The sequence below is a fragment of the Candidatus Accumulibacter meliphilus genome, from assembly GCF_036625345.1.
Taxonomy (GTDB): domain Bacteria; phylum Pseudomonadota; class Gammaproteobacteria; order Burkholderiales; family Rhodocyclaceae; genus Accumulibacter; species Accumulibacter meliphilus.
The window spans coordinates 1-55,794 of the sequence record NZ_JAZKTZ010000009.1 but is presented as its reverse complement, the minus strand read 5'-3'; the positions used below and the strand labels follow the sequence as shown (position 1 = coordinate 55,794).

Here is a 55,794-nt window from a genome sequence, read left to right as displayed (position 1 = left end):
GCGGCGCAGGCTCCGGGCTTGGTACTGTCATCAAGGCCGAGCAGCTTGTAGCACAGACGCTGTGCGTCGGCGAGTTTTCGCAAGCTGCGCAAGGCTTCACGATGACTCGGGTAGATTCCGAACAAATCGTCGGCGATGGCAAAGTCAAGGTCCTCGGCGAAGACCAGTTCGGGGCGAAAGTGACCGTTTTGCAGGGCCCGAAGTTGCCAGGAGCAAAGTCCCCTGGCCGCCGCGCCGGCGTTGCCGCCGCCGGGCTCTCGTGGCCCCGCCTGGGGTCTGCTCGGGGCTGCGCTACGGGACAATTCGATTTCGCGCAGGCGAGCGCCCAGCTCGCCGGCGGCTTCACGCCAGTCGACACGCCGGAGATCGCGCAGCAGCGGCGTTTCGCGCTTGGCGGCGGTGAAATGCGCCAATACCTGTTGGCGAAGATTGCTCGCCCGGCGGAGTAACAGCAGGCGACCGTCTTCGCCGTAAAACGCGTAAGCGCCGGCAGCCTCTGGCAGATCGTCGATCAGTGCGGGATCGATCTGCGCCGGCAGTTCGGGACGGCCAACGAGGTTGGCGACCACGCTGCGAATCGTTTCGACCGGCAGTTGCCCGTGCCAGCAGCACCACAAATCCCAGAGCAGGCGAGCGTCGGCCAGAGCCCGGTGGCGCGAGCCCGCCACCGCCAGCCCATGGCGTGTGACCAGGGTGTCCAGATTGTGCCGGTGGTGCTGCGGGAAAAGCTTGCGCGAGAGTTTCACGGTGCATAGCGTAGGCGCCCGGAATTCGATCCCGAGTCGCTTGAATTCGCACCTCAGGAAACCGTAATCGAAGCGGGCATTGTGCGCAATGAGCAGTCTGCCGCGCAGTCTCTGGAGCAGGGACGGTGCGAGTTGCGCGAAAGTCGGCGCCGAACTGAGCATGGCGTCGTTGATGCCGGTCAGACCGGTAATGAAGGAAGAAACGGGAGCCTCAGGATTGACCAGCGCGCTCCATTCACGCGCCCCCTGGCTGTCCACCTCGACCAGGCCGACTTCGATAATCCGGTCGTTCGCGAAGTTGGCTCCGCTCGTTTCCAGATCGACGAAAACTAGTGCCTCGGGGGCAAAGGCAGGATTCATGGGCGTCGACAAGCGCAGGCTGCTGGCAGACGAGCACGCAGACCCGTCAGCCGGTGCAGGGGCATGCGCAAGCGGCAAAGCCGCGCCGGCCGATGCCGGCGATCGTTGCTCGCGGTCTGCCAGAGGATGCTCGGCGTCGGCAGCGTTCAGCGCTCAGACGATCGCGCGATCGCCGCAATGGCATCGGCGAACACTTCGGTCAAGGCCACTGGCAGGTCATGCGCCATTCCTTCGATGACCTGCATTATTGCCCCCGGGATGTGTGCAGCCACGTCGTGACCACAGGCGACGGGAATCAGTGGGTCGTCGCTCCCGTGCAGAACCAGTGTCGGTGCCTTGATGGTTTGCAGCAGGGGGCGGCGATCACCACTGGCCAGAAAAGCGGCCAGCTGGCGGGCCACGCCGCGCGGATGGAAGCCTCGCTCGTGCTCATCGACAAGGACCTCGCGCAAGCGTTGCGGACAGCTTGGGAAATCGGGGCTGGCGACCGCCAGCTGGCGTTTGAGCGCGTCCTCGACCAGGCTTTCCTTGTCGCGAGTCGCCGGCAGGGGGGCCAGCAGGGCTTGTGAGGCTTCGCGAGTTGGCGGCGGCAGCTCCGGATTGCTGCTGGTGGACATGATGCAAGTCAGCGACAAGGTACGCTGCGGATAGCGGGCGGCAAGGATCTGGGCGATTGCGCCACCCATCGACGCGCCGACAATATGCGCTTTTTCGATAGCCAGGGCATCGAGCAGGCCGACGCTGTCAGCGGCCATGTCCGCCAGCGTATAAGGCACGCTCAGTGGCGTGCCGGTGCGCAGCGCCTGGCCGATATTGGGAACGCCGGCGGCGTCGAACTTGCTCGACAGGCCGCAGTCGCGGTTGTCGAAACGAAGGACGCGAAAGCCACGCTCGACGAGCGCTTCGCAAAAATCCTTGTGCCAGCGGCTCAATTGTGCACCGAGTCCCATGATCAGCAGAATGGCCGGCGCTGACGGTGTGCCCAATGACTCGTATTCGATCTGAAGATGGTTGGCGGTGATCTGTGGCATGAGAAATGAGAAGAGTGTTTGCAGGGAGCGACCGTGGGGAGCCAAGCGGCAGGCTTGGCAATCTACCACTCCCGCTCGATGCCAGCAAATGCGCTGCGCCTCTCAACAGCGCGTAAGATACTTATAGATTCGCATAATTGGTATTATGTAAACTTAACGGCAGAAAAGAAACGGGGCCGTGGCCCCGTTCAGATCTGGGAAGCAAAGCTCACACGACCTACTTGTTGTCGAATTTTGCTTTGGCGTCGGCAAAAGTTTGCCGGACGGTTCCCCAGATGCTCTCGCTGCCGTTTCTGAGTTCTTCCCAAGCATCATCCGCGGCCTCTTGCAGGGCGTTTATGCGCCCCTGCGCCAAGGTCTTCTGGTATCTGAGTTCATCAGCTTTGGCCTGGAATTTCTCCTTGAAATCGGCGTCGGCCTGACGAGCCTTCACTTCCATGGCGTCGAGTTCTGAGCTCCACTCATCGAGCTGCAGTTTCAGTTTCTCAACATAGGCGTCTTTTGCCTCTTTCAGACTCATGTGTCGCTCCTTTCGAAAAAGTTGATAAAAGCAGCGCCAATCTTACCAGCGCACGAGGCATGTGGGCAGCCTGAAATTACCAGCCAAGCAGTTCAAGCCGTTCAAGCAGTTGACTGACGGGCATCACAAGCAGGCAGTACGGCGTTGAGCGCTGGCCGTCCTTTTTTCCTGCCCCCCGGTTTCCGACGAGGGATCGGCCTATACTGCACGCACACCTGCTTTCGCAGGTGCTCACGAGGAGCACGATCATGGGCAAGATAAGGCAAAACAACAAGGAAGCGAAGAAACAGGCGGCTTTGACTCCAAAGGAGAAAAAGGCCGCCAAACTGGCCGAAAAGCGAGCGGCCGGTGTTGCACCCTTGGTCCAACGTTAAGCTGCTAGTGTGCAGATCGCACGGCAAAGTGCGATCAGGCCGTCGGTCCCGCGAATGCTGGTTGAGCAAGCCGCACCAGATCATTTCCGGGGCCGACTCAGACGGTCCAGCCGCAAGCGCTGGCGCGCGTCGAAAAGGCGTCTGGCGGCGAGGCTGACGGCAACGACGGTACCAAATCCGGTGCCGCCAGCAATAAGAAACATCACCAGAATCTGGTACTTGACGGCCTCCACCGGCGGCGTGCCGGCCAGGATCTGGCCGGTCATCATTCCGGGCAGGCTGACGATGCCGGCGGCAGACATGGCGTTGATGATCGGAATCAGGCCCACCCGGATGGCTTCGCGGCGGCTGTCGGAAATTGCCCGCTGCCAACTCTGGCCCAGCGCCAGGCGACTCTCGATAATCGAGCGTTTCTGGGCGGCGTCCTGCGTCAGACGGTCGAGTCCCAGCGAGATGCCGTTCATGGTATTGCCGAGAATCATGCCCAGCAGCGGTATGGCGTATTGCGGCGCATACCAGGGCTTGGTACCGATCACCAGGAGCAGCGCCATGACCGTAACCGTGAACGACGAAATGAACATCGACAGCGTGCCGACGCCGAAGCCCCACCAACCGACGAAGCGACGTTTCTGGCGGACCATTACCTCGCGTCCGGCGACCGCGATCATGACTCCCGCCATCAGCGCCACCCAGAGCAGGTGAACGTTGGCGAACAAAACTTTGAGTACCAGACCGATCAGGAACAACTGAATCGTGCTGCGCGCCGCAGAGGTCAGTAATTGTCGCTCGACGCCAAGGTGCAAACGCAAGGACAGTCCGGCGAGGGCGAGGATCAGCACTGCGGCACTCCCCAGATCCAGGGGTGAAAGGGTGATCACCTGCATGGCAGCCCCCTCTCCTCCTCCACCAGACCACCGTCGCACAGGATGAAGTGGCGCTGCGCAACACGTTCCATTTGCCCGGAATCGTGACTCACCCAGAGCACTGCGCTTTGCCGCTGGCGCCGGTAGTCGGCCAACAACTCCTCGACGCGAAGGGTGCTGTCCTGGTCGAGATTGCCGGTCGGCTCGTCCAGCAATAGTGCGGCGGGGTTCTGCATCAGCGTTCTCAACAAGGCGAGCCGTTGCCTTTCGCCGGTCGAACAGCGCGACAGCTGCCAATCCACCGCCTCCTCGGGCAAGCCGAGCTGCTTCAGCCAGCCGGCGTTGATCGCCGTCTCGAAATGCTCGCCAACGCACTCCCCCCACCAGTGGCTTTCCGCGACCACCAAGGCCACCGAACGCCGCCAGTCCGGGGCCGGCAGAAGCGAGCAGCGCTGGGCATCGAGATAGGCCTCGCCAGTGTGCTCATCAAGATCGGCGATGGCACGCAACAAAAGCGTCTTGCCACTCCCGGAAGCCCCGTGGATGCAGACGCATTCGCCGCCATCGACGCTGAGTTCGATGGGGCCGACATGGCGAGTGCGCAGCTGCTGCAGACGCAGGCTAGGCACGCCCGGTTCTTTCAAAAACCGGCATCCGGAAGCCATGGAACAGCGGCAAGCGCGCGCACATCCGGTGTATAGACGATCTTCGAGACGAGAGCATGCCGATCAGTACCCGGTACATTTTCCGAAGCGGTCATTGTAGGGGCAATCATTGCCATACGGCTTCGACTTCGGCTCTAATGAACGAGGTCGATGGAAAGCCATCGACGGCCTGCCAGCGCTCGCCAGTCCACGCGTAGCGTCAAGGCCAGGCCGCTCGTGCGGGAGAAAGGAAATGAAGGTCCGGAAAATTCATCATGTAGCCTACCGCTGCATCGACGCCAAGCAGACGGTGGAGTGGTATGGCAAGTACCTGGGTATGGATTTCGTTCTGGCCATTGCCGAGGACGAAGTGCCGTCGACCAAAGAGCCAGATCCGTACATGCACATCTTTCTCGATGCCGGCGGCGGCAACATCCTCGCTTTCTTCGAACTGCCGACACAGCCAGCGATGGACAGAGACCGCAACACCCCGGCCTGGACGCAACACATCGCTTTCGAAGTCGGTTCCCTGCAGGAACTGCTGTCCGTCAAGCAGAATCTGGAAGCTGATGGGATCGACGTCCTTGGTGTCACCGATCACACGCTCTTCAAATCGATCTACTTCTTCGACCCTAGCGGCCATCGCCTCGAACTGGCATTCAATACCAGCACGGCGGAAATGATGAAGCGGCTCGACGCGGTCAAATGGGAGATGCTCGACGAATGGGCAAGAACGCGCAAGGCGCCGAGACAGGCGGCCTGGATGCACGATGGCAGCCATGGCGCATGATCGCGACGCAGCCCCTGCGCCCTAGTCTGGCCATGGCCGGCAAGAGCAAGCGAAGCGATCCTTCCACAAGACCAGCCACGGAGCCCGGCAATGAAACTTGCAACCCTTAAGAGCGGCGGGCGCGATGGCACGCTGGTGGTGGTCAACCGCGAGCTCAGCCGCTGCCAAATGGTCCCCGCCATCGCCCGCACCCTGCAGGCCGCCCTTGACGACTGGCCGCATTGCCAGCCACAGCTGGCCGAGGTCTACACGGCCTTGAACAATGGTGCCGCCCGCCACGCCCTGCCCTTCAACGAAGAGCAGTGCCATTCCCCTCTTCCGAGAGCCTACCAATGGGCCGATGGATCGGCCTACATCAACCACGTCGAACTGGTGCGCAAAGCGCGCGGCGCCGAACTGCCGGCGTCCTTCTGGAGCGACCCGCTGATCTATCAGGGAGGCTCGGACTCCTTCGTCGGTCCGCGCGATCCCATTTATGCGCTCTCCGAGGACGGCGGCATCGATCTCGAGGCCGAAATCGCGGTAATCACTGGCGACCTGCCGATGGGTGCCAGCGCGCTGCAATGTGCAGGCGCCATCCGCCTGCTGATGCTGGTGAACGACGTTTCCTTGCGCCATCTGATTCCCGGCGAACTGGCTAAAGGCTTCGGCTTTTTCCAGTCGAAGCCGGCCAGCGCTTTCTCGCCGCTTGCCGTGACGCCCGACGAGCTGGGCGACGCCTGGCGTGACTGCAAGCTCCATCTACCCTTGCAGGTACAGCTCAACCGCAGCCTCTTCGGCCGACCCAACGCCGGCATCGACATGACTTTCGACTTCAGCCGGTTGCTCGCGCACGCTGCCCGCAGCCGCGAGCTCGAAGCTGGCTCGATCATCGGCTCCGGCACCGTTTCCAACAAACAGGGAAGTCTGCATGGATCGAGCATTGCGCATGGCGGTGTCGGCTATTGCTGCCTGGCCGAACTGCGCATGTACGAAACCATCGACAGCGGCGCCCCGCGAACCGGCTTTCTCAAGTTTGGCGACAGCGTCCGCATCGAGATGCTCGATGCGGACGGCCACAGCATCTTCGGCGCCATCGAGCAGACCGTTACGCCCTACCCCACCTCCCCCGCCTGACGAATATCGAGGCCCCTGAGCCCGATACACCGCCACTTGCCTCCCACCCGCCCATCCGGCCAACCAGGAACGAGCATGCTCAAACTGTATACCTACTATCGGAGTTCCGCTGCTTACCGGGTACGCATCGGCTTGCAGTTGAAGCAGCTGGCCTACGCAAGCATTCCGATTCATCTCGCCCGCAATGGCGGCGAGCAGTTGCAAGACGCTTACCGCGCGATCAACCCCGGCGCGCTGGTCCCCTGCCTGCAGGATGGCGGGACCACTTTGAGTCAGTCCTTGGCGATCCTCGAGTATCTCGACGAGAAGCATCCGCAGCAACCGCTGCTGCCTGCTGACGCAGCGGGCCGGGCACGCGTACGCGCACTGGCGCTGATCGTTGCCTGTGACATTCACCCGATCAACAATCTGCGTGTTCTGAAGTACCTGAGCAGCGAACTCGCGATTGCCGACGAAGCCAGGACGCGCTGGTACCGGCACTGGGTCGAGGAAGGTCTGCGCGTCATTGAAGCGCACCTGACACGCGACGCGCAGACCGGCGCCTTTTGCCATGGCGATACGCCGGGTCTCGCCGACTGTTGCCTGATTCCACAGGTTTTCAACGCCCGACGCTTCAAGGTCGACCTGAATCCCTATCCGCTCATCGTAGCGATCGCTGCCCGTTGCGCAGACCTGCCGGAATTCGCTGCTGCCCACCCCGACCGGCAGGCGGACGCCGAGTGAGTTCCTGCAGGGCAGTGCGCAAAAAGAAACGGGGCGCTCTGGGCGCCCCGTACTTCGCTACTGATATCGAGTCCGGCCAGACTAGAGAATCGGCGTGTGCTCGCCTTGCGGATGGGCAGATCCACTCGGTTCGTAGACCACGTGCGGACGACCGACGAGCAGAGGATCGATGGGGCCTATGGCGTCCACGTCTTTGCCGGTGTAATTCAGCTTGTGCAGGACGTAGCGCATGGCATTCAGACGCGCGCGCTTCTTGCAGTCGGACTTGATCACCGTCCACGGCGTTTCGGCGGTGTCGGTGTGGAAGAACATCGCCTCTTTGGCCTTGGTGTAGTCGTCCCACTTGTCGAGCGACGCGAGGTCGATCGGCGACAGTTTCCACTGCTTGAGGGGATGCACCTGGCGCTCCTTGAAGCGCCGGCGCTGTTCCTTGCGGCTGACCGAAAACCAGAACTTGATCAGGTGGATGCCACTACGCACCAGGGTACGTTCGACTTCCGGGGTCTGGCGCATGAACTCGGTGTACTCGTCTTCGCTGCAGAAGCCCATCACCCGCTCGACACCGGCGCGGTTGTACCACGAGCGGTCACAGAAAACGATCTCGCCGGCAGTGGGCAGGTGGCGCACATAGCGCTGGAAGTACCACTGGCCGCGCTCTTGTTCGCTGGGCTTGTCGAGTGCCACGACGCGTCCGCCGCGTGGGTTGAGGTGCTCGGTAAAGCGCTTGATGGCGCCGCCCTTGCCCGCCGCATCACGACCTTCAAAAATGACCACCACGCGCTGCCCGGTTTCCTTCATCCAGTTCTGCAGTTTCAACAACTCGACCTGCAGGCGGTATTTCTGCTTCTCGTACGCCCGCCGCGACATCAGGTTGCGATAGGGATAGGAACTCGTTTCGCGCCAGCTTGATGCCAGCTCATCGTCCGGACTGCTTGGCGGTGTCGCCTGCGGTTCCTTCCTTTCTGTCAGCAGCGCCTTGCGCAGCGCCGCCGCGTCGTCGGGAGAAGCGCCGGTCATGATCGCTTCGAGCGTCTTCGCCAGCGACGCAGTGTCGCCGACGGTGGCATGTGCAATGATGTCGCGCAGGGCGACTTGCTTGTGCTCGATTGCCGAACTGGCCGCTTCGGCGACATCGAAAGCTTCCATGGCGGCAGGCGTCCGTGCGGGAGCCACATCTCCGGCGGCTGCCCGACGCGGCTGTGTTGCCCGCGTCGAAGCTGAAACCGCACGCGCCCGCGGGGCTCGCGCTGGCGGCTTGGCAGCCGCAACTTCCGGTTTTTCGGCTTCCGTTGTTCCTCCCGCCTGGCTGCTATCGGTGCTCGAGGTGGGCGGCGGAGTTCTCTTGTCCATCTGTCTCTCTCCCAGTGGGTGTGTTCTTCTACAAAAAGTGCCGCCAGATCAAGGCTTGACGACACCCGCCATGATAGCGCTAATATGTCAGGCGTTTCAATCGCTTGAGACCGATTAGTCGCATGTTTTCCGCCCGTTCCCGGCTTTTTCCCGCTTTTTCCCGCTTAGCCGGCAAACCGGCGCCACCGTCATGACCGTTGAATCGTGATGAGCTCCCCGCCCTTCGCGCCGCGATGTCTGTGTCTGGATATCGAAACCGCTTTCGATGACCGCCTTGCCATTCACAAACTGGCCGCCTGGAGAGCAGACACAAGCGACGGCTTCTCCCTTGCCGGGCAGCAGATCGCCGCCGCCGTCGACCGCCTCGACGCCCTTAGCGAAGGCGCTGCATTCGTCCTCGGACACAATATCGTGCGCCATGACCTTCCGGCACTGGCACGGGTCTATCCACAGCTCAAGCTGAACCAGCTGCCAGCGGTTGATACCCTGGAACTTTCCCCCCTCGCTTTCCCCGCCAACCCGTACCACAGCCTGGTCAAGGACTACAAGCTCGTCCGCGACGCGCGCAACGACCCGCTCAAGGACGCGCAATTGGCGCTCAAGCTGTGGCAGGACCAGTATGCAGCCTTTGCCGCACTCAATGCCGCGTCCCCCGACGAGATCGCCTGCCACCATTTCTTCCTGGCGCGTGAAAGCCGCGGCGGTGTCGGCAGCTTCTTCGCCAAGCTCAGGGCGGCAATGCCGCCGAAAGCTGGCGAAGTCCATGCCGCCGTCTGTCGCCTGGGCGGGCAAAGTCTGTCCCCAACATCTTGCGGAGATCCTCGACGAGGCGCTCGTCGATGCGGCCGTCGGGCGGGCTTTCTCCTACGTGCTCGCCTGGCTGCGCGTCAGTGGCGGCAACTCCGTCCTGCCGCCATGGGTACGCCTCCAATACCCGGCAACGACCCGGCAGATAGAGCAGTTGCGCGCGACACGCTGCGCCGACCCGGCCTGCCCCTACTGCGCTGTCCATCTCGACCCGGCAGGGAACTGGAGCGTTACTTCGGCTTTTCCGCCTTTCGCCCGGAGCCCGCCAACGCCACGGCTGGCTCCCTGCAGGAGGACATCGTCGGCGCCGGGTACCAGGAAGAAAGCCTGCTCGCCATTCTGCCGACCGGCGGCGGCAAGTCGATCTGCTATCAGCTGCCGGCATTGTCGCGGCACTGGCGTAACGGCAGCCTGACGGTGATCGTCTCGCCGCTGCAGTCGCTGATGAAGGACCAGGTCGACAACCTCATCAAGGATGGGGATTTACAGCGCAGCGACCCTCAACGGACTGCTGACCATGCCGGAACGACGCGACGTTCTGGAGAAAATCCGCCTCGGCGATGCCGGCATCGTCCTGGTCTCCCCCGAGCAGTTCAGAAACCGGGCCTTTGTCGAAGCCATCCGCCACCGACAGGTCGGTGCCTGGGTATTCGACGAGGCCCACTGCCTCTCCAAATGGGGCAACGATTTCCGCCCGGACTACCTCTACGTCTCGCGCTTCATTCGCGAGCGCTACGCACGAATGCCGGACGAGCGCGCGCCGGTCAGTTGTTACACGGCCACCGCGAAGCGCGAGGTCATCGAGGATATCCGCAGCCACTTTCAGGATTCGCTCGCCATCGAGCTGCGCGTTTTTGACGGCGGGCACGAACGACAGAACCTGCATTACGAAGTGATGGCGGTCACCAAGCCGGAAAAACAGCCGCTGATCCATCGCCTTCTGGAGAAGGAATTCGGCGACGCCGGCAAAGCGGGCCGCCAGGGCGGCGCGGTCGTCTTCGCCGCCAGGCGCAAGCATGTCGAAGAGATATCCGGCTTTCTGCGCGACATGGGCTGGGCCTGCGCGCACTTCCACGCCGGCCTCGACGCGGGCATCAAGAAGGACGTTCAGCAGGCCTTCATCGAAGGCGAGCTCAAGGTCATCGTCGCCACCAACGCTTTCGGGATGGGTGTCGACAAGGCCGACGTGCGCCTGGTCATCCACGCCGACATTCCCGGCTCACTTGAAAACTACCTGCAGGAAGCCGGACGCGCCGGACGTGATCGGCAGGATGCGCGCTGCGTGCTGCTCTACGACGAGGAGGATGTCGAGGAGCAGTTCGGCGTATCCTCCCGCTCCCGCCTGTCGCGCAATGACATCGCCGCCATTCTGCGCACTCTGCGCCGCTACGCCGGCAAGACGAAGAGCACCGAAATCGTCGTCACGCCCGGCGAAATCCTTGCTGACGACGATCTGGAAAGCAGCATCGAGGCCGGCAATCCGGACGCGGACACCAAGATCAAGACGGCCATTTCCTGGCTGGAACGGGCGCGCTTCCTTGAGCGCAACGAGAATCACACGCGCGTCTTCCCCGGCAGCCTCAAGGTGCCGAGCATGCAGGCGGCCGCAAAACATCTCGACAAGGCAAACCTCTCCGCTGACATGCGAAGCAAGTATCTCGGCCTGGTGTCGCTGTTGATCAATGCGCGCGACGATGAAGGCATCAGTACCGACACGCTGATGGCCGCGCTGGGCGTGTCCAGCGACAACATCGTCCGCATGCTTCATCAACTGGAGCAGATGGGAGTTCTCAGCAACGACCTGGCGCTGACAGTCCTGCTGCGCAAGGGCGTCAGGGAAGCCTCCAGTGATCGCCTCGCCCGCCTTGCGGAGATGGAAAAGGCAGTCCTGGCGCGGCTGCCCGAACTGGCGCCCGATGCCGATAATGGCGAGTGGCAGGACGTCAATTTGCGAGGGCTGTGCCAGGATCTCAAGATCCGCAGCGGCGTCGATTTCATTCCCGAGCAGCTGATGAAGCTGCTGCATTCGCTGGCGCGGCCGTTTGGCGACGGCGAAAAGGCTCGGCGGGCGTCCTTTGACGTCAAATTGCTTCGCCGCGAGATTCTCAAGGTCCGCCTGCTGCGCAGCTGGTCCAACATCCGCGAGATCAGCGACAAGCGCCGGGCGGTGGCCACGGTTCTCTTGCAGACGCTGCTCGGCAAGCTGGACGACAAGCTGCGCGGCGTCGACCTGCGCGTGGAATGCAAACTCGGTGAGCTGGCGGAGGCGCTGCGCTCGGATCTCGAAATCGGACCACAGTTGAAGGACGAGCTGACCGCCATCGAGGCCGGCCTGCTCTACCTGCACGACAATGGCGTCCTGATCCTCGATCGCGGCAAGACGGTCTTCCGTTCGGCAATGACCATCCGCATTTACCCGGAAGAAAAGTCGCGTGGCTTTACCAACGCCGATTTCGAGCCGCTCAAGGAACACTACAGCGAGAAGAACTTCCAGATTCACGTCATCCACGAATACGCGAAGCTGGGCCTGAAAAAGCTGTCTGCCGCCCTGAGTTTCGTTTTCGCCTATTTTTCCCTGCCCAAGCTCGAATTCATTCGCCGCTACTTTGCCGGCCGCAAGGAAATCCTGGAACGGGCAACCACGGAAGAGTCGTATCGGCGCATTGTCGAAAGCCTGCGCCACCCCCTGCAGCAGCGCATCGTTGCCGAAAAACCCGACGCCAACCGCCTCATTCTTGCCGGTCCCGGGTCGGGCAAGACACGCGTCATCGTGCATCGGGTAGCGTATCTGGTCCGTGTCCTGCGCGAACCGGCGTCGAGCATCCTCGTCCTGGCCTTCAACCGCGGCGCGGCCTGGGAGATTCGCCAGCGCCTGCGCAGTCTCATCGGCGCCGAAGCCGGCGCGGTGACCGTGCTCACTTACCATGCCCTGGCCCTTCGCCTCACCGGCACGAGTCTCGCCGCCCTGGCCGAGAACAGCGGAGAAGATCCTGCCCGGCAAGGTCTCGACCAGATCCTCGACCAGGCGGTCGCGCTGCTGCAGGGGAAAGCCCCGCCGGGCGGACTCGATTGCGAAGGCGACGAGTTGCGCGAGCGGCTGCTCGCCGGCTATCGCTACATCCTGGTCGACGAGTACCAGGACATCGACCAGCGCCAGTACGAACTGATCAGCGCCCTCGCCGGCCGCCAGACCCGGGACAGGGACGCCCGCCTGACTGTCCTCGCGGTCGGCGACGACGACCAGAACATCTATACCTTCCGCGGCACCAGCAACACTTTCATCCATCGCTTCCAGCAGGACTACCAGGCGACGGTCGAGTATCTCGTCGAGAACTATCGCTCCAGCGCCCACATCATCGCCGCCGCCAATCAGCTCATCGCGCCGCATCGCGAGCGGATGAAGATCAAGCACCCGATTCGCATCAACCATTCCCGAAAAAGGGACCCCTCGGGAGGACGCTGGCAGCGCCTCGATCCCGCAGCCCAGGGCCGCGTGCAGGTGCTTCGCGTCCCCCGCGATGCGATCGGCCAGGCCGTCGTGGTGATGGCCGAGCTGTCGCGGCTGAAAGCGCTCGACCCGAGCGGCGACTGGTCGGATTTCGCCGTCCTGGCCAGAAACCGGGCCACCCTGGATCCCGTCCGCGCCTGGTGTCATCAGCACGCCGTCGCCTATCGCCTGTCCGAGCGCGACGGCTCCGGGCCGCGATTCCATCAGACCCGCGAAGCCTGCCGTCTTCTCGATCTCTTGCGCAACAAGCCGAACCGACGCTGCCAGGCGGCCACCCTGTCGCGCTGGTTCGAGGCCCGTTTCGCGGACGCGCAGCACGCCAATCCCTGGCTGGCGATGCTCGCGCAAGTCATCGCGGAGCTGAACTGCGTGTGGGGCGATATCGCGGTGCCGAGCAGCACCCTCATCGACGAGCTCTACGAGTTCGCCACTGACGCAGCACGATCCGAGCACGGCCGCCTGACCCTCTCCACGGTGCACTCCGCCAAGGGGCGCGAGTTCCGCCATGTCGTGATCCTCGACAACGGCGACTGGCAGGATGGCTCAGACGACGAGCGCCGTCTCTACTACGTCGGCATGACCCGCGCCAGGGAACTGCTCCTGATGTGCGAATCCGTGGGCGCGACGAACCCCTTCTCCCCGCGTCTATCGGACCCCGCCATCACCCGGCTTCCCCTGCCCCAGGCCATCGAACGCCCGGCAGCCCTCGCCTGGCGCTACGTGTCGCTCGGCCTGGCGGACGTCGACCTCAGCTTTGCCGGACGACGGCCCCCAGGCCATGCGATTCACCGCGCCCTGGAACAGCTCGATCACGATGCATCGCTGCAAGCGCTGCAAACGCTGCAAAGGGACACGCGAATCGAACTCTGCAGCGCGGAGAACGGGCAGCCTGTCGGCGCCCTTGCAAAAAACTGCCGACTTCCCGCCGGCCAGATCATTGCCATAAACGTCGACACCCTCGTGCGGCGATGCAGAAAACAGTCGAATCCGGAGTTTGCCCAGCTGCTCAAGGTCGATGCCTGGTGGGTGCCGCTCGCAACCGTGACGATTGGTAGCGCGCTTTCGCGCTTACCTGAACAGATATAAACTTGCCACCATCACCAATAAACAAAAAACGCTCGAATGGATCGCGAGCAGCTACAAGGATCTGATGGCGTTGCCGCCTGACGTGCGCAGACGCTTCGGTTACGCCCTGTCGTTGGCGCAGATGGGCGACCAGGACGACGCGGCAAAGATGCTCAAGGGCTTCGGCGGTGCCGGCATGCTGGAGGTCGTCGAGGACGATGCCGGTGGCACATACCGGGCCGTCTACACGGTGAAGTACGCGGAAGCGGTTTTCGTCCTGCACTGCTTCCAGAAGAAGAGCAAGAGGGGAATCGCCACTCCGAAGTCAGATATGGACATCATTCGCGCTCGGCTGAAAGTGGCCGACGCATTGGCACAGGAGCTACGAAATGCAAAAACGGATCATTGAAGGCGTCGAGGTTCAGCGCAGCTCGGGCAACGTCTTTGCCGACCTTGAACTGCCCGACGCCGAAAAGCTCAAGATCAAGACCGGCTTGGTGGTCGAAATCAGGAAGGCAATACGCGTCCTTGGGCTGACTCAACAAGGGGCGGCGAAACGCATGGGCATCCCACAGGCGAAGGTATCGGGAATGATGCGTGGTGACTTCACGAACCTGTCCGAGCGTAAGCTGATGGACTGCTTGAACCGCCTCGGCTACGACATCGAGATCAAAGTGCGGCCGGCTGCCGAACCGGTCGGACACCTGACGCTCGCGGTCGCTTGACCAGGTGCCAACCGATGGTAGCCCGCATTACCGATGAAGATGGATCGTGCGAAGCCACGAACCATCCGTTTGTTGGACGAGCCCGGGCCGGAGCGGTCAATTACCCCGACGATCAAACCCGGACGCCAAGCTCAAAGTAACGATCGCGCCGGGTATCAAGGTGCCTTAAGCTTTCGTGCGACAGGGTTTCGGCCGCAACTATCGTTCGCAAGTCCTCGAAACACGGTTCCTGCAAGCACGCGCTTTGATGATCTGCTCCCAGTAGTCCTGGAAAACCTCAGAACCCCCGCCCGGTCCCCGCCTGCCCCGCCTCGGCTTGCTCCCACCGGCTTGGTCCCGGCTTGCTCTCTCGCTAGCAGCGATCGCTTGCCCCCCGCAGATGCCGTGTATATAGTCACGCCATGGGGCATCGACGGAGAGAGTCATGGCGAAAAGCATCGTTTTCAATCGCAAGCGCACTCAAGCCGTGCGCCTGCCTGCTGAAATGTGTTTTCCCGATTCAGTCAAGACAGGGGACATTCGGATAGCCGGCCAGGAGCGGATTATTTCGCCGGCAGCGTCAGCGTGGGACAGCTTTTTTCCTGCCGGCAACATGGCTAGCGAGGATTTCATGGCCGAACGTGCTAGCCAACAGTCCACACAGGGTAGAAAACCGCGACAGTTTTGGCAGCTTGAGAAAAATCGTGGCGGGATGCAAAAATTTCCCCTGCCGAGTGGATGGCCAACGCATCGGCGGTTAATTGCTTGGCGGTACCCTGAGGAACTGCGGTGAAAGGCGGTTCAGTTTCTTGCCTAAAAATGACGAGGTTCGCACGGAGCTGTTGCATAAGAATTCATCATCGCCATAAGTCTATAAAGCCAGTTTTTTGAAAAATGCATCGCGGCCAGCTCATACAATGAAACAACTTTGGAGGAGCATCCCATGAAGCGTCTTCCCGTTTTTTCTGCGACATTCTTTCTTGCCTTCGGCTTGGCTCACGCGACACCGACCACTTGGGAACTGCTTAATGACAGCAGGGATGTGGTAGGCAGTTTTCTTCTCGATATCGACACTCAAACCACCAGTAACGCCCAGATTTCAGGTGATCTCGGTTTCTATACCATTTCTTCAACATTCACGTTTTTAAACACGAGCGCTTTTGTAGGCCATTACCCGGTCACCAACTACCTGAAATTCTTTTCCACTGAAGCAGGCAAGGTATACAGAAGTGATTTCGGTGGCGGTGAATTCAATGAAATCAGGGTCAACGATTCTGCTATTGACATAGGTACAAATAATCAATTGGTAGCTGATGGCAGGCTCTACGCAGCCTACATCAATGAAATTTACAATTATGATGAAGTCAATGTTTACTGCAGCTACTACGAAGAAATATATGATGATGAGGGCGAATATATCGGTAATGGCCCTTGCGTCCATTTTTATCAGGACGCTTATTACAACATTGAATACGGGTACTGGGCTGAAGGCTTTTATTTGAGGAGCGCGCCCGGAGTAGCAGACGTTCCCATTCCGCCTACTGGCTGGCTGTTGTTGATTGGCCTGGTCGCCTTGGGTATTTCGGGTCCACGCTTTTTTGGATCAGAACTACGTGCCACGACTTCTGCCGGACACGTTGGGCAATTGGCGCGACAAACGGCCAACTCTTGCTACGGGTGAGGCCCTTCCTATCGGAGAGGCAATTGTAATGCCATCCTTGTTCAAGATTATGGAATGCGACCTCCCACCGTCATCCAGTGATATTCCATACCTGGAACTTATCCCGGCTTGCGGCGTTGGTGCGCGACAGCGAGCACTGTCACGGTATTGCCTCGAATCTCGTAAAAGACCGTGTAGGGAAAGTGACGGAGAATATTTCGCCTGATTGCATCCTCGTCTTCGGAGCACATCAGGGCATTGATACCAAGCCGATCAATTGCCCCAAGTGTCTCGCCTCGAAAAGCCTCGGCCGCAATTGGGCTGCGCTCGAAGTACCAGCGGAAGGCCTCTCTGATTTCTGCCTCGGCCTCGGGCAGAATCTCGACTGCAAAGCGGGTCACAGAGTGCTCAGTCTTGCTCTGGCTTCCGCCCAGGAAACGGCCTTTACTGTTCCCGTTCGCAGGGCCGCTTGCCGCGATCTGATCTCCTGCCGCCAAGCTTCCGCAATTGAAGAATCGTCACTGCCTTCGAGGCTGTCGAGTAGCGCTACGGTCAAGGCTGCACGCTCGGCGGCTGGCAGGCCGAGAGCTTTGTCCAGAATGTGGGCTAGGTGGGCGTTCATGCAACGAAGTCTAGCACTCGGATTGGGCCGGGTCACTGCGTGCTTGGAGCCGATGGCCAACGAATAGGGATGGATCCCGGACGCCAAGCGCGAAGTAACGATCGCGCCGGGTATCGAAGTGGCTTAAGCTTTCGTGCGGCAGGGTTTCGGCCGCAGCTGGCATGGACCGGTCGCGCGGCCAGGCTGTCGTCAGCGAGGGCCGCCCGCACCCGATAAATCGAGATCCCGGAAAGGGACGCGCCGAAAGCGGCGCGCCCCTCAACTTTACGCTTAGGCCTCACAGCCAATACCGAAACGCACATCAGGAGGGCCGAACGATGACGAAGTATCTTATCTCTTTCCCCGCACCGGCGATGGACGTCCTCGACGAGGACATGGCTGCCGTCGGCGAAGCGGCACATGCGGTCATCCGCGAAGCGAAGGATGCCGGCGTGTACGTCTTCGGTGGTGGCATAAACGAGGATGTCGCAGCGCTGCTGGTTGCCGCTGACGGCAGCGCGACGCACGAAACGTACCCGCAGACCAAGGAGTTCGACGGCGGTTTCTGCGTTCTGGAACTTCCGTCGCGCGAAGCCGCAGTCACGTGGGCCGCGAAGATCGCCCAAGCCTGCCGCTGCGCGCAGGAACTCCGCGAATTCCAGTACGACCCCGAGAGCTGACCGGCGAGTCGCAGCCCGCTGCGACCGCGACCGAGAAGGCCTTCCCGCATCGACTTCCTTCGCGGTTATGAACTTCGGACGGCCAACACGCCCAAGCGCTTCGCTACATCCGTGCGGCCTGATTTCCCCGCGTTCAAGCGGAGCGCCACAGGCAGAGCGGCCGACCGCCGTCGGCTCGATCGGGCCTTGGCGCCCTGCGGTCGGGGCCTGCCGGCCAGCCGTCCGGGAAGGACGGCGGGCGCTCGGCCGTAGGGAGCACGTGCGCGAGGCTTCTTGCTCGATGCGCAAGGCCCCGTGCTCGATCCGCAAGCCCCTGTGCTCTTCGGGCAAGCCTTTGATCCGCATTCGTCAGCCCGACGAGTGCCGTGGCGAAGCTTTTTGCTCGATCGGCGCCTCGACGAACTGTCCCGGCAAGGCTCGGAGCTTCGCGGGCAAGGCTCTGCGCTTCGCTGGCGAAGCTCTGCGCTTCGTTGGCAAGGCTCTGAGCTTCGCCCGCAAGCCTTTTTGCTCGGCGCGCAAAGCAACGAGGCTTGCACCGCAAGGCTTCGATCCTTGCGCCCGAAGTGCAAAACCTTGCGCGCAAGGCTTTTTGCTTTGCGGCTAATGCTTTGCTGCTTGCACAGTGAAGTTCAGAGGCTTGCGGCCAAGCATCGGAGGCTTGTCGTCGGATCTCGGAGCTTTGCCGTCGGAGCTCGGAGCTTTGCCATCGGAGCTCGGAGCCTTGCCATCGAAGCTCCGAGCCTTGCGACTGAAGCTCGGAGCCTTGCGCCTGAAGCCCCGAGCCTTGCGCGCCGAGCGTGACGTCTGTCGCGGCGCTCAGGCAGCGGCGACCGGGCTCGGTTTACGCTTGCGGCTGTAGCGACCGGCCATCGCTTCCTTCAAGGCATCGAGCCCGGCGCCCTTGCCGAAGACCTTGGCCAGCGCATAACCCTCGAGCGCGGCGGACAGGATGTCGCTGCCGAGCGCCATTTCGGTGTCGTCGGCCTTGCCCACCAGCTGCCTCAGGCTCGCCAGGTGCGGACGCAAGAGATCGAGGTTGTGGAGATCGCGCTCGGCTTCGGCGAGATCGAGTTCCGGCGGGATGATCTGCTTGTTCTGCGCCAGGACGATCAGCGTCTGTCGGCAAAAGGCTTCCGACTTGTCGCCCATCTTGGTCAGGCTGCGCCGCTGGTCGACCGAAAGTTCGATCAGGCCGCCGAGTTTCTCCTGCAGGGTAGTGATCGCGGCGGCAATCGCCGCCAGGTCGTCGGGGCTGATATTCAGCGTTACGAGGTTTTGGCTCATGAGTAATTTCTCCTTGATACAAAAATCGACGGCGCGCCGGCAGTATCCCGCGCTCCGATCAGGGCCGTCAATAGGCTGTGGCCGGCCGACCGCGGCGCTGCCCTGCGGGCGTGTTGTACAGCGCGCCAAAGCGCCGCGTCGTACCGCGACAACGAGCCGCGCGCGCGTTCGGCCAGCGCCTGACGAACTCACCGGGAACGCCGCCCGCCGAGCAGACGGCGATCGGCAAGGGTGGTTCTTCGCTTCGTGGAATCGTCAGGGACGAGCGCCGCACGAGCGCCGCACGAGCTCCGATAGCGTCACGTCGCAAGAGCCATCGCCACCCCTGCTCCTCGCCATTGCCCGATGAATCGGACGATCCTCATCTGTCCGGCGGCTGCGGCGAATGGAGAAGCCAAGTGCGATCTTCTGGCTCCTACCACTCCAAATTGACCGGGCCGAACGGCCGCCCGTCACGCTCGATTGCTTGTCGATGGCCGCTTTGTAGTACGATCACCGAGCGGCGTTTTTCGGCCATCAGCGGAAGTAGCCAAATCGTTCCTAAAGCAGTCATTGAATCAGCCATTTCGCCGTAATCCGAGCACGGTTTTTTTTTCTTACGAGATCTGCGCTATCATCACAGCCAAGCATTTCGCATGAGGCAGCCAACATGGGAAACATGAGCGAACTGATGGCGCAGGCACGCCACCGGATTAGCGTCGACGACTATTACAAAATGGCCGAGGCGGGGATTTTTGGTGAAGACAGCCGCGTGGAACTCATTGACGGGGAGATTGTCGATATGGCGCCGATTGGCAGCAAGCATGCTTTTGTCGTCAGCCGTCTGGCCCGGTTGTTCACCCTGGCTGCCCGCGATGATTATCTGGTCAGCGTCCAAAATCCTATCCGGCTCGACAACTGCTCGGAGCCGCAACCCGATATCGCTTTGCTCAAGCCGGGCAATTACATGGACAGCTTGCCCGGCGCCAGCGATATGCTGTTGATTGTCGAAGTCGCCCACTCCTCCATCAGCTTCGACCGTGGCGTGAAGCTGGATCTTTACGCGCGTCACGCCATTCCGGAAGTCTGGCTGCTTGACCTGATGGACGGAGAGTTGCTCGTCAGCCGCAAACCTGTCAACGGGCAATATCGGACAATGCACAAGCCGCTCCCCGATGAAACCGTCTCATCCCTGCTTGCGCGGCAGGTTGAGTGGACTTTGGAGAGCGGGAAATCGTGGTCTGTCCCTTTTTGAATTCAGGATGTAAGTTTATATGGTTATCGCAACATTTACTGGAGATCGGAGTGATTCCTAAAGAGTTGATCGACATTCAAGATTTTCTTTCTAACCGATCTATGCCGCTGTCCAGACCGTTCCGAGACGGACGCAACAACGCGTTAGTAAACGAACGTGAGATCATCGATTCCATAGCGGAGAATTTTTCAATTGAACGCGCACGGGGGCGGCATTGGTATCACTTCGCCATAGACAGGGGGGGCGACAAAATACCTGTAAGTCTCAAAGTAACATCTACTTCCACAGCGGATAATATTCAGTGCAAACTTGGAATGTACTATGCCCTTACTGGAATTTGGCCGTCCTTTGCCAATGAAATCAATTGGGAAGATTATTTTACCCGTCTGAAGCAGGATATCGGCAGAAAGAAGGATAAAGATTATTATATTTTAGTCGTCAATAAAGAAGATTATAAGGATGTATTTTGTACAAGCCTAAAGCAGTTACAAACGCTTGTAGCAAATGGTAATAACTTGCCATTTCAATGCAACTGGGGAAACAATCGGGCGCTTCAATCAAGGACACATGATGCAGCAGTTAGATTTCTTCTTGGAAGGTTCTACGACTCAATCAAACTTCGAGCAAATATCCTCGAAGGATTCGAAAATCACCTCGCCGACCTTTTATGACGTAGAGACTCTTGGTCAGGTATTCACGCCCTCTAGTGTCGTGAACGCCATGTTGGCGTTACGTAAAAACGATGGTCGTGTATTGGAGCCTTCGTGTGGTAACGGCGCATTCTCGAGTTGTTTGCCGGGCTGCGTCGCGATTGAGATTGATAATGCCCATGCTCCAGAAGGTAGTCTGAACATAGACTTCTTTGCCTTTTCTGAGTCAGAACAATTCGACACAATTATTGGCAACCCTCCTTACGTTAGATATCAAGATATTCGACTAGAAACCAAGACTTTAATAAAGTCTAATATTTTTGATCTTCGTTCAAATCTGTATCTGTTCTTCATTGAAAAATCAATTCGCCATCTGAGAGATGGAGGTGAATTGATATTCATCACTCCGCGCGACTTCATGAAAACTACATCCAGCGTGCGGCTGAACAAATGGCTTTACGCTCACGGTACGATCACGCACGTAATCGAACTTGGAGATGCCAAAGTTTTTTCAACCGCGGTTCCAAATTGCCTAATCTGGCGGTATGAAAAGGGCTGCATCGACCGGCCGGTGAGGTATTTGGAGATAGGTAACAAAGACAACTTAGACTTATGCTTGGGATCACCCCAATGGGAAGATAGGGTATTTCTCGAAACAGCGGGACATCTGATGTTTTCTCGGGACCTTCATGCCTTACACATGAGCGATGTGGCAAGCGTGAAAGTTGGGGCCGTGTCTGGGGCCGACGAAATCTATGCTGACGAGAAATTAGGTAATTTGGAGTTCGTCTGTTCTGGGACTATCAAAACTGGAAGGACAAGGCGAATGATATGGGTCGGAAAAAGAGACGGGCCTCCTGATAGCCTTCTTCCCCACAAACAACGCCTTATATCACGAGGAATAAGGCCATTTGACGAAACTAATTGGTGGCAATGGGGGCGTGGATATCCGATTTCTGATGCGCCGCGCGTCTATGTAAACGGAAAGACGCGGCAATCAAAGCCCTTCTTTCTACACGATTGCAAGAACTTTGACGGAGCGATACTCGCGATTTTTCCCCATAACCACAATGTCGACCTGAAATTGTTTTGTGAGGCGCTGAACGAGATTAAATGGGACCAAATGGGGTTCGTGTGTGATGGTCGTTTCTTGTTTTCTCAACGAAGCTTAGAAAATGCCCCTATCCCAGAGGTGTTCCAACAATTTGTGCCTTAGTTTGGCAATAGGGCACGATTAGAGTGGAGTTGGATGCGCTGGAGGCCAGTCTCCGAGGCTTAGGCAAGTCTATGCAAGCGTAGCCTGTTCGGCGGTTATTAAAGTAGAGCAGTCTTCAGAATAGCTGCTCTGTGGCATTCACGAAGGTCTGCTCCTGGCCGGTAGCTTGAGGTCGCCAATGGCCGCTTCGGAGCATTCCAGTTCCCAGAATCTGGATTTGGCTGACTGGCCGGTTTGGAGAAACCTGATCGGCCGCTCAGGGTCGTTTCCTGCCGCAGCAGAACTGAAAACCGGCCGTCCAGAAGGGTTCTCGGTGTCGCTCGGCCCAAGCTCTCTGCACCGACCAGTTGAATGGTGAATGCGGCGCGACAAGCAGCCCCCACGCAATGACGGAGGATGGGAAATGCTTGCCGAAAGTCTCATCAAGCACGCAACACCACACTCGCATCGAGTAATAAATCTACCGCCCTCCCTTGGCACGTCTCCCGACAATAATCAGGGCGACAGTCGCCACGGCGACAAACAGCATCATCGGCTCGATCGCTTCTCCCAGTAATAATGCGGAAAAGCCCAGCGTAAGAAATAGTTGGAGCAACTGTACCTGACTCACTTTGGCAATTCCGCCCATGAGCAAGCCGCGATACCAGAAGAAAAATCCGATCCACTGACTCATCAAGCCCAGATAAACAAAAGCCAGCCATCCTGTCAGGGGAACTGCGGCCAGGCTGACCGGGCTTACGTATAACATATAGGGCAGCGTAACTGGCAAGCCGATGAGTAGCGCCCAGGAAATCACTTCCGGACCGCTGATGTACTTTGTGGCGATTGCTCCACAGGCATAGCCAAGCCCCCCGAGCAAAACCCCCAGCAGCAGTAGAGCATCAGGAGTATGCAATGCTCCCGAGGCGTGAACCCAGGCGTATCCGCAGACCAGGCAAGTGCCAACTGCGGCACAAACCCAGAAGGCGGCTGGCAGGCGTTCGCGGTTCAGGCTGGCGCCGATTACGGCGGTGGCCAGAGGAAGAATGCCATTGATAACCGCCGAGTGACTCGATGACACCCATTGCAGGGCGAGGGTATTGAGCAATGGCCAGCCAAAAACAACGCCTGCTGCCGTGCCAAGCAAAGGCCACCAGGCCGCATGGGGAGGTGGTTTTCTCTTCGTCAGCAGCAGATAAGCCAATCCGGCGAATGCTGCCAACACCGCGCGCCCGGCCCAGACAAACCATGCCGACATCAGGTCGCCGGAAAGCGCGATTTTCGTGACCGGCATTGTGAGGCTGAAAATCAGTACGCCAAGAGCGCCCAACATCAAACCACGGACAGACGGAGTCATCAAAAGTGGATCCCTGAGTCAAGAGCGCCAACTACGTCTGCCGGCGATGATGGCAGGCCTCAACGGACTGCCTGATTATCGCGGCAGAGCCGTCTTCGCCAAAACGCCTTCGCCAAAAAAAATGCCGCGCGCGGCACTCGGCACGCGCGCGGGCAATTGCGGGGAGCAACCCGCCCCCCATTCGATCAGCGAACCTTGCCGGCCTTCCACGCATTCAGCAGCGTCTCATAGGCGATGGTCTCACCCTTGGGCTTTTCGTTCGCCAGTTTCTTCCACGGGGCGCCCTTGTCGCTCAGCCACTTGCTCGGGTCGCTCTTCGGGTTCAGCTTCGGTGGGCAGTGAGCCATGCCGGCGCGCTCGAGGCGAGCCATCACCTGGTCCATCTCCTCGGCGAGGTTGTCCATCGCCTGTTGTGGCGTCTTCTCGCCGGTCACGGCGACCGCCACGTTCTTCCACCACAACTGCGCCAGCTTGGGGTAATCCGGCACGTTGGTGCCGGTCGGCGTCCACGCGACGCGTGCCGGGCTGCGATAGAACTCGACCAGGCCACCCAGCTTGGGAGCCATGTCGGTCATCGCCTGACTCTGGATGTCGGACTCACGAATCGGCGTCAGGCCGACGATGGTCTTCTTCAGCGAGGTCGTCTTGGCGGTGATGAACTGCGCGTACAGCCAGGCAGCGGCCGTCTTGTCGGCGTCGTGCGCCGTAAAGAAAGTCCATGAGCCGACGTCCTGGTAACCGTTCTGCATGCCCTGCTTCCAGTACGGGCCGTTCGGGCCGGGGGCCATGCGCCACTTCGGAGTGCCGTCGGCGTTGACCACCGGCAGGCCGGGCTTGATCATGTCGGCGGTGAACGCCGTGTACCAGAAGATCTGCTGCGCGATCTGGCCTTGCGCGGGCACCGGGCCGGCTTCGCCGAAAGTCATGCCGGTGGCCTCTTTCGGAGCATATTGCTTCATCCAGTCGACATACTTGGTCAAGGCGTACACCCCGGCCGGCGAGTTGACGGCGCCGCCGCGCGAGACCGAAGCGCCGACCGGCGTGCATTTGTCGTCGGCGACGCGAATCCCCCATTCATCGACCGGCATGCCGTTCGGGATGCCGATGTCGGCGGTGCCGGCCATCGACAGCCAGGCGTCGGTGAAACGCCAGCCCAGCGAAGGATCCTTCTTGCCGTAGTCCATGTGGCCGTACACCGGCTTGCCGTCGATCGTCTTCACCTCATCGCTGAAGAAAGCGGCGATGTCTTCATAGGCGCTCCAGTTCAGCGGTACGCCGAGTTCGTAGCCGTACTTGGCCTTGAACCGGTCCTTCAGGTCCTGGCGCGCGAAGAGGTCGGCGCGAAACCAGTACAGGTTGGCGAACTGCTGGTCGGGAAGCTGATAGAGCTTGCCGTCCGGCGCGGTCGTGAAGCTGGTGCCAATGAAATCCTTGAGGTCCAGTCCGGGGTTCGTCCACTCCTTGCCCTGGCCGGCCATGTAGTCGGTCAGGTTCATGATCTTGCCGTAGCGATAGTGCGTGCCAATCAGGTCGGAGTCGGAAATCCAGCCGTCGTAGATCGACCTGCCCGACTGCATCGATGTCTGCAGTTTCTCGACGACATCGCCCTCCTGGATCAGGTCGTGCTTGACCTTGATGCCGGTGATCTCCTCGAAGGCCTTGGCCAGGGTCTTCGATTCATACTCGTGGGTGGTGATGGTCTCGGATACCACCGAGATCTCATTGACTCCCCGGGCTTGCAGCTTCTTGGCGGCGTCGATGAACCACTTCATCTCGGCCATCTGCTGGTCCTTGGTCAGCGTCGATGGCTGGAACTCGGTATCAATCCATTTTTTGGCCTCGGCTTCGCCGGCCCAGGCCTGACTGGCGAGCGCGCAAGCGATAGTGAGGGCCATCGTGGTGTGGCGTAGTTTCATTGCTCGTCTCCTCGTGCACATGCCTCCCCGTGGATAGCCTTGCTCAGCACGGCCCCGGGGACGCTGCGGGCCGGATTCGAAAAAACCATTCAGCCTTTTCGCATCACCAGTAGCAGCGCGGCGATTGAAATGGCGAAACTGATCCAGATGCTCGGATCCTGCTCAAGCTTCAACCACTCGGCGAATTTTCCCGATAGCCCGACAAAGGCCAGATTGATGTAGGCGGCGCCGAGCAGTCCGATGAACAGGCGATCGCCACGCGTCGTTGCCATGGGCAGAAAGCCCTTGCGCAGCGTCGTCGGTGATTTGATCTCCCACACCGTCATTGCCGCCAGCAGCAGGGCAATGAAAATGAAAAAAACAGCCACCGGTGTGGTCCATACCATCCAGGCAAACATCGTTCAGCTCCTGTCAGCGGAAAGACAAGGACCTGGCGCGGCCGGAATGGAGCTTGCGGCATCAGGCATCACACCCGCCCCATGGCAAAGCCCTTGGCGATGTAATGCCGGACAAACCAGATCACGATGGCGCCCGGCACGATGGTCAGGACGCCGGCGGCGGCCAGCGTCGCCCAGTCCATGCCCGATGCCGAGACGGTACGCGTCATGGTCGCCACGATAGGTTTGGCGTCGACGCTGGTCAGCGTGCGCGCCAGCAACAGCTCCACCCAACTGAACATGAAGCAGAAGAAGGCCGTGACGCCGACACCGGCCTTGATCAGCGGCAGAAAGATGGTCAGGAAGAAGCGCGGGAAGGAATAGCCATCGATATAGGCGGTCTCGTCGATCTCGCGCGGAATACCGCTCATGAAGCCTTCCAGTATCCATACCGCCAATGGCACGTTGAACACCAGATGCGCCAGTGCCACCGCAATATGCGTGTCCATCAGGCCGAGGGTCGAGTAGAGCTGAAAGAAGGGCAGCAGGAAAACGGCCGGCGGCGTCATGCGGTTGGTCAGCAGCCAGAAGAACAGGTGTTTGTCGCCGATGAAGCTGTAGCGCGAAAAAGCATAGGCCGCGGGCAGAGCGACGCTGATCGAGATCGTCATGTTGATGGCGACGATGATCAGGCTGTTGAGGTAGCCGGAATACCATGCCGGATCGGTGAAGATGGTGCGGTAGTTGTCCCAGGTGAAGTGCTGCGGGAAAAACGAGAAACTGGAAAGGATTTCCGCGTTGGTCTTGAAGCTCATGTTCACCATCCAGTAGATGGGCAGCAGCGCAAAGACGATATAGAGAATCAGGAACAGGGTGCGCTTCTGCAAGCGGTTTTCATTCATGGCCGGCGCCCTCCTTGTCGGTGGTACCGACACGCTGCATCCAATTGTAGAGGATGAAACACAACAGCAGGATGATCAGAAAGTAAATCAGCGAGAAGGCGGCAGCCGGCCCGAGATCGAACTGACCGACCGCTTTCTGAGTCAGGTACTGGCTGAGAAAAGTGGTCGAATTTCCCGGACCGCCGCCCGTCAGAACAAAAGGCTCGGTATAAATCATGAAGCTGTCCATGAAGCGCAGGAGCACGGCGATCATCAATACGCCGCGCATTTTGGGTAGCTGGATGTAGCGGAAGATGGCAAATTTGGAGGCACCGTCTATGCGTGCGGCCTGATAGTAGGCAGCGGGGATGGAGCGCAGTCCGGCAAAGCAGAGCAGCGCCACCAGCGGTGTCCAGTGCCAGACATCCATGCTCAGTACGGTGAGCCAGGCATGCGTGGCATTGCCGGTGTAGCTGTAATCGAAACCCATCTTCTGCAGCATCGCACCCAGCAAGCCAATGTCGGCGCGACCGTAGATTTGCCAGATCGTGCCGACCACGTTCCACGGAATCAGCAGCGACAGCGCCACCATCACGAGCACCGCCGAGGCTTTCCAGCCCTTGGCTGGCATGGCCAGGGCGAGCATGATGCCGAGCGGAATCTCCACCGTCAGAACCGCCAGCGAAAAGCCCAGTTGCCGCCACAGGGCGGCATGGAGTTCGTCGTCGCGCATGACCAGCGCAAACCATTCCGTGCCCACGAAGACCCGCCGTTCGGGCGAGAAAATGTCCTGCAAGGAATAATTGACCACCGTCATCAAAGGCAGCACGGCGGAGAAGGCGACGCAAATGACCACCGGCAGCACCAGCCACCAGGCTTTCTGGTTAACGGGCTTGCTGCTCAGCACGGGAGGAGTTCCTCATTCTTGTAGAAACAGGTGTGTGATCCCAACACGCCCAGCCAGACCCGGTCGCCGCAGCGGGGTATCTCCTGATCGGGACGCAAGCGCGCCTTGATCGCCAGATCGCCGCATTGGCCGGTCAACAGCACGTGGGTACCGATGTCCAGTGCCTGCGTGACCTTGACCGGCAGGGCCGTCGGGTCATCGGCAGCGCTGAGCACGACGTATTCGGGCCGGATACCAAGTTTGAGTTCGCCTTCCGGCAAGGCAAGGTCGCGGCTCAGTCCAAGCCGGTGTTCGGCGACCAGCAGTGCCCGCTCATGGACCCGCGCCGGCAGGAAGTTCATGCCCGGCGAACCAATGAAATTGCCCACGAAAGTGTGCTGCGGCCTTTCGAACAACTCCTCGGCGCTTCCCACCTGCACCGAGCGACCGCGCGTCATGACCATCACCTGATCGGCAAAAGTCAAAGCTTCCACCTGATCATGGGTCACGTAGATCAGCGTCAGTTTCAGCTCGAGATGAATCTGTTTCAGTTTTCGCCGCAGCTGCCACTTCAGGTGCGGATCGATGACGGTCAAGGGTTCGTCGAACAACACGGCCGACACGTCGTGCCTGACCAGGCCGCGCCCGAGCGATATCTTCTGCTTGGCGTCGGCAGCAAGATTCGCGGCGCGCTGATCGAGTTGGCCACTCAGCTCCAGCATTTCGGCAATTTCAGCGACGCGCTTCCTGATCTGATCGCCGGGCATTTTCCGGTTGCGCAGGGGGAAGGCCAGATTGTCGGCCACGGTCATGGTGTCGTAGATCACCGGAAACTGGAACACCTGGGCGATATTGCGTTGCTGCGGACTGAGTTGCGTGACATTGCGGCCGTCGAACTCGACGCTTCCCCGCGAAGGCGCCAGCAGGCCCGACATGATGTTGAGCATCGTCGTCTTGCCGCAGCCCGAGGGGCCGAGCAGGGCATAGGCGCCGCCATCGGCAAAACTCATCTTCATCGGCAGCAGCGCGTAGTCCTCGTCCTGTTGCGGATTGGCCTGGTAGGAATGCGCGAGGTCGAGATCAATGCGCGCCATGTCAATGCCCTCCCCGCCCTTGCGGAGCCACGAGCAAGGCCCCCTGCGCATCGAATACATAGACATGGGCCGGATTGAGCTGCAGGGTCAGCGATGTACCCAGCTTGAAGCGATGCACACCGGTAAGCTGCGCCACCACTTCCCCGACGGCCGTGGACAGGTGCACAAAAGTGTCCGAGCCGGAGATTTCGGCAAGCTCGACGCGGCCGGCCAGGGGCACGTCGCCTGCGCTTTCCTGCAGGCGCAGGGCGCTGGCGCGTACGCCAACGGTCAGGGCGGTCGCCGCCTGTTGCGCAAGAATATCCGGCAGGCGAATCGAAAGCGCCGGGCCGGCATTCAATTGCACCCCATGGCTGCTTGCTGCAGCGGCGATCAGGTTCATCGGCGGATCGCTGAAGGCGCGGGCGACGCGCAAGGACCTGGGTGCATGGAAGACCTCGGCGGTGGGTCCATACTGGAGCAGTTCGCCGGCATCCATGACTGCCGTATGCCCACCCAGCAGCAAGGCTTCGCCCGGCTCGGTGGTGGCGTAGATGACCGTTGAATCGCCGGCCGCAAACAGCTCGCTCAGTTCTTCGCGCAATTCCTCGCGCAGCTTGTAGTCGAGATTGACCAGCGGTTCGTCGAGCAGCATCAGCGGGGCACCTTTGGCCAGCGCACGCGCCAGCGCCACGCGCTGTTGCTGGCCGCCCGAAAGCTCGGCCGGGTAACGGTCGAGGAAGCCGTCGATGTGCAACCGCTGCGCCAGCGCACGCACGCGCTCATCAATATTCTTTTCGCCACGCAGCTTCAATGGCGAAGCGATATTGTCGGCCACCCGTAACGAGGGATAGTTGATGAATTGCTGATAGACCATCGCCACGTTGCGTTCGCGTACCGAAACACCGGTAACATCCTGGCCATTCACCCGCACCACCCCCCGGGTGGGCGTGTCGAGGCCGGCCATGATGCGCAGCAAGCTGGTTTTCCCCGCCTGGGTGGCGCCCAGCAGCACGGTTACCGCGTTGCGCTTCGGCGCAAGGTCCATTTTGTAGAGCCAGGGCTGCGCCCCCACCCGCTTGCTGATGCCTTGCAGTTCCAATTCCATGGCGATGCTCTCCCGGAACGCAGTTTGCTTCGAAGTCGGCGCTTCATCAAGCGACTTTTCTCTATTGGCCTCCCGATCCTCACGGATCCTCGCGGACAGCGCCAGCGCCTAAAGCCGCGCCGCGAGAATCTGTGTAATCTCTTCGTCGGTGAGCACAATGGGATTGGTCTTCATGCTGCTGCCACGACAATTGGCGACGATGCGCGGCAAATCGGCGCCGGTGATACGCCAGTTTGACAGGCGCGGCAAGGCGAGCGCTTCCTCCCATTGACGCAAGCTCGTCACCAGGAAGCTGCGTGCATCCCGAGCATTCAATCCCTTCTGCATGGCAAAGCGGCGACCAATCTCGGCATATTTCGGCAGCGCAGGATTCTCGGGATCGCGCCTTCCCATCGCCGCAATATTGACCGCCGTTGCCGTGGCGACCAGAGTGCCGCAGGCCGCGCCGTGGGGAATCGGAAAGAAGGCGCCGAGGGGCGAGGCCAGGCCATGAACGGCACCGAGACCGGTCTGGGCGAGGCAGATGCCCGACAGCAGCGAGGCGTAGGCCATCTTCTCGCGCGCCGGGGCAGATTGTTCGGCATACAGCGGCAAGAGCGCATCCCTGGCCGCCATGATGCCGGAGCGCGCAAGCGCATCCGTCATCGGGTTGCTGCCTGTCGAGACGAAGGATTCGAGCAGTTGTGTGAAGGCATCCATGCCGTCGGCGGCGATGAGCTGCGGCGGACAGGTGACGAGCAGATCGGGATCGACGATCGCCCATTCGGCAACCAGTTGCTCATCGCGAAAGGATTTCTTGAACTGTCCGTGAATTGACAATACGGCGTTCCTGGTGGCTTCCGAGCCAGTGCCGGCCGTGCTGGGTACGGCGATCAAGGGCGTCGACGGGCCGCCATAGGGCAGCTCGGGACCGACGCCCTCGAGATGATCCAGCACCGAATTGCCTGGTTTGAGCAGGCCGGCGATGGCTTTCGCCGCATCAAGGGCGCTGCCGCCGCCGATACCAATCACGGCGTCAAACGCTTCGCCTTGCAATGCCGAGACGGTGGCGTCAATAAAAGTCGGCGCCGGCTCGGCGACGATCTTGACGATTTCCCAACGGCAAGCCCGCTGGCGCAAGGCAGCGAAGAGCCGCGGCGCATGCGCCGAGCCGAGAAAGCTCCGTGCGCCCGTGACCAGCAACAGGCGCTTGCCATAGCTGGCGGCGATGTCCGGCAATTTGCTCAGGGAACCGCAGCCGAACTTGATCTGCGGCAGACGGGCGATGGTAAACGCAGCGAAGCTCATGCAGGGACCCTCCTTCCATGTTCCAGTGGCTGCATCAGGCAGTGCAGTGCAATGCAAACCCGGATTTCGCCGGCCAGGCAGTTCTTGAACCCTCTTGAACCCTATACGCCCGCTCCCGCTTCGCTGGCGATCGGCCGGAATGGCCGAGACAGCGACGATATCGGGTCGCCGATCGTGCCTGCGAAAGCCCAAGAAACTTGCGAGAACTTGCGCGAACTTGCGTGATCGGCCACGCCAAGTGGCCGATAATCACACGATCGTGATCTACGGGCAATGCTCGCTCGGCCGCTTTCCCCTCGGCCGGTTTCCCTTACGCGCGTTCGGCGTTGGCGCTTTCAGACGGACGCGGCTGCAAGGGCTGTGTCGGCCCCGGGTACTACCAGGCGCTCGGGGTACTGGCGAGATCAGGCCCGGGCCCTCCTGTGGACTGTTGGGTTTATCAAATCGCCTCAACGCAACCCCTGCCGTCGGGGAAGGATAGAATAGCCACTTCCAGGAGGGTGACGAGCTCGTTTTGCAGAGAGCGGCCGTCGCGACCAGCGGCCGTTCAGTCCTGCCAAATTCACCAAATCCGCCAATTCGACCAATTCCACAAATTCCGCCCAGCGCGAATCCGACAACACCGGAACAGACGCTGCGCCTGACTCGGAGCAAGAAGGTATGAGCATGGATGATCTCGCCCTACTGCCACGGCAGCTCGAAGAGGAGCGCGCAGCCCGCAAGAAAGCCGAGGACTTGCTCGAAGAAAAGGTCCGCGAGCTGACGCTTGCCAATCAATTGTTGCAGCGCTATCTCGATTCCGTGCCATGCATGGTCGTCGCCCTGGACACTCAGGCTTGCATCTCGATGATCAATCGTGCCGGCTGCGCCCTGCTCGGCCAGCCCGAAAGCGCGCTACTCGGGCAAGCCTGGTTCGAGCACTGCCTGCCGCAGCCCGGCGGCAAGTCCGTCCTCCTCCCCCGCTTTCTGCAACTTGTCGGCGGCGATGGGCAGGCCCAGGAAGCACTGTCGGAGTATCCCGTCGTCGACGGGGATGGGCAGCAGCGTCTGATGGCCTGGCACACGGCCATGCTGACCAACGCGGCCGGGAGAATCGTCGGCACGCTGAGTTCCGGTGAAGAGATCACCGAACGAAAACTGGCTGAAGTAGCGATCGCCGAATCCAGGAACCTGCTCCTGAAGATCATCGATACCGTGCCTGCTCGCGTCTTCTGGAAGGACACCGATTTGCGCTTTCTTGGCTGCAACAGGACGTTTGCCGCGGATGCCGGGATGCAGAATCCTGACGACCTGATCGGCAAGGACGACTATCAGATGGTGTGGGCGGAACAGGCCGATCATTATCGCGCCGACGACCGGGAAGTCATGGCCGCCGGGGCACCGCGACTGTACTTTGAGGAACAGCAGACCACTGCCAGGGGTGAGACAGTCTGGCTGCGGACGTCCAAGATTCCGCTGATCAACGACGACAATGAAACCTTTGGCGTCCTGGGGGTGTACGAGGACATCACTGAATTCCGCCGGATCGAAGCCGACAATCGAATCCATCTCGCCGAGTTGACGGCCCTCAATGGCATGCTCGTCGAAGCGCAAAACCAGATGCTGCGATCGGTGAAGATGGCTTCCGTCGGTCGACTGGCCGCCGGCGTAGCGAACGAGATCGATAACCCCTTCGCCTTCATCAACTCCAATCTGGAGGCCCTCAAGGGGCACGTGGTGGATCTGTTGAGCGTGCTGGAAGCCTACGAGAAAGCTGAACCGGCACTGGCCGGGCAGGTGGCTTTCCTGGCCGCCATCGAGCAGGCGAAAGAAAAGGCGCAGCTTGCCTTCATGCGGCAAGACATCCTGAACCTGATCAGCGAATCGCTCGACGGTGTGCAGCGCGCCAAGACAGCCGTCGAAACGCTCAAGGAGTTTTCGCGCGTGGACACCGCCGAGTGGCAGCTTGCAAACCTTGAGAAAGGCCTGGAGAGCACACTCAACATCGTCTGGAACGAGATCAAGTACAAGGCAAAAATCAAGAAGGACTACGCCGGCATCCCCGACATAGAATGTCTTGCTCCGCAACTCAACCAGGTCTTCCTGAATCTGGTGATCAATGCCGCGCAAGCCATCGACGAGCGCGGCGTGATCATCCTGCGCACCGGCTTCGACGAGCACGAGGTGTGGGTTGAAGTCGGCGATACCGGCAAGGGCATCGAGCCCGAAGACATGGACAAGATCTTCGACCCCTTCTTCACCACCAAAGCGACGGGCAAAGGAACCGGTCTCGGCCTGTCACTGGCCAACAACATTGTTCGCCGCCATGGCGGGCGACTGGAGACGCGCAGCAAACCGGGCAAAGGAAGCGTGTTTCGCGTCACCTTGCCGCGCAACCGCTTGCTCAACAACGAAGCTTTCTGAACCTGCCGCCAACAAGCGCGGCTCGCAAGCTTCCCCTTTCGGCCCTGCCTCTCAGCGCACCTCCGACCGCCCTTATGGACGCCAGCCTGATTGCCACCTACGCTTTGCTCGCCATCGCCGCTTTCTGCGCCGGGGCGATGAACTCGGTTGCCGGTGGCGGCACCTTCCTGTCGTTTCCGGCGCTGCTCGCCGCCGGCGTCCCGCCAGTGATGGCCAACGCCAGCAACTCGGTTGCCCTCTGGCCAGGCAGCCTCGCCGCAGCGTGGGCTTTTCGTACCGAACTGCTGCGCTTTCGCACGGCGCTGCCGCTGCTGACCCTGGTTGCCTTCCTCGGTGGCATCGCCGGTGGCCTGTTGCTGCTCGCCACGTCGAATGCTGCCTTCGCCAACCTGATTCCCTGGCTGCTCCTCGTGGCCACGGTCCTCTTCGCCTTCAGTACCCAGTTCTCGGCTTTGGTCGCTGGCCTGCGCAAACCCGCGCGCGCAGCCGATGACAGCCCCGCCAACAGCCGGCAAGTCGGCGTCGGCGGCTTCCTGTTTCAGCTCGTGGTGTCGATATACGGTGGCTTCTTTGGCGCCGGCATGGGCATTCTGATGCTCGCCGCGTTGGCGATCCAGGGATTCGACGATGTGCACGAGATCAATGCGCTGAAGAACTGGCTATCGGCGGTGATCTACTCGGTTGCGGTGGTCACCTTCGTCGTCGCCGATGCCGTTTCCTGGCCCCACACGATAGTGATGCTGGTGACCGGAACGCTTGGCGGCTACGCGGGCGGCCGCGTCGCGCGCCGCATTCCTGCCCTGTGGTTACGGCGCTTCATTGTCGCGCTCGGCAGCTTGCTGACCCTGGCGTATTTCTACAAGAGCGGAGTGAGTTAGAAGCAGCAAGGGAAGGCCAAATCTGTCCAGGCGCCTCAACGACATCACCATGCCGAATCCGTCGCTCTTTTCATCAAGGAAGTAGCGTCATTTTGTACCGACCAGCAACAGAAGCGTCCCGCGGCTGAGCTCCGGATGCTGCCTCTGGGGACGGCGGGGCCACGCCAAAACCCGCGCCTTTTGGATGCACCCGAGGCCGCCGGGGAGGCTGCGCTTGCGCAGCAGGAGTGCCGATAACTGTTCGGCTCCCTGCGCTGGCGGTTTGCTGCTGGCGGTTTGCTCTATGGCGCAGCTCATGGATGCGCAACTGCGGTAAGCCGGCCTTGCTGCGTAACCGCGACCAGACCTTCATGATGGTCGTGTAGGGCTTTCCCGTCTGCCTGTTGATGAAGAGATTGCCGTCCACGCCCACCGTGTCAAGCTGGGACAGAATCCCGATCACCGTAGCATTCAGAGACGCCGAGCGGATGCCTTTGGACTTTGCATTGAGCATCGGGATTCGCTCCCCAGACTGCTATACAGGCGTGCCGATTGTCGACGACAATGGTGCGAAATCATCGGCCTGAAAGAAAATTCATGAGCTACACAGCCTTCGCTTCGCTTATTACCTTTGTCCTTTTCGTTGGCATGGTAGCGCTGCTCGAAATCGGGCGACGGATTGGTGTTCGCCGACGCGCCAACGATCCCGAAGGCGCACAGGCCGGTACCGGCGCCGTAGATGGCGCGGTCTTCGCCCTGCTCGGATTGCTCATCGCCTTCACTTTTTCGGGCGCGGCGACGCGCTTTGACGAGCGTCGGAGTCTGATCGTCCAGGAGGCCAACGACATCGGCACCGCCTACCTGCGCCTCGACCTCTTGCCTCCCGCCGCGCAACCGGCGCTTCGCGATCAATTCCGGCGCTACGTTGGTTCGCGGCTGGAAGCCTATCGGAAGCTGCCCGACATCGAGGCAGCCAAGGCGGAGCTGGCGCGTTCAATCAAGCTGCAGGGAGAAATCTGGAGCCAGGCCCTCGCCGCCAGCCAGATGAATGACGCGCCGCCCGCCGCCACCATGCTGCTCTTGCCGGCGCTGAACCAGATGATCGACATCACTACCACGCGTACCACAGCGGCGACGATGCACCCCCCGGTGGTGATCTTCGTGCTGCTCTACGGGCTCGCGCTGATTGCAGCACTGCTCGCCGGCTACGGCATGTCCGCAGCCAGGTCGCGCAACTGGCTGCACATGATCGGTCTCGCCGCGACCATGGCCTTGGCGGTGCACGTCGTCATCGACATCGAGTATCCACGCCTGGGACTGATCCGGGTCGACACCTTCGACCAGGTGCTGGTGGACCTGCTGGAGAGCATGAAGTAATGCCGATGAAGTAACGGCGATTGCCCTTGGCCGCTCGGCAGATCGCGAGACAGCACCAGGGACTCGGCTGCACACGCACATGACGTACCGGACCCGGACCCGTGCCCTGACCGCGGCCGCCCTCCCCAGCCCGCAGGTCATCGCGAGGAGGCGCAGCCGACGAGGCACAAGCCAGTTCCATCCTCTTACCATGCGCTGACGGTTTGAGGCGAATTGGATTGGCGGCTGGTTTTCCGGTTCGACGGAACGGACGTGGAGCTGCTCGACTACATCGACTATCACTGAGGCCCGACACATGGACATGCACAACCCCGCGCCCCCCGGCGACCTGCTCGCCGGCTGGCTGGACGACCTCGACATGAGCGTGACTGCGTTCGCTGCACACGTGGGCATCAGCCGCGTCATGCTGTCTCGCATCCTGCACGGACACGCCGCCATCACCGCCGACATGGACCTGCGCTTGCACGAAGCATTGGGCACCTCGCCCGGCTACTGGCTACGGCTGCAGGCACAACGCGACTTGTGGACCGCTGGCGAGCGCGCCAAGGAACGCGCGCCGGTGGCACGAATCGCGGCTTGACGGGGTTTGTGACTCCTGCGAAACTTGTGTAACATATACGTTACAAACTTATGTTCGACCTTCTCGACTACCAGATGGCAGACGGCCGCGACCCGTTCAAGGAATGGCTCGCAGACCTAGCAGACAGGCAGGCACGCGCAAGGGTGGCCGTCCGGGTGCAGCGCATGGCCGCTGGCAACTTCGGCGACCACAAGCCGCTGAGCGATGGAGTATGGGAACTGAAGATAGACCACGGCCCCGGCTACCGGGTGTATTACGCTCAGGCAGGCCGCCGAGTGCTGTTACTGCTGGTCGGTGGCGACAAGCGCCGGCAGCAAGCCGACATCGCAACCGCTGTCCGCTACTGGCAAGACTGGAAAATGAGGAACGCACAATGAAAGCCGCCCGCCCCCACGATGACGCAATGGTGGAACTGCTCCGCGAAGATCCGGCTTTTGCCGATGAATACCTGGCTGCCGCGCTGGAAGAGGCCGATGAACCCGGCGGACGCCAATGCCTGCTGCGCGCCCTGCGCCATGTCGCCCAAGCGCAAGGCATGGAGGAGGTGGCAGAACGCGCCGGCCTGCGCCGTGAAAGCCTTTACCGCGCGCTGTCTCCCAAGGGGAATCCGACACTTGAAACGCTGCTGGCCGTCCTGTCCGCGGCCGGTCTGCGCCTGGCCGTGGCTCGACGGGAAGAACACCCAGCCTGACCGAGTTTTGCCGCGCCTATCCCGACGGGGAGAAAACCGGGCACCTTCCCCGGCTGGCGCGGCAGCAAGCGCGTGCCGTCGGGAAAGAGGGAAAGCGACGAGCGAATAAGATGAGCCGGAAAACCTGAGTAGCGCCACGGTTTTTGATCTTTCAATGTTCGCGCAAGTTGATGGCGTTAGCGCCGGTCCGGTCCGCAACGCGCAGCCGGTCATCACGCTCGTGATCATTTATGACAAAAAAACAAAAAAAGCAAAACGATTCAGCTGCCTGCAACACGTCATTCTTGATGACCAAATTCTGATCACGTCGTGATGGCACTTCGAGCAGTCCATCATCGGTCGAGAACATGTGAATAATGATCGGTTTATCGAAGGGAAAGAGCATCAACCTGCTTGATCACAATCGCTCTTTTTTCCATCATGATTGATGACCGTGCTCAGATCTCGGCCAGAAACCCGGCGTCCTTCGTCAGCTCATAGCAGCGCCCTTTCACTGTCGAAGCCTTCACCACGCCTTCCACCCTGAGCACCGCCATCAGAAAGCCGGGACTGTTCAGGGACTTCCCGCTGAACAGCGCGTGCAGCACCTGTGACGTGAAAGGGCTATGCAGTTCAAGCTTCTCCTGAATCGCGGTCCAGCCTATCCAGTCCTGATTCAGGAAGCCGCTTCCGGTGTTGCCATAGAGGCGAATCTTGATGACCGATTCCGGGGTACCGCCAAGGTGATACGTCAGCGCCGATTTCCCGGAGATTTCCCGGAGACCGTCGGGCAGCGGGCGATCTTCAGGATGCGCAGGGGTAGCTCGGTGGTGGTGGTGGCCTTGGTGGTTACTTTGGCTGCCGCCTTGGTCGTGGCTGCTGGTGTTTTCTGTACTGCTTTCTTCATTGCGTGACTCCTTTACGTGATGGTGGGCGGTGGATTTCTTCATCCATATAAGATGGTCAGATTGGCGCGCCTTAGCCAAGCGTACCCAGGACTGCGACGCCGCCGTACTGCGCCGCGATGACCTCCGCTGGATCGAGAACGGCGACTTCCCTGCCCCCGATATCCGCCAGGTGTGCGCGGGCGATGGCCAGGTCGGCGGTCAGCAGCCATTCGGTGCCGCCATCGATTTCAGCCTGCAGGACGACGACACCTTTCCCTGCCAGCGCATCACGCCGTAGTACCGCCAGCAGCGCGAGGCATTCGGCGTGGGCACGCGGCAGATGACCGTCGTACTCGATGATGGCGGCGCGTTCCTCGAAGGCTTCGCGGTCGTCGGCACCGAGGTGTTCCGCCATCTCGATAACGATGGTGTCCTTGGGGATCGGATGGTTCTGCATAACGGGCTCCATAAATGAAAAAACCACCGAGACCGTGAAGGCCAGGGTGGCTGGGGGTGGATGAATGAAAAAGTGCGGCTTGGTTGGACTGCTTGGTACGCGTCAGGGCGCCGGGACTGCATACTCGGCACACACGGCGAGAAGGTCGGGATCGATGCCTTCCAGCTTGGGGATGAAGATCACGACACCGAAATCGCCGTCGCCGGGGACGAAGACCATTTCGTAGCAGGTGTCCAGTTCCTCCAGTACTTCGAAAAACGAGACAGGGCAACCGCTCTCCTCCTCCAGGTCCTGAACGCTGTCGCCGGCTTCGACGACGATCATGTAGCCGTGCAGGTCTGGCTCGTAGGGCTCCCGGTCGCAGATATCGAGGAACCGCTGCTCTACGAGTCGGCGTATCTCCGGGGCGACGATACTGCGGGTGGCCTCGGGATCACGAAGGACGAGCATGGGTCGCCTCCAGGGTGGGCAGGGAATGAAGTTGGTGACAGCTTGCGGCGCGATGATCAGTGGGAAGCTGATCGGTGATGGTGAAGGACATTTGGAACTCCTTTCGTGGACGAAAAAAATGCCCGACCACTGTGAAATGGGCGAGCTGGCGGGGTGAGAACTGGTGAGTGCTGCGGTGCTACTCGGCACTGCTCGGTGCTGCTTGGTGCTGCTTGGTGCTTCCGTTCTAGCGATACGCGAACGTGATCATCGGGACGGCGCGAACATTCGGCTGCTTCGCCAGGAAGTCGCGCAGGAATTCCCCAAGCTTCCGCTCGCAGAGGGCGATCACTGCTTCCTCCATACTGATGGCGTCGCCCTGCTTCTCGGCGGCGATGGTCAGACGCTGCTGCAGGGCGATCACCTGCTCTTTCTCATCGATCAGCAGCCCCTTGCCGGGGATTTCATGGGAGATCGCCCCGATGGCCGGCGACGCTACGAGTTCCGGTTTCTTCAGCGTCACGGTGATGCCGGTAGCGTCTGCCGCGACACTGAAACTCTCGGGGCTCAGGTCGTAGCCGACGGAATACTCCACGGCATAGTTCAGGATGATGGTGGCGTCCGACTTAATGCCCAGCGCTGACCTATTGATGTGCTCGACATGGACGTAGCTTCGGTCGATCCTGGCGGCCAGGAATTTCGTCCGGCCTGAGATGGCTTTCTTGGTGACCTCCAGGTATTGCGTGAAAGTGGTGTAGCCGAGGAGGTCCTGCTTGGTCGCCGACAGGGTGCGCTCGACCGTGTGCAGCTTCGACAGGAGATCGGATTGGTGATGCTCGGCGGCGGCGGTGGATTGGCGATATTGGTGGGTGGCGACGGCGAGCGCGGCGAGTGCGGCGATGGTGATTGCGGTTAGGGATTTCTTCATGGGCAGCTCCTTGGTTGGATTGCGGATTGGGGATAGGGGACTCATCCATAGGCGCGAAGCGGTTTGTCGGAGAGGTGTCCTCCCGGACTACAGGGATAGTGCCTTTCACCGCGATAGACTCTCGTAAATGTAGTTGAGCACCACATACAGCGCAGCGAGATCAGTATCGATTGTGATGCGGTCGCCGCCCGTCGGATCAATAAGGGTTGTTTGACCCTTGCCATTGAACTGAAAACCACCTATAGAGATGTAATCAGGTGTGGGCAATTGCTTCTTGAGGAAAGAACAAGTGACCTTTTCCGACTAGGACGCCATCCTCACCGGGGAGCGACTCGAACGCGAAATTCAAAGTGCGTCCAGCGAAGGTTGTAGAAAAAAACCCTTGGTCGATGTTTAAAGAAATGCCAATGCCTTTGATGTGAAATTCTGGAGCGGTGACTTGCTCGGCGACGTCCTTAGCAAACTGTTCGTATCTGGCAGCAAGCTGACGATGGCGACGAGAAGCCATTTCAAGATTTTGATGAAGTTGATTCCATTCGAGCATTCCGTTTCTCCTTGGCATGAGGCTTTATTGAACGCCCCTGTAGATATATCAAGCACACCTATGAGCGTAATGCAGCGTCACCGCAAAGGCTGCATTAGCATTGCCCAGAAGTACTCTGCCGCACCCTCCTGAGTCAGGAAAGTGTCACGATGCTCCGTCAAGAGGGAAGACATTCCCAAGGGCTTGAGGCCGAGACTGTGACCATCATTCGCCACACTCATGCTTTCGTTAAAACTGTTTCCATTACCTAGGCCCGAACTGCTGAAGGCAATTCCGCCCATGAAAGAACCACCACTTAACCAAATCCCGCATTTTGCCGCCTGCTTACCGTCTGAGTAAATGACGGCCTCGAAGCCATTTTTATCCCGGCGCCGGATATAGGTCTTTAGATGAGAGTTCCGATCGCTCAATTCCGTTAGTGAATTATCAAAATACGCTGCGATGTATTCGAAACTAGCCATCATGAATTCATCGCGATCGTGATCCGTAAAAGACTGCCGAACACGCAGCTCGCTGGATCTCGGGCCCGAGACTCTGGGCACGGGCTGGGTCTTTGATGATTGCTCGAAGTTCTCCGGAGATAGCACTTCAGTACTGCCATGCATAGATTTCGCAGCACGTTTGATAGCCTGAATAACTTCCATAAACCCATCATCTAAAGTAGGGAATTTCACCACTGGACGACCATCCCGAGTTGCTGCCTGCAGCTTGCGAAAGGGTAGGTCTTGCCAATCGCATGGGCGAAGAATGACTGGGATTACTCTGGCCTGGCCCGCATCATGGCGTTCTAACGCATAAGTCATTTCCAAATCATAGCAGTATCTGGAGGCAATGAAATCGACGCTGACCAGCAACAGAATGATATCCGCGTTGCGTAGTCGGTCGTCAATTTTCTTCCCCCATTCGTCGCCCGCTCCAATGCGCCGATCATGCCACGCGCCGATGATGCCCTGATGTTTCAGGCCAGCAAGATGTTTCTCCAATTCGTCTCTTAGTGATTCGTCCTCATGGGAGTATGAAAAGAAAAGTCGAACCATCAATACTTGCCTCCTAAATAGCGACTCACGTTGCCAGAATTGGCGGCGGCCTCACTTTTCGCTTCCACCTCTGCGAGGAATTCCGCCTTGCGCGTGACTTCGTCTCGTTTGGGCAGAACTCCAGTCTCGGCTAGGCGCCATTGCTTCATGTGGCTTCCGTAGATTAGTTGGTGTCGTTGCGATCATCCCCTGCCGGCAGGGTCACTTGCCGACGTGATGTGCCTGTTTTAAGCGTCATTCAGTAATGCCCGCAACTCCTCTATTTTAAGCGGAGGCTCATGCCTGTGGAGCATAGCATGACAGTTCGGGCACACAGGAACGAGATCACTTATGGGGTCAACGCTGTATTCGGTGCCTATCGAAGCAATGGGAACGCGATGATGAACATGTATAAACCCGGTGCCAAGAGGGCCGTACCGCTCACTGAAATCGAGGTTACAAACCTGGCAAACGCACCTGTAGTGGTCTAGACAAGCCTTGCGGGATTCCAGTGACCGCTCATATCGGTTTACCAGAACCTCTTGAGCCAACCCTTCAGTGTAGTTGGCGCCTTCAGGCAGTTCATTGGGAAACAGACTTCCATCATCTAATGGCATGTTCGTTGTAAGAGGGGTCGCTTCTGCTACTTCAACAGTCGATGCGGGTAGCTGAGCGAAACAATCAACGATTTCCTGATCTGTGCAGCACTTGTTCGCATCGAAGCGAAGAAGGTTCTCTATCGGGACCACTGCGGATTCGACTGTGCTGCTACCCTCAACTGCAAGTCGGAATGCGCGTCCCACATCTGAATCATCTTCCCAAACGAAAACGCAATGAACATTGCCATACTTCTTCCACATGCCAGCCACTCGACCGATCTGCCGGAGGAGGTTCTGTGCGCCGTCCTTCCCATCTATTGCGGCGGCAAGCGTTTTGTGAATGCGGTGCTTCCGCCAGCGTTTTTCTTCGTGCACCGCTGCAAAGTTAATAGCCACGAGATCGACTCCTCTTGATGGATAAGATGGCAGCCCCGGCACTGCGCGGCTTCATCGTGCAGCGCCCCTGGAAGCTGTCCGGCTATGCACTGGTCTCAACAAAGCGGGAGATTGGTGCTATTAACGTCTCGACCAGCGCATCTTCTTCGCGGCTCGGCTCCACGGGGCGGTCTCGAGCGATCGTTTGAAGAAGTTCCGGCTGAGCTATCGGACCGAGTGCCTCTATGACATCGACGAGCGGGAATGCCCTACGCTCGGCAAGCAACTTCGCCACCATGCGTTGTGCCGTTGTTGGAAGCGAAGCCTCTCTTGGCACCTGTGCATCAGCCGCAATGAACTGCTGAATAATAAACCAAGCCGAGTAAAATACCTCCATAAATGCCGCATCATAGGGAAGAGGACAAATGACTAGGTTTTTCCCGACGTCGAACGTGATCTTGTCGCTTTTTCCATGACGAGAAGGAACAATTCCTACTCTAATTCCTGTTGCGCCTTCGAGTTGGGCGGGGTTTATCTTAACTGTCGTTCCAACCCAGCGGTCTGTGTCTTTCATTCCAAGAAATAGGTCAGCCTTCCATGCTCCGCTGATACTTGCTGGCAAATAGAGTCTTGTCGTTGGACGGCGAAATGCGGCTGCCAACAAATTGATGTAGCGACGTAGCTTAATCGGTTGAGCTTGTGCTCCTGTCAAGAGTCGCGAGTCGTCGGTGAGGAGGCCTTTGGCGGTATCTATAAGTCGCAGTGCGCCACTTTTCTCAGCGCCGAACAGTATTGAGGCAGTGTCGTTTCCCTTCACCTTGCAATACTTTCTCATCCCGTCATTTACTTTCTCGACGACATTTGGCTCGCCCCGTCCTACTGCGTCGTGTACGGCGTACTCAAAGCAAATGCCAATATCACCATCACCCGCACGGTACATGCGGGGCAGCATCAGAAGCTTAACATTCTCGTAGCCACCCACTTCGGCTACGACTTCCTGCTTTAAAGCAAAAAGAAGTCCTTGAAGAATCGGCCTTGCGGCGGCAATTAGAGCGGACACCTCATCGCCAACCGGATTTAGCTGACTCTCAGTTCGGATACTTATTTGACTCACAGTAAAATCCCTACGTTTGATACATAACGTAGCACTTGAGTGATTTTCCACCCGCGACCAAAAAAGCCAGGTGGAAGGTCATTTACAAAGTGCTTATTACCCCACTCCTTCCATCATTTACTCATCCAAATCCAACTTGGCCCGGTGGGCGGTCTTTACTTCCTCAGTGGGCCTATCAGTGAGCCTCGGGTCGGGAGCTCGCACCGTAAGCATGGAGCTGTGAATTTGGGCGAGCACGCCAAATACAGAGCCCAAAAAGTGAAGCCTGGGTTGATCCTTCTTTTCACGAAAAGAGAATTGCAGTTCCCTGCATTTATTTGCAATTTTTTCGTCATCAAAGCTGACAACACTTGGGTGATGTGCAAAGCGATTTCTAATGTCACGCAGCAAGTCCAAATCCTGGCGCACTTCTTTAGAGATTTTACCTAGGTAATAAGCCATCTTGATGCGTGATGAGAAGGTACCCAGTGGGGAGTTGAAATCGAATAAATCTTTCTTGACTTTCTTGGGCTCATAGACTACGGAGAGATACAGCAAGTCAGAGATTGCCTTGTCGAGATATGCTGTGGCAAATAATGCAGAACCACGATCCGATTCGGCTGTCAGCCCTTTTCGAAATGCCTTGATCTCTTGCTGCAAATCGTTGAAATAATCTTCGAAATCCATGGCCATGGTGGCTACCGAATAGCGTCCATCTGCCGCCCCGAAAGCGCCGGGCTCAACCGCTGGTCGTTGGTGGCGGATAAACATTGTTGGAACGAACCCGCCACGATGGCGATCCCCATGAGGATTGTAGGGCCGAACGGCCGGAAGTCAATCGTTTGGCATGACCCCTGTTTAACCTACCCCAAAAAACCTCTTGCATAATCAATTGCTTGCAGGGCAAATGAATTTCTAATGGCACAACAAGCGCGTAATGTGCTGTCAGGCGATCAGTTTTCGGAGTCCTCCGGGTTGTGAGTGGATGCCCAAGGCGCGATAGATCGTCATTTGCTCTGGCTCGGCGTTGGTGGCCTTGCGGACATGGAGCGTGCGGCCATCGCGCTGGCGGAAAGTCGTCGTCGTCCGGCACTGCATCGAGAGGGTCTCGCGCAAAGTCGTCCAACTGTCGTGAATGCCAGCCGCCTTCAGCTTGACGCGAAGGAACTGCACGCACTGGTAAGCCAACACGGTAATGAACAGATGGCCGTCGGCGCGATCTTCCTTGTGATGGTAGATCGGCCGCAAGCCCAGCTCGCTCTTCAGGCTGCGAAACACACTTTCCAGGTCAGTCAGCAGAGTATAGGTGCGCCAGAGCCGCTCTTCATCCCAGTCGAGTTGATTGGTACGCAAGCAATAAACGCCTGGGTGTGTCGCCTGGCTCCCCTCGCGGGGCACCTTCTGCCAGGTGATCCCGGTGATGCGCTTGCCCGACTCGTCCGTCACCAGGTTTACCGTGTAATGCTGGCTGGTGCCGCGACTCTTCTGCTTCAGTCGGCCGAGTCGTTCGAGCAACTTGTCGGGGCGTTTCTCGGCACGCGGTTTGGCCAGGCCATCGAGCATTTGCTGCAATCCGGCTTCGAAGCGCTGGCTGAAGGATTCGAGCATTGCCTCCTCCTTGAGTTGGCGACCCGGTGAATGGCAATTCAACTGAAGCTCTTGACCGTCTTCACTGAGCGTCCGCTGCAAGTGCAACGGTTGCTCGTCGGCGGTCTCGATCGTGATCGCCTGTGTTTCATCGAACTGCCGGGTTCCCCCGCGACGAACGACCAAGTAGCGATAACCGTGTTCGACCAGCCAGGCGACGTTGGCTTCGCTGGCGATGCCCGCGTCCATGATCACCAGCGCCCCTGCCGGGGCGGCCAAGCCGGTCAGCATGCCGGCAAGCGTGCCAGCTTCGCTGACATTCCCTTCGAAGGTCTGCGAGCGGCGCACAAAACCACTGCCGTCGAGCACCAGGCCAAGGGTCACCAAGGGGCAATCGCTACGCTTCTCCTTGGAACGGCCACGCTTGGCCTTGCGATTGCTCGGGACTTCGCCTTCGAAGTAGGTGTTGGTCAGGTCGTAGAGCGTAATCGTCTCTTCCAGACCAAAGAGCGTGCGAACGCTGCCAAACAAACGTGCTTCAATCACCTCCCGATGCTTCATCAGGATGTCCGAACCCCGGTAAAGACCCATGTGTGACATCGACAGGAAGTCGACGTCGATCAGTTCGCCCAAAGCGCTGTGCTTCTGCAGCCAGTTCCAGGTTGCCCGCTCGGAGCCCGGATGGGCCATTCTGCCGATCAAATTGCCGATAATCGACGCCCGCAGAACGCCATTAACGCCCAACTCCCGCAACTGGTCGATGATGCCCAGTTCGACCAGCGCATGCAGGCCGACGTGCTCGACGCCGACCGAACGCGGCTGCATCGTTTGCAGCGAGTCAACATCGACTTCGACGAATGTCGCCGGCGGACGCGGGTTTTCGGCAGGGTCGCTGGCCTCTGTCGCCGACGCGTCGCTCATCGGTGCCCGCACGATCAGCTGCCCGGCGTAGCGCTGGGCCGCACTTTCGATATGACCTGTGCATGGCAACGGCAGCAGCGCTTCCTGGGGGTGCAGCAACTGTTCGATACGACGACACAGTATCGGCCAGTCTTCCTGCTTGATCGCGAAATTGCGCCCGAGATTCAGCAGGGTGATCTGACGGACCTTGCCTGCGATGCGTTCGCCACGCACCAGCCGGTAGGTGAAGTAGCCCTCGCCGGTGACCTTGTTGTTCGTTCGTGTCTGTCGGATATACATGCCCACGATCGTACAAGAAATGCAAGGGGAAAAACCAGAACGGCGAAACTATTATGGCACAACATTACACCTCCAGAAACCCGCCTCTTTCAAATCAACGACTTAAAATCGGCGCGGGCTAGAAAAACCCGAAATATGACAACGAGGTGTTAAAGGGAGGATGAGTGGGCAGTAGATCGATGCTCGCCAATCCGCAATCGTGCCGCCAGGACGCCGACCAGCCGAAAGGTGCCACTACAGCCCCCGGCAGCACACACACATGGCCTCCCCGCCACCGCGCCCTTCCCTTGCGCAAGTTCCCGGCCCTGCCCCACGCCCCGACCACCCCCAGCTCGGTATAGGCCCGGACGCCCACCCCAAACGCAAAGCCCAACCGCGAGGGCTCGGCTAAGCGCTTGTACTACTAGGAATTTTCTGTGGCTCCCCGACCTGGGCTCGAACCAGGGACCTACGGATTAACATTTGCCCTCAGCCCGGGCGCCAACTCGCCAAGGCTGAGGATTCCGATTACCCGTGAGAAACGGAGCATCGAAACTGAGCCAATCCCAGATGCTGCATCAGCTTCCTCACTTGGCACGACCCAGCATGACTCGTATCTCATTGTTGTACGGCAGAACATAGTCATATGCAGCCATAACGATGTTGTTACCCGGCTGCACGATTTTCATGTTGATGAAAACGGCATCGCCGCTCGTTCCATACGTCCCCACGATGACGGCCTGCGCGTCGTGCGAGCGGGCGATTTCGTTGATTTCCCGCGTAAGGAGGAGTTCTCCGGCGCTCTTCTTCATATAGACGTTGCTCCGGAACTTCATCTCGACAACGCTGAATCCTCTCTGGGAAAAACGCGCGGAAACCTGCTCCGAGATCAGCCGGCCGAGTGTGGACGACTGTTCGAGCAGATCAATATTCACAACGGTGGCAACGATGAGCGGGCCGCCATAGGCTTGACTCTTGAACTGTTCCATCAACGCATCGGCGGCGCGGTAGTTGGCGGCGATGAATTCACTCTTGGCGACAGACGCATAGCTAGGTTCGGGCGCACGATTGACGTTGTCGTTGTACGCACAGCCCGTTAGCAAGGCGATAGTCGCCAAGCCGCCAAGCAGGAGCACCTTGGGCATCATTGCCCTCCCCTGACCGTGATGGTGTGCAGGACCGGCGCGGTGGCTGCCTTGTAGAGCATCTCGTCAGAGTCCGCAATGTAGTAGACGTTGGTTGCACGACCAAGGTACTGCGTGGCATCGCTAGCCGAGATGGTGATGATCACTTCGTATTGTGGTGTTGGTCCGGAGGCGAGTTCAGAGGTTGACCAGCGGGTGGCGTCGAAGGCCACGGCGGCCAGGGCACCGGCAGCACCCGGCGAAGTGCCTACCCACAGACCATCCAGAGCCCATAAGCCAGCATAGATTGCAGTCGCGCTGGTGAACGTACCGTCAAGACGCCGCGGTGAAAACTTGACGATCTGGATGTCGAAGTCCACTTCCGTCGCTCCGGCCGGCTGCTTGGCGACATTGACGCCTTCATTGACAAGTGACGTGATCAGCTGGGTACGGAACGCCTGCGCAAATGCTGAGGCTTCCTTGGGAGGCTGCACATAAACGAAGCCGCAGTCAGGTTGTGGCCCCCGACCCACCCCCAGCTCGGTATAGGCCCGGACGCGCACCCCAAACGCAAAAAGCCCAACCGCGAGGGCTGGGCTAAGCGCTTGTACTACTAGGAATTTTCTGTGGCTCCCCGACCTGGGCTCGAACCAGGGACCTACGGATTAACAGTCGAACTCACACCGATTTCTATGGCGGCCAAGCTGAAGATTCGTAACGTCTTTTTCCTTCGCATTCGACCGATCGTTTCGGACCGAGCCTATCCCGAACCTTGGCGCTCGGTCGGTTGCTTTTTGGGTGCGAAAACTCGAACCAAATCAAGGAAATCACCTCACTTTTTACCGACCGGAAACAGAACCGACCCGCGGGGTGAGCGCCGGACTCTGGCCCTCGGGGGACGTCCTGGGCCGTGCCAAAACCCGGGCCTCGGGGACGCCCGCGCGGTGTCGGAAGGGGGCGGTGATCACGGCGGTGCGATCGGCCCGAGAGAGGCATCTGTAAGGCATACAGAGCCATTCGAAGCGGCGACGTTTCCAAGGAAAACTCCCCGAAAAGCAAACCCCCGAAGCTCAGGAGCACTAAGATCACTATCGGCCTGCTCGACCTTGGCGGAGACCAGTAGGCTCCCATGACACCGGCTGCTATTGAGGCACAGAATCCAATAGCTTGTGTAAAGAGCCACTCCCCGCTATCAAGTGGATAGGGTCCAGACGCAGGAGCGGGACTATAAGGTTCGCCATAGAGGGCAGCCCAAACGAAGGGCCGGAGCACCCAGTAGACACTGATGAGCGCGACCAGTATCAGTAAGTATGCTGCCGTGGCAGCTACCACCGCACGCCAAAATGACTGGCGCCTAGGAGGGTGGCGGAGTGATGGTAGTTTCATGGCGCTGTACTCTTTCGCTCACAAGCTCTTTACTCGACGCACAAGACACGCGCATTCCAGAATTTTCAATCGGCCGCCCGCCATAATCTCGATGTTCGGCTAGGCAGAACTAAACTCTATTCCAGTCGAAATGTAAGGCATAACTGCTGGAGTTTTGCTCCCCAAGTTTCATAAGTTGATGGGAGCGTACCTGCATTGATCATATATACAACACGCCCACTTTGTACGAAATAGTTCATTAAAACAACAGTACCACCTTGCTCGCGATGCTTTGCGCGAAAGACAACCATACGAGCGGGTTGACCACTTATCTCAAGCGTTGAGTCCTTAATCACGGAGAGCTCCTCAAACTCTGGGGAGGGCCTATTTATTAAAAACCCTATGTAGTCCGCGAGCGTATCCCCATCAGCAAGCGCATCCTCATTAATCATGATGTATTCGCCGAACGCGTCCAAAACTCCCTCGGATGGTGACTGGAGGAACAGTTTTACTCCACGCGGAAGCTCGGCTGTCTTTACTGTCCACTTCGCCGGAGCAAGGATTGAAACGGATCTGTCTGCGCTAAAATAACGGCTATCGTCTTGAGATTTCGCCTGATCACCGCCGCCCAAATGGGGCGGTGATCCCGGCGCCGCGATTGCCCCGCCCCGGACACGCGCGGCCCCCACTCGGGACCAACTCGCGCCCGGGGCCTCACCGACTACCCGCCGTCACACCGCCGCCGCCCACGCCGCCCCCACGATGTTGCCCCCCTGAATCATCACCGAAGCCGTATTCGCGGCGTCCTGCAACGATCTCGACGACAGATGCGCGTACCGCTGGGTCACCTTCGCATCGCTGTGGCCCAGGATACTCTGCACCTCATACAGCGTCCTGCCGCTATTCACCAGAAACGAGGCGAACTGGTGACGCAGGTCATGAATGCGCAGCTGCGGTAACCCGGCCTTGCTGCGTAACCGCGACCAGACCTTCATGATGGTCGTGTAGGGCTTTCCCGTCTGCGTGTTGATGAAGAGATAGCCGTCCGCGCCCACCGTGTCGAGCCGGGACAGAATTCCGATCGCCGTATCATTCAGAGGCACCGAGCGGATACGCTTGGACTTTGAATTCAAGGCCGGGATTCGCCAGACACGATTCTGAAGATTCACCTGCTCCCAGGTCGCCGAGAGTGCCTCGTTCAAGCGGCAGCCCGTCGAGAGCAGAAACAGGGCGATGCCGCAGACCGCGCGATTGGGGTCGTCGCGCAGCACGGACAGCAATCGTTCGAGCTGATCGCCGTCCAGGTAGTGCTCGACCTTATTATCGCGATTGAACATCGGCACGCGCACCGCCGGGTTACTGTCGGTCAGCCCCCAGTCGATGGCCAGGTTGAAGGCGTGCTTCAGGAGCTTCAGGTGATGGTCGCAGGTGGCATGGGCCAGGCCCTTCTCCAGCAGCGCGGTATGGAACGACTGCAGCTGCTGGCGGGTGATCTGGTTCAGGCGCTTGCTTCCGAACACTTCCTTGATGCGCAGGCGATAGAGCTCATCGTCCCGTAGCCAGCTGCGTTTCCGCGGCGTGACGTAGGGAAGATAATGCCCCTCGAAGAACTCGGCGAAGGTCAGGACTTCCTTCTGCGCCTTGGCCTGCCCGCGAGGGTCGGCACCGAGAGCGATTTCTGCCCTGAGTGACTTCGCCTGCTTGCGTGCATCGGTGAGCGAAAGGTCGATCGTGCGGCCTACTTTCTGGTGACAGGTCTTGCCATTGACATCCTTATAGCGCAGGTAATAGGTGCCCTGCCCCTGGCTGGTGGCGCGCACTTCGATGTACAGGCCGGGTGTTTCAGCGCAGCACATCTCGATGCGGGATTTTCCTTCCGGGCAGAGCAGTTGGTGAGCGATGAAGCTCGGGGTGAGTTTTACGACGGGCATGGTGAAGCCTCCAAGGTTGAGAATGGAAAGGGGTGTGCTACGGAAATGGCGGTGCGGTGATCAGGAAAAAGGGGCCGTCCGGTAGTGCTCAGTCGAATCGGCTATGAGGGCCGTCGCCGGGTCTGGAAGACCCAACCAGATCAGTGGGTGCCGGCAGTAATCGGCCCACTCGCCGCCATAGGTCGCGATGCTCGCTACATCTGCCCGTGGCGAGCCGGCCGCACGCCATGCCACAATGATGGTGAACACCGCGCTGACATACACCCCTCGGCTAGCGCGGACCGCTGCCACGGGATCGCCGGAGTAACTCTGCGTAGCGGGCGTTTCACAGCGAGGGTCTAGGCGGATAGTCAGCACCCGGCGAAGGAGATCGCGCGCTGGCCCGACGTTATTTCCGGAGCCCAAGAACAGCGTACGCGTGCTCACCGTCGCCGTCTCGCTTACCCCCAGGATACGGTCGCTAATATGCTCAGCTGTCAGCATCCGGTTGATTACACCGTGCGGAGTCCAATCAGTGTCCATATCATCGAACTCGACAACCGCAGGGCTGCTCCGCAGCAGCGCCAGGATGGCCTTGGTCGCTTCCTCGGACGTTCTTGGATAGCTCACCTTCCTGTTGCCAGCAGGACCGGCAAAGCAACCGGTCAGGTCACACAGGAAGCTCTTCCCGCTACCGAAAACGGGCGCCTGGACGTGGAAGGCGGGTGCATACGCGAGAGAGAGCCGCACCACCGCGGTGAAGATGGCCGCCAATGCCGCGGCTCGATCGTTGTCCTCGGCGAAGTGGAACTCGCTTAACAGGTCTTCGAGCGTCGCGAGCGCTTTACGTGCTCCCTCGACCGTCGTATCACCAAGGACGAAATCCCGAGGATCAAAGACCCCGAAGCGCTGCGATTCAGAGTCGTAGCCGGGCGTCATGACCAGCTCGCCCGTCCGCTCCCGGAAGTATGGCTGCCGGGCCAAGCCGGTCAGTAACGGCAGATGACGACTGTTCTGCCCATCGTTGATAAGCCCGATATGGCGCTCTGGCGGATCGCACGGGGAGTTTTTCTTTGCGCCAAGATCGGGCTTTTCCCATCGAATAAGTAATGCCAACGTCGTGGTGAGCGTCGCCTTGCTGATCGGTACCATCGAAGCATCGCCGGTGAGCGGATCGATCGCAACTGAGACAATCCGCCCACCCGACCGGTAAAAGCCAAGTTTCGCCAGCTCTCGCTCTGCGGCATCGAGCACGCGCGGCATCTCTCCGGCGACTATGCGGATCACCGGCTTATTTCGCGCCTCGGCCTCCGAAATTTCCAGGAAATGCAGCAATTCGTGCAGACGATAGCGATCGCGATGCGAATGGTGGCAGCAGAAGCCACCACTCGGATAGCCATCGTCGGGCTCAAAGTACGCCGCGCCGTTGTCGAGCTGATCGGTGTGCTCATTAACCCACGGGCACGTAATGTCGTGCTTTCCCGGCCCGGTCTGCGCCTTGTAGAGTCCGCATTCTTTGAGAGCCGTTACCACGGGATTCTCGGCCGCCTTGGGGGTGTAGACGCTATCGCCCCTCTCAGGCAGCGCACGTGAGCGACCCACTGGCGCCTGAGCTGGCCCCCTGGGCACCGGAGTAGCCGTTACCTCCAGTTTCAGGCCGGCAATAATTTCGTCTGCGCTGTAGCGTCGTTCGGGATACCAATCGACCAAGCGGCAAGGAAATGGTGACCCGTCTGCCGCCCGGTATTTCTCCTTGCCATTCACACCGACAGGCATTCGCACCCAGCGGGTGGCAGGCCCGCCAGCGCCGGCGTCACACAGGCCCTTCCGAACAATGGCGCTATGCAGAGCCTCCGCCTCGGCGATGGAAAGTGGGCGGTCAAGAATTATGCCCGCTTGGTGGTTCCCGGAACTGGTCTCGATTAGCCACGAGGGCTTGAAGTCGCCCAGAGACTCAATTGGGACCTTCGTACCCAGATCGTCGAGTAGCAGGCAATGGACAGCTACGGCCTGGCCCTTGCGCGCTTGGACGCTTCCATCCGGTTGCACACTGAAGCTGCCACAGTTCAGGAAGTTGTTGTTGCCTGCGGGGCAGCGATCCGCGAGGGCATCGAGCCTCATCGCGGGCCAGCCGCCCTTCTCGGGATCGCCAGCTTTCGAGCAGATCGCTGGGCTAGCACCTTCGGGTACAGACCGAAATATGGCATTGGCAAACTCGGCGTTGGTGACGTGCGGGCGCTCGGTTACCGTGGGTAGGTCGGGGGCTGGAGCGGCACGGTCACCGCCGTTTTTGGCTTTGATCCACTCGGCCGGCACCTTAGGCAGCGGCTTGGACACGGTCGGAGTCGATCTTTGGTGAGGCGGTACGCATCCAGCCGAGGAAGGCGGAGACGCCTTTGGTGGTGGCGGCTTGGGTAGCGACGAAGCCGCAGTGGTTGATGGAGTTGATGTTCCTGCGCGTTGTGGGCAGAAGTGTGGGGATTTGATGCTTCTCATTGGCTCTATTCCTATTAAGAATTGAGCGTCCGCAAGGAACTGAAAAGCATTGTGGCGGACGCGAAAGCACCTATGCTTTTCGTCCCACGTACCCATCGAGTACGCTCCACTTAGTACTGCCTACGAGCCTTCATCCGCGTGGAAACCTGCGGAAGGCTACTCGATAGTCAGGCCGGTCACGAATACAGGTAGTAGGGCGGAATTCCCCGTTTCGTGTGACCGGCGTCAATGTAGTTGTGCATTCCCACGCGCGCCCTGAGCTCTTTTTGCCCAACACTTCGATCTCTAGACCCATGGCTTCAGAGAGTTGAAGGGCAAAAAAGGGTGGAATCTGCCTGTTACGTTCGGCATAAACGCCCAGCTCGCGGGTAGATCAAATGCAGCGCTGAGTGAAAGCCGGCAGCCATCATACAGTTCTCAGCGTTGCCGCGCAATAACTTTTGGCGAATTTCATCGCTAACCTTTCATTGGCCTTTCCGAGTCCTTCAGGCGAACCTTCAGCACCGCGTCGCCGGACGGTTTCACCGCGCACCCCGGAAAAGCCGGTGAAGGCGGCGCCGGGCCTGTGCACCGCCTTTACCGGCTTGCGGCCCCGCCTCGCGTCGCGTCAGTCGATCACCGAGAATCGCCGGGCGGACCGCTCGCCACGGAGACACCGACGATTTCGTCCTGTTCGCTCGGGTGAAGGCGGCGAAGCCGGAGGGGACCATCGCACCGCCTTCACCGCCTTTTTCGTGCCGCGCGGCGAAATCGTCGTCCCTCCCGGGTGCGCTAGGCGGAACCGCTCACCGCCTTTACCGCCTTCCATCGCCGCGGTCTCAGCACGAAGCGCATAGCTGACGATCACGGAGCCATGCCACCAGTACACTACCTGGTCATTTGGTTTCTCAACTATACATATAGCATTTCTCTTACCTCAAGGACTTGATCAGTAGCGAGGTATAGCCAGGGCTCTCCTCCGATAGTTACTGGACGTGTTCACAGTCTCAGATCAACCAAGAATCTCTTCCAAGGTGCACGCTCTGGTTTCGTCCTATCAGAACACGCACGCCCCGCGCTCTTGGTTTCGCCTTACGAACCGCACGGGCCCGACGATTTCGCCGCGCGCCCCGAAAAAGGTGGTGAAGGCGGTGAAGGCGGCCCCGGGCCATGCGCCGGCTGGCCGCGTGTCCCCCCGCCGTCGCCCGGGCAAAGGCGGTAAAGGCGGCGAAGATGGCGGAGCGGCCCACGGCACCGCCTTCACCACCTTTACCGCCTTTCGCCGGCCCCCGCGGCGCGCACGTCAGCCGCGACGCGCCGGACCGCCCACGGCCGCAGCCCGCCGCCGCCCCGCCGCCGCCGCCGAACCAAAACTCGGGCCCAGGGGACGCGCCCGGGCCGCCGGATGGGGGTGGTCATCCCGGCCCGGCGATCGCCCCGCCTCGGACCCGCGCGGCCCCCAGTCGGGCCCGACCCGCGCGCCCGGGGCCCCGCCCTCGCCGACCGCCGCCGCGCCCCGGCCACGCCGTCTTGGTGGTCTCGACGACTGCTTTCTGGTCGAGTGCTGAATGCGTACAATCGGCCAAGAAGAGACAGTGAAAAAGTCAACCGAAAGGAGCCATTGAACCGATCTCGGCGTATGCTATCGACAACGAGCAGCATCAGGTCGGCGCCGAATTGTTCATCAAGGACGTTCGCTCCGGGTCAATCATCGTGGAGTTGGTCGCCCAAGCCATGCCGGTGGTTCCGCTGCTCTGGCAGGGCGGCTCCTTATTGGAATGGGTCAATCACGCTAAATCGGTGATCGAGTGGCTAAACGGAAAACTGGCTACACCGCCTACGGTGCTGACGAAAAACGACCTTAAGCAGTGGAACAACATTCTTGAGCCGGTCGCCAAAGACAGTGGCTCCCAAATGAACTTCACTGTCTCAGAGGGCGGGACAGTCATAAATCAAGTATTCATCAACTCAGAGCAGGCGAATGCTGCACAGAATGGAATTCGCCGACAGTTGGAGAAACTTGACGAGCCCGATGATCACATTCAGCGAAAGCGCGTGATGATTTGGAGTCAGACAAGATTCTCCGATGGGGGGAGCACCGGGGACCGCGCGGTCATCGAGAACATCACTCCGTCGCCGGTCAAAGTAATATTCGAGAACAGCGCAGTCAAGAAGGCGATGCTCGCCGGCAACTCGCGGTTCCAAAAGCAGTGGCATGATTTGGCCTACATAGTGGATGTTCGCGTTCAAACTGTGCGGGGGGTTCCTAAGGTCTACACAATCATCAACTACTACGACGAAGACACATTCGACCCCGATGAGGCTTAAACCGCCAGCTAAAGCCGAGCCGCAAAACTCAGAATGGAGATGAGGACGTTTACTGACCCAGTTACGCCGAACCCAGCGGTCTGGGGAATGCTACGCGACAAAGCCCCACATCGTCCCTCACCTTGAACGTTATACCTCAACGAGAGTGCTCAGACGATATGAATAAAGAAGAAATGTTTAGCCGATTGGTTGAGAATGCTTTTGACTTTCTATTTAAAGCCATCTCTGAATTAGATGGCCAGCCTAAATATTCGGTTATTCATTTTTATGCGGCGGTCGAGCTTTTCGTCAAGGCTCGACTAATGAAAGAGCACTGGTCATTGGTTATTTCTCAGAGACAGGAAGTAGATTGGGATAAATTTATTGCTGGCGATTTTCAGTCAGTAACACTAACTGAGGCGGCGAACAAGCTCAAAAAGGTAGTACGTAGTGGCCTATCTAACGCAGAGCTGGATGCGTTTAAGGTAGTAGCTAACGACAGAAATAAAATGGTCCATTTCTTTCATGAAGAACACTCTGAGGAAGAAAGTGGAAAATTCAAGCGCCACATAGTTAAGAAGCAACTAAAAGCATGGTTTTTTCTGCATCAACTTCTTATAGCCAAGTGGAAAAAAGAGTTTTCATCGTGGCATAACAAAATCGCAGAATTGGATACGGAATTAAGAAGGCTGCATGAATTTCTTCAAGTAATATTCGACAACTTAAAACCACAGATTGAGGAAAATAGGAAAAAAGATATTCTGTATGACGAATGCCCCTCTTGTGATTTTGAGGCCCAGGAATTTAGCAAATATGAAAATACGATCTACGAAGCCAAATGC

At 59.3% G+C, this 55,794-nt stretch carries 57 protein-coding genes and 3 pseudogenes (1 of these 60 only partly in view); 25 read left to right on the top strand and 35 right to left on the bottom strand.

Annotated features, from left to right (window positions below):
- From V5B40_RS18345 to V5B40_RS18335, 3 genes are all read right to left on the bottom strand, one after another.
- Positions 1–1,118, bottom strand: the 5' portion of a protein-coding gene (locus V5B40_RS18345) for a 3'-5' exonuclease family protein (protein WP_332355844.1). Its footprint begins 343 nt before the window's first position; the window shows 1,118 of its 1,461 coding nt (coding positions 1–1,118); it begins with the start codon at positions 1,116–1,118; its stop codon lies beyond the left edge, outside the window.
- A 134-nt stretch (positions 1,119–1,252) separates the two neighbouring features.
- Positions 1,253–2,137, bottom strand: coding sequence for an alpha/beta fold hydrolase (locus tag V5B40_RS18340; RefSeq protein WP_332355843.1), 885 nt, complete (start codon positions 2,135–2,137; stop codon positions 1,253–1,255).
- Positions 2,138–2,354: 217 nt separating this feature from the next.
- Entirely contained in the window at positions 2,355–2,657 is a 303-nt protein-coding gene (locus V5B40_RS18335) for a hypothetical protein (RefSeq protein WP_332355842.1), read from the bottom strand.
- A gap of 248 nt (positions 2,658–2,905) precedes the next feature.
- Here V5B40_RS18335 and V5B40_RS18330 point away from each other — a divergent pair, with 248 nt between their 5' ends.
- Entirely contained in the window at positions 2,906–3,031 is a 126-nt protein-coding gene (locus V5B40_RS18330) for a hypothetical protein (protein WP_332355841.1), read from the top strand.
- Between the two features lie 80 nt (positions 3,032–3,111).
- Here the strand turns inward: V5B40_RS18330 and V5B40_RS18325 are convergent, their stop codons facing one another.
- Together V5B40_RS18325 and V5B40_RS18320 are read right to left on the bottom strand one after the other, a co-directional pair.
- Positions 3,112–3,915, bottom strand: a complete 804-nt coding sequence (locus V5B40_RS18325) for an ABC transporter permease (protein ID WP_332355840.1) — start codon at positions 3,913–3,915, stop codon at positions 3,112–3,114.
- Positions 3,906–4,523 (bottom strand): ABC transporter ATP-binding protein, encoded by a 618-nt coding sequence (locus V5B40_RS18320; RefSeq protein WP_332355839.1) that lies wholly within the window; start codon positions 4,521–4,523, stop codon positions 3,906–3,908. The genes V5B40_RS18325 and V5B40_RS18320 overlap by 10 nt, the downstream gene beginning before the upstream one ends.
- Positions 4,524–4,791: 268 nt before the next feature.
- Here V5B40_RS18320 and V5B40_RS18315 point away from each other — a divergent pair, with 268 nt between their 5' ends.
- From V5B40_RS18315 to maiA, 3 genes are all read left to right on the top strand, one after another.
- A complete protein-coding gene (locus tag V5B40_RS18315; RefSeq protein WP_332355838.1) occupies positions 4,792–5,328 on the top strand; it encodes a VOC family protein in 537 nt (178 codons plus the stop codon).
- Positions 5,329–5,418: 90 nt separating this feature from the next.
- Positions 5,419–6,444, top strand: coding sequence for a fumarylacetoacetate hydrolase family protein (locus tag V5B40_RS18310; RefSeq protein ID WP_332355837.1), 1,026 nt, complete (start codon positions 5,419–5,421; stop codon positions 6,442–6,444).
- A gap of 75 nt (positions 6,445–6,519) precedes the next feature.
- The gene (gene maiA / locus V5B40_RS18305) at positions 6,520–7,167 is read left to right on the top strand and encodes a maleylacetoacetate isomerase (RefSeq protein ID WP_332355836.1); all 648 of its coding nucleotides are present in this window, start codon (positions 6,520–6,522) and stop codon (positions 7,165–7,167) included.
- An 81-nt stretch (positions 7,168–7,248) separates the two neighbouring features.
- Here maiA and ppk2 read toward each other — a convergent pair whose 3' ends face one another.
- Positions 7,249–8,517, bottom strand: a complete 1,269-nt coding sequence (gene ppk2 / locus V5B40_RS18300; RefSeq protein ID WP_332355835.1) for a polyphosphate kinase 2 — start codon at positions 8,515–8,517, stop codon at positions 7,249–7,251.
- Positions 8,518–8,631: 114 nt separating this feature from the next.
- The gene (locus tag V5B40_RS18295; protein ID WP_332355966.1) at positions 8,632–9,189 is read right to left on the bottom strand and encodes a hypothetical protein; all 558 of its coding nucleotides are present in this window, start codon (positions 9,187–9,189) and stop codon (positions 8,632–8,634) included.
- Between the two features lie 66 nt (positions 9,190–9,255).
- Between V5B40_RS18295 and V5B40_RS18290 the strand changes: the two are divergent.
- The 7 genes and pseudogenes from V5B40_RS18290 to V5B40_RS18260 all read left to right on the top strand — a co-directional run.
- Positions 9,256–9,747: pseudogene (locus V5B40_RS18290) on the top strand (hypothetical protein); the annotation flags it as partial.
- A 94-nt stretch (positions 9,748–9,841) separates the two neighbouring features.
- The gene (locus tag V5B40_RS18285) at positions 9,842–13,918 is read left to right on the top strand and encodes a UvrD-helicase domain-containing protein (RefSeq protein WP_332355834.1); all 4,077 of its coding nucleotides are present in this window, start codon (positions 9,842–9,844) and stop codon (positions 13,916–13,918) included.
- 10 nt (positions 13,919–13,928) lie between these two features.
- Entirely contained in the window at positions 13,929–14,306 is a 378-nt protein-coding gene (locus tag V5B40_RS18280) for a type II toxin-antitoxin system RelE/ParE family toxin (protein ID WP_332355963.1), read from the top strand.
- A complete protein-coding gene (locus tag V5B40_RS18275) occupies positions 14,287–14,622 on the top strand; it encodes a helix-turn-helix domain-containing protein (RefSeq protein ID WP_332355833.1) in 336 nt (111 codons plus the stop codon). Before V5B40_RS18280 ends, V5B40_RS18275 begins: the two co-directional genes overlap by 20 nt.
- A gap of 424 nt (positions 14,623–15,046) precedes the next feature.
- Positions 15,047–15,394 (top strand): type II toxin-antitoxin system VapB family antitoxin, encoded by a 348-nt coding sequence (gene vapB, locus V5B40_RS18270; protein WP_332355832.1) that lies wholly within the window; start codon positions 15,047–15,049, stop codon positions 15,392–15,394.
- A gap of 150 nt (positions 15,395–15,544) precedes the next feature.
- On the top strand, positions 15,545–16,282 hold the full coding sequence (locus V5B40_RS18265; protein ID WP_332355831.1) for a hypothetical protein: 738 nt from the start codon (positions 15,545–15,547) through the stop codon (positions 16,280–16,282).
- Positions 16,203–16,487, top strand: a pseudogene (locus tag V5B40_RS18260) (hypothetical protein); the annotation flags it as partial. The gene V5B40_RS18265 and the pseudogene V5B40_RS18260, both read left to right, overlap by 80 nt.
- Here V5B40_RS18260 and V5B40_RS18255 read toward each other — a convergent pair.
- The gene (locus tag V5B40_RS18255) at positions 16,381–16,758 is read right to left on the bottom strand and encodes a type II toxin-antitoxin system RelE/ParE family toxin (protein ID WP_332355830.1); all 378 of its coding nucleotides are present in this window, start codon (positions 16,756–16,758) and stop codon (positions 16,381–16,383) included. The pseudogene V5B40_RS18260 and the gene V5B40_RS18255 sit on opposite strands and share 107 nt — an antisense overlap.
- Entirely contained in the window at positions 16,659–16,883 is a 225-nt protein-coding gene (locus V5B40_RS18250) for an addiction module protein (protein ID WP_332355829.1), read from the bottom strand. The genes V5B40_RS18255 and V5B40_RS18250 overlap by 100 nt, the downstream gene beginning before the upstream one ends.
- Before the next feature lie 317 nt (positions 16,884–17,200).
- Between V5B40_RS18250 and V5B40_RS18245 the strand changes: the two genes are divergently transcribed.
- Entirely contained in the window at positions 17,201–17,542 is a 342-nt protein-coding gene (locus V5B40_RS18245; RefSeq protein ID WP_332355828.1) for a YciI family protein, read from the top strand.
- A gap of 816 nt (positions 17,543–18,358) precedes the next feature.
- Here the strand turns inward: V5B40_RS18245 and V5B40_RS18240 are convergent.
- A complete protein-coding gene (locus V5B40_RS18240) occupies positions 18,359–18,826 on the bottom strand; it encodes a hypothetical protein (protein WP_332355827.1) in 468 nt (155 codons plus the stop codon).
- Between the two features lie 649 nt (positions 18,827–19,475).
- Between V5B40_RS18240 and V5B40_RS18235 the strand changes: the two genes are divergently transcribed.
- From V5B40_RS18235 to V5B40_RS18225, 3 genes are read left to right on the top strand one after another with little or no spacing between them, the layout of a single operon-like run.
- Positions 19,476–20,060, top strand: coding sequence for a Uma2 family endonuclease (locus tag V5B40_RS18235; RefSeq protein WP_332355826.1), 585 nt, complete (start codon positions 19,476–19,478; stop codon positions 20,058–20,060).
- A 50-nt stretch (positions 20,061–20,110) separates the two neighbouring features.
- On the top strand, positions 20,111–20,731 hold the full coding sequence (locus V5B40_RS18230) for a restriction endonuclease (protein ID WP_332355825.1): 621 nt from the start codon (positions 20,111–20,113) through the stop codon (positions 20,729–20,731).
- A complete protein-coding gene (locus tag V5B40_RS18225) occupies positions 20,631–21,926 on the top strand; it encodes a class I SAM-dependent methyltransferase (RefSeq protein ID WP_332355824.1) in 1,296 nt (431 codons plus the stop codon). The genes V5B40_RS18230 and V5B40_RS18225 overlap by 101 nt, the downstream gene beginning before the upstream one ends.
- A gap of 460 nt (positions 21,927–22,386) precedes the next feature.
- Here V5B40_RS18225 and V5B40_RS18220 read toward each other — a convergent pair whose 3' ends face one another.
- The 8 genes from V5B40_RS18220 to V5B40_RS18185 form a co-directional block, all read right to left on the bottom strand.
- Positions 22,387–23,262, bottom strand: a complete 876-nt coding sequence (locus tag V5B40_RS18220; protein ID WP_332355823.1) for a DMT family transporter — start codon at positions 23,260–23,262, stop codon at positions 22,387–22,389.
- 185 nt (positions 23,263–23,447) lie between these two features.
- Entirely contained in the window at positions 23,448–25,178 is a 1,731-nt protein-coding gene (locus tag V5B40_RS18215; protein ID WP_332355822.1) for an ABC transporter substrate-binding protein, read from the bottom strand.
- An 89-nt stretch (positions 25,179–25,267) separates the two neighbouring features.
- Positions 25,268–25,576: a DUF2160 domain-containing protein gene (locus V5B40_RS18210; protein WP_332355821.1), complete on the bottom strand. Its 309-nt coding sequence runs from the start codon at positions 25,574–25,576 to the stop codon at positions 25,268–25,270.
- Between the two features lie 68 nt (positions 25,577–25,644).
- Entirely contained in the window at positions 25,645–26,457 is an 813-nt protein-coding gene (locus V5B40_RS18205; RefSeq protein ID WP_332355820.1) for a carbohydrate ABC transporter permease, read from the bottom strand.
- Positions 26,450–27,343, bottom strand: a complete 894-nt coding sequence (locus V5B40_RS18200; RefSeq protein WP_434735887.1) for a carbohydrate ABC transporter permease — start codon at positions 27,341–27,343, stop codon at positions 26,450–26,452. The genes V5B40_RS18205 and V5B40_RS18200 overlap by 8 nt, the downstream gene beginning before the upstream one ends.
- Complete coding sequence (locus V5B40_RS18195; protein ID WP_332355819.1) at positions 27,337–28,416, bottom strand: ABC transporter ATP-binding protein; 1,080 nt, start codon at positions 28,414–28,416, stop codon at positions 27,337–27,339. Before V5B40_RS18195 ends, V5B40_RS18200 begins: the two co-directional genes overlap by 7 nt.
- 1 nt (position 28,417) lies before the next feature.
- Positions 28,418–29,503 (bottom strand): ABC transporter ATP-binding protein, encoded by a 1,086-nt coding sequence (locus tag V5B40_RS18190; RefSeq protein ID WP_332355818.1) that lies wholly within the window; start codon positions 29,501–29,503, stop codon positions 28,418–28,420.
- A gap of 108 nt (positions 29,504–29,611) precedes the next feature.
- Positions 29,612–30,790: an iron-containing alcohol dehydrogenase gene (locus tag V5B40_RS18185; protein WP_332355817.1), complete on the bottom strand. Its 1,179-nt coding sequence runs from the start codon at positions 30,788–30,790 to the stop codon at positions 29,612–29,614.
- 666 nt (positions 30,791–31,456) lie between these two features.
- On the opposite strand from V5B40_RS18185, the gene V5B40_RS18180 reads away from it, so the two are divergent.
- Both V5B40_RS18180 and V5B40_RS18175 read left to right on the top strand, forming a co-directional pair.
- Positions 31,457–33,193, top strand: a complete 1,737-nt coding sequence (locus V5B40_RS18180) for an ATP-binding protein (protein ID WP_332355816.1) — start codon at positions 31,457–31,459, stop codon at positions 33,191–33,193.
- 74 nt (positions 33,194–33,267) lie between these two features.
- A complete protein-coding gene (locus V5B40_RS18175; RefSeq protein WP_332355815.1) occupies positions 33,268–34,071 on the top strand; it encodes a sulfite exporter TauE/SafE family protein in 804 nt (267 codons plus the stop codon).
- 73 nt (positions 34,072–34,144) lie between these two features.
- Here the strand turns inward: V5B40_RS18175 and V5B40_RS18170 are convergent, their stop codons facing one another.
- Positions 34,145–34,564 carry a hypothetical protein gene (locus V5B40_RS18170; protein WP_332355814.1) on the bottom strand — a complete coding sequence of 140 codons (420 nt, stop codon included), beginning with the start codon at positions 34,562–34,564 and terminating at the stop codon, positions 34,145–34,147.
- A gap of 83 nt (positions 34,565–34,647) precedes the next feature.
- Here V5B40_RS18170 and V5B40_RS18165 point away from each other — a divergent pair, with 83 nt between their 5' ends.
- The 4 genes from V5B40_RS18165 (at position 34,648) to V5B40_RS18150 (ending at position 36,698) form a co-directional block, all read left to right on the top strand.
- Positions 34,648–35,427: a DUF4239 domain-containing protein gene (locus V5B40_RS18165; protein ID WP_332355813.1), complete on the top strand. Its 780-nt coding sequence runs from the start codon at positions 34,648–34,650 to the stop codon at positions 35,425–35,427.
- A 295-nt stretch (positions 35,428–35,722) separates the two neighbouring features.
- On the top strand, positions 35,723–36,007 hold the full coding sequence (locus V5B40_RS18160) for a HigA family addiction module antitoxin (protein ID WP_291982575.1): 285 nt from the start codon (positions 35,723–35,725) through the stop codon (positions 36,005–36,007).
- Between the two features lie 50 nt (positions 36,008–36,057).
- Positions 36,058–36,384 (top strand): type II toxin-antitoxin system RelE/ParE family toxin, encoded by a 327-nt coding sequence (locus V5B40_RS18155; RefSeq protein WP_332355812.1) that lies wholly within the window; start codon positions 36,058–36,060, stop codon positions 36,382–36,384.
- Entirely contained in the window at positions 36,381–36,698 is a 318-nt protein-coding gene (locus V5B40_RS18150; RefSeq protein WP_169066655.1) for an addiction module antidote protein, read from the top strand. Before V5B40_RS18155 ends, V5B40_RS18150 begins: the two co-directional genes overlap by 4 nt.
- Before the next feature lie 151 nt (positions 36,699–36,849).
- Here the strand turns inward: V5B40_RS18150 and V5B40_RS18145 are convergent, their stop codons facing one another.
- The 4 genes from V5B40_RS18145 to V5B40_RS18130 form a co-directional block, all read right to left on the bottom strand.
- A complete protein-coding gene (locus V5B40_RS18145; RefSeq protein WP_332355811.1) occupies positions 36,850–37,083 on the bottom strand; it encodes a hypothetical protein in 234 nt (77 codons plus the stop codon).
- Positions 37,084–37,135: 52 nt separating this feature from the next.
- Positions 37,136–37,627: a hypothetical protein gene (locus V5B40_RS18140; protein ID WP_332355810.1), complete on the bottom strand. Its 492-nt coding sequence runs from the start codon at positions 37,625–37,627 to the stop codon at positions 37,136–37,138.
- A gap of 28 nt (positions 37,628–37,655) precedes the next feature.
- A complete protein-coding gene (locus tag V5B40_RS18135; RefSeq protein WP_332355809.1) occupies positions 37,656–38,021 on the bottom strand; it encodes a hypothetical protein in 366 nt (121 codons plus the stop codon).
- Between the two features lie 102 nt (positions 38,022–38,123).
- Positions 38,124–38,471: a hypothetical protein gene (locus tag V5B40_RS18130; protein ID WP_332355808.1), complete on the bottom strand. Its 348-nt coding sequence runs from the start codon at positions 38,469–38,471 to the stop codon at positions 38,124–38,126.
- 25 nt (positions 38,472–38,496) lie between these two features.
- Here V5B40_RS18130 and V5B40_RS18125 point away from each other — a divergent pair, with 25 nt between their 5' ends.
- Positions 38,497–38,628 carry a hypothetical protein gene (locus V5B40_RS18125; protein WP_332355807.1) on the top strand — a complete coding sequence of 44 codons (132 nt, stop codon included), beginning with the start codon at positions 38,497–38,499 and terminating at the stop codon, positions 38,626–38,628.
- Positions 38,629–38,697: 69 nt separating this feature from the next.
- On the opposite strand, the gene V5B40_RS18120 is transcribed toward V5B40_RS18125, so the two are convergent.
- The 4 genes from V5B40_RS18120 to V5B40_RS25315 form a co-directional block, all read right to left on the bottom strand.
- Positions 38,698–39,378 carry a hypothetical protein gene (locus V5B40_RS18120; protein WP_332355806.1) on the bottom strand — a complete coding sequence of 227 codons (681 nt, stop codon included), beginning with the start codon at positions 39,376–39,378 and terminating at the stop codon, positions 38,698–38,700.
- 253 nt (positions 39,379–39,631) lie between these two features.
- Entirely contained in the window at positions 39,632–39,922 is a 291-nt protein-coding gene (locus V5B40_RS18115) for a hypothetical protein (RefSeq protein ID WP_332355805.1), read from the bottom strand.
- 77 nt (positions 39,923–39,999) lie between these two features.
- Positions 40,000–40,959 carry a toll/interleukin-1 receptor domain-containing protein gene (locus tag V5B40_RS18110; protein WP_332355961.1) on the bottom strand — a complete coding sequence of 320 codons (960 nt, stop codon included), beginning with the start codon at positions 40,957–40,959 and terminating at the stop codon, positions 40,000–40,002.
- Positions 40,960–41,186: 227 nt separating this feature from the next.
- Entirely contained in the window at positions 41,187–41,555 is a 369-nt protein-coding gene (locus V5B40_RS25315; protein WP_434735889.1) for an HNH endonuclease, read from the bottom strand.
- A gap of 216 nt (positions 41,556–41,771) precedes the next feature.
- Between V5B40_RS25315 and V5B40_RS18105 the strand changes: the two genes are divergently transcribed.
- Positions 41,772–41,951 carry a hypothetical protein gene (locus V5B40_RS18105; protein ID WP_332355804.1) on the top strand — a complete coding sequence of 60 codons (180 nt, stop codon included), beginning with the start codon at positions 41,772–41,774 and terminating at the stop codon, positions 41,949–41,951.
- 64 nt (positions 41,952–42,015) lie between these two features.
- On the opposite strand, the gene V5B40_RS18100 is transcribed toward V5B40_RS18105, so the two are convergent.
- From V5B40_RS18100 to V5B40_RS18065, 8 genes are all read right to left on the bottom strand, one after another.
- A complete protein-coding gene (locus V5B40_RS18100) occupies positions 42,016–42,972 on the bottom strand; it encodes a hypothetical protein (RefSeq protein ID WP_332355803.1) in 957 nt (318 codons plus the stop codon).
- 171 nt (positions 42,973–43,143) lie between these two features.
- Positions 43,144–43,776: an MltR family transcriptional regulator gene (locus tag V5B40_RS18095; RefSeq protein ID WP_332355802.1), complete on the bottom strand. Its 633-nt coding sequence runs from the start codon at positions 43,774–43,776 to the stop codon at positions 43,144–43,146.
- A gap of 174 nt (positions 43,777–43,950) precedes the next feature.
- The gene (locus tag V5B40_RS18090; protein ID WP_332355801.1) at positions 43,951–45,792 is read right to left on the bottom strand and encodes an IS1634 family transposase; all 1,842 of its coding nucleotides are present in this window, start codon (positions 45,790–45,792) and stop codon (positions 43,951–43,953) included.
- 566 nt (positions 45,793–46,358) lie between these two features.
- Positions 46,359–46,916, bottom strand: coding sequence for a FlgO family outer membrane protein (locus tag V5B40_RS18085; RefSeq protein ID WP_332355800.1), 558 nt, complete (start codon positions 46,914–46,916; stop codon positions 46,359–46,361).
- Positions 46,916–47,389, bottom strand: a complete 474-nt coding sequence (locus tag V5B40_RS18080; protein ID WP_332355799.1) for a hypothetical protein — start codon at positions 47,387–47,389, stop codon at positions 46,916–46,918. The genes V5B40_RS18085 and V5B40_RS18080 overlap by 1 nt, the downstream gene beginning before the upstream one ends.
- A gap of 1,008 nt (positions 47,390–48,397) precedes the next feature.
- Positions 48,398–48,712, bottom strand: coding sequence for a hypothetical protein (locus V5B40_RS18075; protein ID WP_332355798.1), 315 nt, complete (start codon positions 48,710–48,712; stop codon positions 48,398–48,400).
- A 279-nt stretch (positions 48,713–48,991) separates the two neighbouring features.
- Positions 48,992–50,191, bottom strand: a complete 1,200-nt coding sequence (locus V5B40_RS18070; protein WP_332355797.1) for a tyrosine-type recombinase/integrase — start codon at positions 50,189–50,191, stop codon at positions 48,992–48,994.
- A 60-nt stretch (positions 50,192–50,251) separates the two neighbouring features.
- Positions 50,252–52,507: a DNA-primase RepB domain-containing protein gene (locus V5B40_RS18065; protein WP_332355796.1), complete on the bottom strand. Its 2,256-nt coding sequence runs from the start codon at positions 52,505–52,507 to the stop codon at positions 50,252–50,254.
- Between the two features lie 1,815 nt (positions 52,508–54,322).
- Here V5B40_RS18065 and V5B40_RS18060 point away from each other — a divergent pair.
- Both V5B40_RS18060 and V5B40_RS18055 read left to right on the top strand, forming a co-directional pair.
- Positions 54,323–54,973: a hypothetical protein gene (locus V5B40_RS18060; protein ID WP_332355795.1), complete on the top strand. Its 651-nt coding sequence runs from the start codon at positions 54,323–54,325 to the stop codon at positions 54,971–54,973.
- A 158-nt stretch (positions 54,974–55,131) separates the two neighbouring features.
- Positions 55,132–55,794 (top strand): annotated as a pseudogene (locus V5B40_RS18055) (hypothetical protein); the annotation flags it as partial.

Bases quoted from the DNA above. Each gene is read 5' to 3' on its own strand.
- V5B40_RS18225 (WP_332355824.1), top strand. From the start codon at position 20,631: ATGCAGCAGTTAGATTTCTTCTTGGAAGGTTCTACGACTCAATCAAAC.
- V5B40_RS18120 (WP_332355806.1), bottom strand. From the start codon at position 39,378: ATGAAGAAATCCCTAACCGCAATCACCATCGCCGCACTCGCCGCGCTC.
- V5B40_RS18145 (WP_332355811.1), bottom strand. From the start codon at position 37,083: ATGCTCTTTCCCTTCGATAAACCGATCATTATTCACATGTTCTCGACC.
- V5B40_RS18160 (WP_291982575.1), top strand. From the start codon at position 35,723: ATGGACATGCACAACCCCGCGCCCCCCGGCGACCTGCTCGCCGGCTGG.
- V5B40_RS18070 (WP_332355797.1), bottom strand. From the start codon at position 50,191: ATGCCCGTCGTAAAACTCACCCCGAGCTTCATCGCTCACCAACTGCTC.
- V5B40_RS18315 (WP_332355838.1), top strand. From the start codon at position 4,792: ATGAAGGTCCGGAAAATTCATCATGTAGCCTACCGCTGCATCGACGCC.
- V5B40_RS18155 (WP_332355812.1), top strand. From the start codon at position 36,058: ATGTTCGACCTTCTCGACTACCAGATGGCAGACGGCCGCGACCCGTTC.
- V5B40_RS18340 (WP_332355843.1), bottom strand. From the start codon at position 2,137: ATGCCACAGATCACCGCCAACCATCTTCAGATCGAATACGAGTCATTG.
- V5B40_RS18235 (WP_332355826.1), top strand. From the start codon at position 19,476: ATGGGAAACATGAGCGAACTGATGGCGCAGGCACGCCACCGGATTAGC.
- V5B40_RS18140 (WP_332355810.1), bottom strand. From the start codon at position 37,627: ATGAAGAAATCCACCGCCCACCATCACGTAAAGGAGTCACGCAATGAA.
- V5B40_RS18330 (WP_332355841.1), top strand. From the start codon at position 2,906: ATGGGCAAGATAAGGCAAAACAACAAGGAAGCGAAGAAACAGGCGGCT.
- V5B40_RS18185 (WP_332355817.1), bottom strand. From the start codon at position 30,790: ATGAGCTTCGCTGCGTTTACCATCGCCCGTCTGCCGCAGATCAAGTTC.
- V5B40_RS18090 (WP_332355801.1), bottom strand. From the start codon at position 45,792: ATGTATATCCGACAGACACGAACGAACAACAAGGTCACCGGCGAGGGC.
- V5B40_RS18085 (WP_332355800.1), bottom strand. From the start codon at position 46,916: ATGCCCAAGGTGCTCCTGCTTGGCGGCTTGGCGACTATCGCCTTGCTA.
- V5B40_RS18170 (WP_332355814.1), bottom strand. From the start codon at position 34,564: ATGCTCAATGCAAAGTCCAAAGGCATCCGCTCGGCGTCTCTGAATGCT.
- V5B40_RS18220 (WP_332355823.1), bottom strand. From the start codon at position 23,262: ATGACTCCGTCTGTCCGTGGTTTGATGTTGGGCGCTCTTGGCGTACTG.
- V5B40_RS18335 (WP_332355842.1), bottom strand. From the start codon at position 2,657: ATGAGTCTGAAAGAGGCAAAAGACGCCTATGTTGAGAAACTGAAACTG.
- V5B40_RS18180 (WP_332355816.1), top strand. From the start codon at position 31,457: ATGGATGATCTCGCCCTACTGCCACGGCAGCTCGAAGAGGAGCGCGCA.
- V5B40_RS18190 (WP_332355818.1), bottom strand. From the start codon at position 29,503: ATGGAATTGGAACTGCAAGGCATCAGCAAGCGGGTGGGGGCGCAGCCC.
- V5B40_RS25315 (WP_434735889.1), bottom strand. From the start codon at position 41,555: ATGCCATTAGATGATGGAAGTCTGTTTCCCAATGAACTGCCTGAAGGC.
- V5B40_RS18250 (WP_332355829.1), bottom strand. From the start codon at position 16,883: ATGAACGCCCACCTAGCCCACATTCTGGACAAAGCTCTCGGCCTGCCA.
- V5B40_RS18205 (WP_332355820.1), bottom strand. From the start codon at position 26,457: ATGAATGAAAACCGCTTGCAGAAGCGCACCCTGTTCCTGATTCTCTAT.
- V5B40_RS18150 (WP_169066655.1), top strand. From the start codon at position 36,381: ATGAAAGCCGCCCGCCCCCACGATGACGCAATGGTGGAACTGCTCCGC.
- V5B40_RS18285 (WP_332355834.1), top strand. From the start codon at position 9,842: ATGCCGGAACGACGCGACGTTCTGGAGAAAATCCGCCTCGGCGATGCC.
- vapB (WP_332355832.1), top strand. From the start codon at position 15,047: ATGGCGAAAAGCATCGTTTTCAATCGCAAGCGCACTCAAGCCGTGCGC.
- V5B40_RS18130 (WP_332355808.1), bottom strand. From the start codon at position 38,471: ATGCTCGTCCTTCGTGATCCCGAGGCCACCCGCAGTATCGTCGCCCCG.
- V5B40_RS18125 (WP_332355807.1), top strand. From the start codon at position 38,497: ATGAAGTTGGTGACAGCTTGCGGCGCGATGATCAGTGGGAAGCTGATC.
- V5B40_RS18115 (WP_332355805.1), bottom strand. From the start codon at position 39,922: ATGCTCGAATGGAATCAACTTCATCAAAATCTTGAAATGGCTTCTCGT.
- V5B40_RS18105 (WP_332355804.1), top strand. From the start codon at position 41,772: ATGAACATTGCCATACTTCTTCCACATGCCAGCCACTCGACCGATCTG.
- maiA (WP_332355836.1), top strand. From the start codon at position 6,520: ATGCTCAAACTGTATACCTACTATCGGAGTTCCGCTGCTTACCGGGTA.
- V5B40_RS18275 (WP_332355833.1), top strand. From the start codon at position 14,287: ATGCAAAAACGGATCATTGAAGGCGTCGAGGTTCAGCGCAGCTCGGGC.
- V5B40_RS18325 (WP_332355840.1), bottom strand. From the start codon at position 3,915: ATGCAGGTGATCACCCTTTCACCCCTGGATCTGGGGAGTGCCGCAGTG.
- V5B40_RS18310 (WP_332355837.1), top strand. From the start codon at position 5,419: ATGAAACTTGCAACCCTTAAGAGCGGCGGGCGCGATGGCACGCTGGTG.
- V5B40_RS18135 (WP_332355809.1), bottom strand. From the start codon at position 38,021: ATGCAGAACCATCCGATCCCCAAGGACACCATCGTTATCGAGATGGCG.
- V5B40_RS18165 (WP_332355813.1), top strand. From the start codon at position 34,648: ATGAGCTACACAGCCTTCGCTTCGCTTATTACCTTTGTCCTTTTCGTT.
- V5B40_RS18175 (WP_332355815.1), top strand. From the start codon at position 33,268: ATGGACGCCAGCCTGATTGCCACCTACGCTTTGCTCGCCATCGCCGCT.
- V5B40_RS18215 (WP_332355822.1), bottom strand. From the start codon at position 25,178: ATGAAACTACGCCACACCACGATGGCCCTCACTATCGCTTGCGCGCTC.
- V5B40_RS18095 (WP_332355802.1), bottom strand. From the start codon at position 43,776: ATGTTTATCCGCCACCAACGACCAGCGGTTGAGCCCGGCGCTTTCGGG.
- ppk2 (WP_332355835.1), bottom strand. From the start codon at position 8,517: ATGGACAAGAGAACTCCGCCGCCCACCTCGAGCACCGATAGCAGCCAG.
- V5B40_RS18240 (WP_332355827.1), bottom strand. From the start codon at position 18,826: ATGAGCCAAAACCTCGTAACGCTGAATATCAGCCCCGACGACCTGGCG.
- V5B40_RS18075 (WP_332355798.1), bottom strand. From the start codon at position 48,712: ATGATTAATGAGGATGCGCTTGCTGATGGGGATACGCTCGCGGACTAC.
- V5B40_RS18210 (WP_332355821.1), bottom strand. From the start codon at position 25,576: ATGTTTGCCTGGATGGTATGGACCACACCGGTGGCTGTTTTTTTCATT.
- V5B40_RS18245 (WP_332355828.1), top strand. From the start codon at position 17,201: ATGACGAAGTATCTTATCTCTTTCCCCGCACCGGCGATGGACGTCCTC.
- V5B40_RS18265 (WP_332355831.1), top strand. From the start codon at position 15,545: ATGAAGCGTCTTCCCGTTTTTTCTGCGACATTCTTTCTTGCCTTCGGC.
- V5B40_RS18110 (WP_332355961.1), bottom strand. From the start codon at position 40,959: ATGGTTCGACTTTTCTTTTCATACTCCCATGAGGACGAATCACTAAGA.
- V5B40_RS18195 (WP_332355819.1), bottom strand. From the start codon at position 28,416: ATGGCGCGCATTGATCTCGACCTCGCGCATTCCTACCAGGCCAATCCG.